This is a genomic window from Aliihoeflea sp. PC F10.4, assembly GCF_054612275.1.
In genome coordinates this window covers 2,765,659-2,818,598 of record NZ_JBTSWH010000001.1, presented here as the reverse complement: position 1 = coordinate 2,818,598, position 52,940 = coordinate 2,765,659, and the positions used below count along the sequence as shown (strand labels likewise).

The 52,940-nt window shown below is 65.3% G+C and carries 63 protein-coding genes and 1 pseudogene (2 of these 64 only partly in view); 18 read left to right on the top strand and 46 right to left on the bottom strand.

The genetic code is table 11. From position 1 onward, the window contains the following. Positions 1-18, top strand: the final stretch of a protein-coding gene (locus ACX82Z_RS14275) for a transglutaminase-like cysteine peptidase (RefSeq protein WP_459589661.1). 639 nt of this gene lie to the left of the window's left edge; 18 of the gene's 657 nt are visible here — the last part of the coding sequence; its start codon lies off the left edge, out of view; the stop codon is at positions 16-18. A 215-nt stretch (positions 19-233) separates the two neighbouring features. Here ACX82Z_RS14275 and ACX82Z_RS14270 read toward each other — a convergent pair whose 3' ends face one another. After that, on the bottom strand, positions 234-413 hold the full coding sequence (locus tag ACX82Z_RS14270; RefSeq protein WP_173187408.1) for a hypothetical protein: 180 nt from the start codon (positions 411-413) through the stop codon (positions 234-236). A gap of 211 nt (positions 414-624) precedes the next feature. On the opposite strand from ACX82Z_RS14270, the gene ACX82Z_RS14265 reads away from it, so the two are divergent. From ACX82Z_RS14265 to ACX82Z_RS14235, 7 genes are all read left to right on the top strand, one after another. Beyond that, a complete protein-coding gene (locus tag ACX82Z_RS14265; protein ID WP_379012710.1) occupies positions 625-1,629 on the top strand; it encodes a L,D-transpeptidase family protein in 1,005 nt (334 codons plus the stop codon). Positions 1,630-1,641: 12 nt separating this feature from the next. Further along, positions 1,642-1,968: a hypothetical protein gene (locus ACX82Z_RS14260; RefSeq protein ID WP_173187406.1), complete on the top strand. Its 327-nt coding sequence runs from the start codon at positions 1,642-1,644 to the stop codon at positions 1,966-1,968. 149 nt (positions 1,969-2,117) lie between these two features. Further along, positions 2,118-2,834 (top strand): L,D-transpeptidase, encoded by a 717-nt coding sequence (locus ACX82Z_RS14255; protein ID WP_455566084.1) that lies wholly within the window; start codon positions 2,118-2,120, stop codon positions 2,832-2,834. Between the two features lie 70 nt (positions 2,835-2,904). After that, positions 2,905-3,537, top strand: coding sequence for a DsbA family protein (locus ACX82Z_RS14250; RefSeq protein ID WP_173187404.1), 633 nt, complete (start codon positions 2,905-2,907; stop codon positions 3,535-3,537). A 14-nt stretch (positions 3,538-3,551) separates the two neighbouring features. Then, complete coding sequence (locus tag ACX82Z_RS14245; protein ID WP_459589658.1) at positions 3,552-4,421, top strand: peptidylprolyl isomerase; 870 nt, start codon at positions 3,552-3,554, stop codon at positions 4,419-4,421. A 34-nt stretch (positions 4,422-4,455) separates the two neighbouring features. Further along, a complete protein-coding gene (locus tag ACX82Z_RS14240) occupies positions 4,456-5,019 on the top strand; it encodes a L,D-transpeptidase (RefSeq protein ID WP_173187400.1) in 564 nt (187 codons plus the stop codon). Positions 5,020-5,030: 11 nt separating this feature from the next. Then, positions 5,031-6,074 (top strand): flavin-containing monooxygenase, encoded by a 1,044-nt coding sequence (locus tag ACX82Z_RS14235; protein ID WP_459589656.1) that lies wholly within the window; start codon positions 5,031-5,033, stop codon positions 6,072-6,074. A gap of 21 nt (positions 6,075-6,095) precedes the next feature. Here ACX82Z_RS14235 and ACX82Z_RS14230 read toward each other — a convergent pair whose 3' ends face one another. The 3 genes from ACX82Z_RS14230 to ACX82Z_RS14220 all read right to left on the bottom strand — a co-directional run bounded on the left by ACX82Z_RS14230 (position 6,096) and on the right by ACX82Z_RS14220 (position 9,858). Then, on the bottom strand, positions 6,096-6,827 hold the full coding sequence (locus tag ACX82Z_RS14230) for a DsbA family protein (RefSeq protein ID WP_459589655.1): 732 nt from the start codon (positions 6,825-6,827) through the stop codon (positions 6,096-6,098). Between the two features lie 27 nt (positions 6,828-6,854). Continuing rightward, complete coding sequence (locus ACX82Z_RS14225) at positions 6,855-7,928, bottom strand: cell wall hydrolase (protein WP_312860480.1); 1,074 nt, start codon at positions 7,926-7,928, stop codon at positions 6,855-6,857. A gap of 559 nt (positions 7,929-8,487) precedes the next feature. Beyond that, positions 8,488-9,858 carry an Nramp family divalent metal transporter gene (locus ACX82Z_RS14220; protein WP_459589654.1) on the bottom strand — a complete coding sequence of 457 codons (1,371 nt, stop codon included), beginning with the start codon at positions 9,856-9,858 and terminating at the stop codon, positions 8,488-8,490. A 531-nt stretch (positions 9,859-10,389) separates the two neighbouring features. Here ACX82Z_RS14220 and ACX82Z_RS14215 point away from each other — a divergent pair. The 5 genes and pseudogenes from ACX82Z_RS14215 (at position 10,390) to lnt (ending at position 13,398) form a co-directional block, all read left to right on the top strand. Continuing rightward, positions 10,390-10,716: a hypothetical protein gene (locus tag ACX82Z_RS14215; protein WP_459589652.1), complete on the top strand. Its 327-nt coding sequence runs from the start codon at positions 10,390-10,392 to the stop codon at positions 10,714-10,716. Continuing rightward, positions 10,713-10,877 (top strand): hypothetical protein, encoded by a 165-nt coding sequence (locus ACX82Z_RS14210; RefSeq protein WP_459589650.1) that lies wholly within the window; start codon positions 10,713-10,715, stop codon positions 10,875-10,877. The genes ACX82Z_RS14215 and ACX82Z_RS14210 overlap by 4 nt, the downstream gene beginning before the upstream one ends. A gap of 183 nt (positions 10,878-11,060) precedes the next feature. After that, on the top strand, positions 11,061-11,789 hold the full coding sequence (locus tag ACX82Z_RS14205) for a cytochrome c biogenesis CcdA family protein (protein ID WP_459589649.1): 729 nt from the start codon (positions 11,061-11,063) through the stop codon (positions 11,787-11,789). 5 nt (positions 11,790-11,794) lie between these two features. After that, positions 11,795-12,316: pseudogene (locus tag ACX82Z_RS14200) on the top strand (hypothetical protein); the annotation flags it as partial. Positions 12,317-12,369: 53 nt separating this feature from the next. After that, a complete protein-coding gene (gene lnt / locus ACX82Z_RS14195) occupies positions 12,370-13,398 on the top strand; it encodes an apolipoprotein N-acyltransferase (protein ID WP_459589647.1) in 1,029 nt (342 codons plus the stop codon). Here the strand turns inward: lnt and ACX82Z_RS14190 are convergent. Further along, a complete protein-coding gene (locus ACX82Z_RS14190; protein WP_459589646.1) occupies positions 13,395-13,910 on the bottom strand; it encodes a transglutaminase-like cysteine peptidase in 516 nt (171 codons plus the stop codon). The two genes, lnt and ACX82Z_RS14190, sit on opposite strands and share 4 nt — an antisense overlap. Before the next feature lie 178 nt (positions 13,911-14,088). Between ACX82Z_RS14190 and lspA the strand changes: the two genes are divergently transcribed. Continuing rightward, on the top strand, positions 14,089-14,700 hold the full coding sequence (gene lspA, locus ACX82Z_RS14185; protein ID WP_459589644.1) for a signal peptidase II: 612 nt from the start codon (positions 14,089-14,091) through the stop codon (positions 14,698-14,700). A gap of 155 nt (positions 14,701-14,855) precedes the next feature. Here lspA and ACX82Z_RS14180 read toward each other — a convergent pair whose 3' ends face one another. From ACX82Z_RS14180 to ACX82Z_RS14160, 5 genes are all read right to left on the bottom strand, one after another. Beyond that, positions 14,856-15,293 (bottom strand): CopG family transcriptional regulator, encoded by a 438-nt coding sequence (locus ACX82Z_RS14180; RefSeq protein ID WP_173187386.1) that lies wholly within the window; start codon positions 15,291-15,293, stop codon positions 14,856-14,858. A gap of 3 nt (positions 15,294-15,296) precedes the next feature. Continuing rightward, a complete protein-coding gene (locus ACX82Z_RS14175) occupies positions 15,297-17,342 on the bottom strand; it encodes a conjugal transfer protein TraG (RefSeq protein WP_459589642.1) in 2,046 nt (681 codons plus the stop codon). Positions 17,343-17,489: 147 nt separating this feature from the next. Continuing rightward, on the bottom strand, positions 17,490-19,229 hold the full coding sequence (locus ACX82Z_RS14170; RefSeq protein ID WP_459589641.1) for a relaxase/mobilization nuclease domain-containing protein: 1,740 nt from the start codon (positions 19,227-19,229) through the stop codon (positions 17,490-17,492). Beyond that, positions 19,226-19,474: a hypothetical protein gene (locus ACX82Z_RS14165; RefSeq protein WP_459589639.1), complete on the bottom strand. Its 249-nt coding sequence runs from the start codon at positions 19,472-19,474 to the stop codon at positions 19,226-19,228. The genes ACX82Z_RS14170 and ACX82Z_RS14165 overlap by 4 nt, the downstream gene beginning before the upstream one ends. Then, complete coding sequence (locus ACX82Z_RS14160) at positions 19,471-20,253, bottom strand: lytic transglycosylase domain-containing protein (protein ID WP_459589637.1); 783 nt, start codon at positions 20,251-20,253, stop codon at positions 19,471-19,473. The genes ACX82Z_RS14165 and ACX82Z_RS14160 overlap by 4 nt, the downstream gene beginning before the upstream one ends. On the opposite strand from ACX82Z_RS14160, the gene ACX82Z_RS14155 reads away from it, so the two are divergent. Continuing rightward, complete coding sequence (locus tag ACX82Z_RS14155) at positions 20,245-20,451, top strand: hypothetical protein (protein ID WP_459589635.1); 207 nt, start codon at positions 20,245-20,247, stop codon at positions 20,449-20,451. The two genes, ACX82Z_RS14160 and ACX82Z_RS14155, sit on opposite strands and share 9 nt — an antisense overlap. Positions 20,452-20,490: 39 nt before the next feature. Here ACX82Z_RS14155 and ACX82Z_RS14150 read toward each other — a convergent pair whose 3' ends face one another. The 9 genes from ACX82Z_RS14150 to ACX82Z_RS14110 form a co-directional block, all read right to left on the bottom strand. Beyond that, on the bottom strand, positions 20,491-20,817 hold the full coding sequence (locus tag ACX82Z_RS14150) for a DUF736 domain-containing protein (protein WP_459589633.1): 327 nt from the start codon (positions 20,815-20,817) through the stop codon (positions 20,491-20,493). 35 nt (positions 20,818-20,852) lie between these two features. Continuing rightward, the gene (locus tag ACX82Z_RS14145) at positions 20,853-21,413 is read right to left on the bottom strand and encodes a S26 family signal peptidase (RefSeq protein WP_459589632.1); all 561 of its coding nucleotides are present in this window, start codon (positions 21,411-21,413) and stop codon (positions 20,853-20,855) included. Further along, positions 21,410-21,904, bottom strand: coding sequence for a DUF2840 domain-containing protein (locus tag ACX82Z_RS14140; protein WP_459589630.1), 495 nt, complete (start codon positions 21,902-21,904; stop codon positions 21,410-21,412). Before ACX82Z_RS14140 ends, ACX82Z_RS14145 begins: the two co-directional genes overlap by 4 nt. Next, entirely contained in the window at positions 21,901-22,644 is a 744-nt protein-coding gene (locus ACX82Z_RS14135; RefSeq protein WP_459589628.1) for a DNA-methyltransferase, read from the bottom strand. Before ACX82Z_RS14135 ends, ACX82Z_RS14140 begins: the two co-directional genes overlap by 4 nt. A 271-nt stretch (positions 22,645-22,915) precedes the next feature. Then, positions 22,916-23,779: a replication initiator protein A gene (locus ACX82Z_RS14130; RefSeq protein WP_459589626.1), complete on the bottom strand. Its 864-nt coding sequence runs from the start codon at positions 23,777-23,779 to the stop codon at positions 22,916-22,918. 7 nt (positions 23,780-23,786) lie between these two features. Beyond that, the gene (locus ACX82Z_RS14125; RefSeq protein WP_459589625.1) at positions 23,787-24,053 is read right to left on the bottom strand and encodes a helix-turn-helix transcriptional regulator; all 267 of its coding nucleotides are present in this window, start codon (positions 24,051-24,053) and stop codon (positions 23,787-23,789) included. A gap of 136 nt (positions 24,054-24,189) precedes the next feature. Next, a complete protein-coding gene (locus tag ACX82Z_RS14120; protein WP_459589623.1) occupies positions 24,190-24,723 on the bottom strand; it encodes a DUF2285 domain-containing protein in 534 nt (177 codons plus the stop codon). After that, positions 24,683-25,006: a transcriptional regulator domain-containing protein gene (locus tag ACX82Z_RS14115; RefSeq protein ID WP_459589621.1), complete on the bottom strand. Its 324-nt coding sequence runs from the start codon at positions 25,004-25,006 to the stop codon at positions 24,683-24,685. The genes ACX82Z_RS14120 and ACX82Z_RS14115 overlap by 41 nt, the downstream gene beginning before the upstream one ends. 155 nt (positions 25,007-25,161) lie before the next feature. Further along, positions 25,162-25,425, bottom strand: coding sequence for a DNA -binding domain-containing protein (locus ACX82Z_RS14110; protein ID WP_459589620.1), 264 nt, complete (start codon positions 25,423-25,425; stop codon positions 25,162-25,164). Positions 25,426-25,653: 228 nt separating this feature from the next. Between ACX82Z_RS14110 and ACX82Z_RS14105 the strand changes: the two genes are divergently transcribed. Beyond that, positions 25,654-25,869, top strand: coding sequence for a helix-turn-helix domain-containing protein (locus tag ACX82Z_RS14105; protein ID WP_459589618.1), 216 nt, complete (start codon positions 25,654-25,656; stop codon positions 25,867-25,869). Positions 25,870-25,878: 9 nt separating this feature from the next. Here the strand turns inward: ACX82Z_RS14105 and ACX82Z_RS14100 are convergent, their stop codons facing one another. The 3 genes from ACX82Z_RS14100 to ACX82Z_RS14090 all read right to left on the bottom strand — a co-directional run bounded on the left by ACX82Z_RS14100 (position 25,879) and on the right by ACX82Z_RS14090 (position 27,539). Continuing rightward, a complete protein-coding gene (locus ACX82Z_RS14100) occupies positions 25,879-26,046 on the bottom strand; it encodes a hypothetical protein (RefSeq protein ID WP_404933624.1) in 168 nt (55 codons plus the stop codon). Positions 26,047-26,501: 455 nt separating this feature from the next. Next, positions 26,502-26,903, bottom strand: coding sequence for a single-stranded DNA-binding protein (locus ACX82Z_RS14095; RefSeq protein ID WP_126006724.1), 402 nt, complete (start codon positions 26,901-26,903; stop codon positions 26,502-26,504). A gap of 507 nt (positions 26,904-27,410) precedes the next feature. Beyond that, a complete protein-coding gene (locus tag ACX82Z_RS14090; RefSeq protein WP_459589616.1) occupies positions 27,411-27,539 on the bottom strand; it encodes a hypothetical protein in 129 nt (42 codons plus the stop codon). A gap of 82 nt (positions 27,540-27,621) precedes the next feature. Between ACX82Z_RS14090 and ACX82Z_RS14085 the strand changes: the two genes are divergently transcribed. Continuing rightward, positions 27,622-28,941, top strand: a complete 1,320-nt coding sequence (locus ACX82Z_RS14085; RefSeq protein WP_459589614.1) for a hypothetical protein — start codon at positions 27,622-27,624, stop codon at positions 28,939-28,941. A gap of 93 nt (positions 28,942-29,034) precedes the next feature. Here ACX82Z_RS14085 and ACX82Z_RS14080 read toward each other — a convergent pair whose 3' ends face one another. The 11 genes from ACX82Z_RS14080 to ACX82Z_RS14030 all read right to left on the bottom strand — a co-directional run bounded on the left by ACX82Z_RS14080 (position 29,035) and on the right by ACX82Z_RS14030 (position 41,654). Next, positions 29,035-29,451: a hypothetical protein gene (locus ACX82Z_RS14080; RefSeq protein ID WP_459589612.1), complete on the bottom strand. Its 417-nt coding sequence runs from the start codon at positions 29,449-29,451 to the stop codon at positions 29,035-29,037. Positions 29,452-29,614: 163 nt separating this feature from the next. Continuing rightward, a complete protein-coding gene (locus ACX82Z_RS14075) occupies positions 29,615-30,556 on the bottom strand; it encodes a DUF2493 domain-containing protein (RefSeq protein ID WP_459589610.1) in 942 nt (313 codons plus the stop codon). Positions 30,557-30,871: 315 nt separating this feature from the next. Then, a complete protein-coding gene (locus ACX82Z_RS14070) occupies positions 30,872-31,912 on the bottom strand; it encodes a DUF7146 domain-containing protein (protein WP_459589609.1) in 1,041 nt (346 codons plus the stop codon). Then, a complete protein-coding gene (locus ACX82Z_RS14065; protein WP_459911798.1) occupies positions 31,912-36,261 on the bottom strand; it encodes a strawberry notch-like NTP hydrolase domain-containing protein in 4,350 nt (1,449 codons plus the stop codon). The genes ACX82Z_RS14070 and ACX82Z_RS14065 overlap by 1 nt, the downstream gene beginning before the upstream one ends. Positions 36,262-36,407: 146 nt before the next feature. Then, positions 36,408-37,052 (bottom strand): antitoxin of toxin-antitoxin stability system, encoded by a 645-nt coding sequence (locus ACX82Z_RS14060; RefSeq protein WP_459589608.1) that lies wholly within the window; start codon positions 37,050-37,052, stop codon positions 36,408-36,410. After that, positions 37,045-37,458 carry a hypothetical protein gene (locus tag ACX82Z_RS14055; protein ID WP_459589606.1) on the bottom strand — a complete coding sequence of 138 codons (414 nt, stop codon included), beginning with the start codon at positions 37,456-37,458 and terminating at the stop codon, positions 37,045-37,047. The genes ACX82Z_RS14060 and ACX82Z_RS14055 overlap by 8 nt, the downstream gene beginning before the upstream one ends. 69 nt (positions 37,459-37,527) lie before the next feature. After that, positions 37,528-37,725, bottom strand: a complete 198-nt coding sequence (locus ACX82Z_RS14050) for a hypothetical protein (RefSeq protein ID WP_173187349.1) — start codon at positions 37,723-37,725, stop codon at positions 37,528-37,530. Continuing rightward, entirely contained in the window at positions 37,725-37,985 is a 261-nt protein-coding gene (locus tag ACX82Z_RS14045; RefSeq protein ID WP_459589605.1) for a DUF6117 family protein, read from the bottom strand. Before ACX82Z_RS14045 ends, ACX82Z_RS14050 begins: the two co-directional genes overlap by 1 nt. Before the next feature lie 86 nt (positions 37,986-38,071). After that, complete coding sequence (locus tag ACX82Z_RS14040) at positions 38,072-40,228, bottom strand: ParB/RepB/Spo0J family partition protein (protein WP_459589604.1); 2,157 nt, start codon at positions 40,226-40,228, stop codon at positions 38,072-38,074. A 125-nt stretch (positions 40,229-40,353) separates the two neighbouring features. Continuing rightward, the gene (locus tag ACX82Z_RS14035) at positions 40,354-40,695 is read right to left on the bottom strand and encodes a hypothetical protein (RefSeq protein ID WP_459589602.1); all 342 of its coding nucleotides are present in this window, start codon (positions 40,693-40,695) and stop codon (positions 40,354-40,356) included. After that, on the bottom strand, positions 40,692-41,654 hold the full coding sequence (locus ACX82Z_RS14030) for an ArdC family protein (protein WP_459589600.1): 963 nt from the start codon (positions 41,652-41,654) through the stop codon (positions 40,692-40,694). The genes ACX82Z_RS14035 and ACX82Z_RS14030 overlap by 4 nt, the downstream gene beginning before the upstream one ends. 533 nt (positions 41,655-42,187) lie before the next feature. Here ACX82Z_RS14030 and ACX82Z_RS14025 point away from each other — a divergent pair. Next, entirely contained in the window at positions 42,188-43,477 is a 1,290-nt protein-coding gene (locus ACX82Z_RS14025; RefSeq protein ID WP_459589598.1) for an integrase arm-type DNA-binding domain-containing protein, read from the top strand. A gap of 30 nt (positions 43,478-43,507) precedes the next feature. Here the strand turns inward: ACX82Z_RS14025 and ACX82Z_RS14020 are convergent, their stop codons facing one another. The 13 genes from ACX82Z_RS14020 to trbB form a co-directional block, all read right to left on the bottom strand. Then, positions 43,508-43,789 (bottom strand): type II toxin-antitoxin system RelE family toxin, encoded by a 282-nt coding sequence (locus tag ACX82Z_RS14020; protein WP_024586568.1) that lies wholly within the window; start codon positions 43,787-43,789, stop codon positions 43,508-43,510. Then, positions 43,779-44,024 (bottom strand): type II toxin-antitoxin system Phd/YefM family antitoxin, encoded by a 246-nt coding sequence (locus ACX82Z_RS14015; protein ID WP_024586567.1) that lies wholly within the window; start codon positions 44,022-44,024, stop codon positions 43,779-43,781. The genes ACX82Z_RS14020 and ACX82Z_RS14015 overlap by 11 nt, the downstream gene beginning before the upstream one ends. A gap of 129 nt (positions 44,025-44,153) precedes the next feature. After that, positions 44,154-44,396: a DUF2274 domain-containing protein gene (locus ACX82Z_RS14010; RefSeq protein WP_024586566.1), complete on the bottom strand. Its 243-nt coding sequence runs from the start codon at positions 44,394-44,396 to the stop codon at positions 44,154-44,156. Beyond that, positions 44,393-45,622 (bottom strand): TraB/TrbI/VirB10 family type IV secretion system protein, encoded by a 1,230-nt coding sequence (locus ACX82Z_RS14005; protein WP_024586565.1) that lies wholly within the window; start codon positions 45,620-45,622, stop codon positions 44,393-44,395. The genes ACX82Z_RS14010 and ACX82Z_RS14005 overlap by 4 nt, the downstream gene beginning before the upstream one ends. Further along, entirely contained in the window at positions 45,619-46,659 is a 1,041-nt protein-coding gene (gene trbG, locus ACX82Z_RS14000) for a P-type conjugative transfer protein TrbG (protein WP_024586564.1), read from the bottom strand. The genes ACX82Z_RS14005 and trbG overlap by 4 nt, the downstream gene beginning before the upstream one ends. Next, entirely contained in the window at positions 46,656-47,345 is a 690-nt protein-coding gene (trbF, locus tag ACX82Z_RS13995; protein ID WP_024586563.1) for a conjugal transfer protein TrbF, read from the bottom strand. The genes trbG and trbF overlap by 4 nt, the downstream gene beginning before the upstream one ends. Further along, a complete protein-coding gene (gene trbL, locus ACX82Z_RS13990; RefSeq protein ID WP_459589594.1) occupies positions 47,342-48,715 on the bottom strand; it encodes a P-type conjugative transfer protein TrbL in 1,374 nt (457 codons plus the stop codon). The genes trbF and trbL overlap by 4 nt, the downstream gene beginning before the upstream one ends. Continuing rightward, entirely contained in the window at positions 48,712-48,981 is a 270-nt protein-coding gene (trbK-alt, locus tag ACX82Z_RS13985) for a putative entry exclusion protein TrbK-alt (protein WP_024586561.1), read from the bottom strand. Before trbK-alt ends, trbL begins: the two co-directional genes overlap by 4 nt. 13 nt (positions 48,982-48,994) lie before the next feature. Beyond that, positions 48,995-49,765 carry a P-type conjugative transfer protein TrbJ gene (gene trbJ / locus ACX82Z_RS13980; protein WP_024586560.1) on the bottom strand — a complete coding sequence of 257 codons (771 nt, stop codon included), beginning with the start codon at positions 49,763-49,765 and terminating at the stop codon, positions 48,995-48,997. Positions 49,766-49,767: 2 nt separating this feature from the next. Continuing rightward, on the bottom strand, positions 49,768-52,296 hold the full coding sequence (trbE, locus tag ACX82Z_RS13975; RefSeq protein WP_024586559.1) for a conjugal transfer protein TrbE: 2,529 nt from the start codon (positions 52,294-52,296) through the stop codon (positions 49,768-49,770). An 11-nt stretch (positions 52,297-52,307) separates the two neighbouring features. Next, entirely contained in the window at positions 52,308-52,571 is a 264-nt protein-coding gene (locus ACX82Z_RS13970) for a VirB3 family type IV secretion system protein (RefSeq protein ID WP_024586558.1), read from the bottom strand. Next, on the bottom strand, positions 52,571-52,936 hold the full coding sequence (locus tag ACX82Z_RS13965) for a TrbC/VirB2 family type IV secretion system protein (protein WP_024586557.1): 366 nt from the start codon (positions 52,934-52,936) through the stop codon (positions 52,571-52,573). Before ACX82Z_RS13965 ends, ACX82Z_RS13970 begins: the two co-directional genes overlap by 1 nt. After that, positions 52,933-52,940: the end of a P-type conjugative transfer ATPase TrbB gene (gene trbB / locus ACX82Z_RS13960; RefSeq protein WP_024586556.1), read on the bottom strand. Its footprint extends 991 nt past the window's final position; only the last 8 of its 999 coding nucleotides appear in the window; its start codon lies off the right edge, out of view — the gene reads right to left on this strand; it ends in the stop codon at positions 52,933-52,935. Before trbB ends, ACX82Z_RS13965 begins: the two co-directional genes overlap by 4 nt.

Here is a 52,940-nt window from a genome sequence, read left to right as displayed (position 1 = left end):
GCAAGGGTGAGAAGATAGACGGCGGTGCCTCCGTAGATCATCTCCATGGTGTTGTGACCGACACCGAAGCACACGAGACTGAAAATCGTGGAGAGCACGACATAGGCTGCGGCACCGGCAACCAGAAAACACCCTAGACGTATGAACATAGGTGGACCGGCAATAGGAGAAATGCCGGTCCACTCTTTCATTGTCGGCTGCCCGACGCCACTCAACCCTATGTGACCATTCCGTTATTCGGGTTGGCTGTCTACCTGAGCCGGGCGCATCTCGGTCACGATATGGCCGAAGCTGGCGAAGAACACAGCGCCGACAAAGCCTACAAGCAGGAGCACGACAAACAGGTTCTTGCGCGCTCTCTTGCGACCAAGGCCCCGTGAGTCTTCCAGGGTCATCTGCTCCAGCGAATTCATCGCACCCTCGTTCCAAAGTCTCTGACAAGGCGTCTCGGCCTCACTTGCGTTCTTCATATCGACTCCACCCCGAGCACGGATAGTCGGACGAACTGCGGTTCTTTGCCGCTCGCAAATATGTTAGGGGCAACATCTTCTTAACTATGATAGCCCCAAACTTACGGCTCGATCCCGAGGGCGGATCGGCGCAAAGGATCATGAAAGCGCGAACATGTTGCAAGCGTTAAGGATAGGCGTGGTGGGTTTGCTTGCCCTTTTGGTGAGCGGATGCGTGTCGACGGTCCTCGAGGTCGACAACAAGGCGTCACAGCCCATCCCTGCTGCCCTCCTTGCCGAAATGTCGCGCAAAACCATGTCGCCAGCCGCGCCGATCCTCGTGCGGATCTTCAAGCAGGAAAGCGAGCTCGAGATCTGGAAGCGCGACCGCAGCGGCCAGTTCGCCCTGCTCAAGACCTATCCGATGTGCCGCTGGTCCGGAAAGCTCGGTCCCAAGACCCGAGAGGGCGACCGCCAGGCCCCCGAGGGGTTCTACCACGTAAGCGCCGGCATGCTGAACCCGAACTCGCAATACTATCTCTCCTTCAATCTCGGCTATCCGAACCGCCTCGAGGCGGCCCTCGGCTACACAGGCGAAGCGCTCATGGTGCATGGCGCGTGTTCGTCGTCGGGATGTTTCGCCCTGACGGACGAGGGCGTGGCCGAGATCTACGCCGTGGCCCGCGAGGCCCTCAGGGGCGGTCAGCCCGCTTTCCAGGTGCAGGCATTTCCATTTCGCATGACCGCCCAGAACATGGCGAAGCATCGCGACGACCCGAACTTTTCTTTCTGGGCCGACCTGAAGCGCGGCTACGATATCTTCGAGGTCACCCGCCGCCAGCCCAGGGTCTCCCACTGCGGCCGGCGCTACGTCTTCGACATGGAGTTCCAAGGAGGGGAGCCGCGCGATCCTCTTGCGGCATGTCCGCCGGCGGTGAATGGCGACGACCCCCTTGTCGCCCGCCGGGCAGAATCCGATCTTCTCGCGATGCAAAGCCTGCTGGAAAGCGGCACGGCACGCAGCGCACATGCCTACATCGATGGCGGAATGCACCCCAGTTTTCGTAGTCTTCTGGAGCGTTCCGGCGAGCAAACACTGGCCAAAAGAACGTCGCTGACCTCCGTACCTGTCAGTCGGCCATCAGCGGCGCTCGGAGACCCACATTCGCCCAAGGAATAGAACGACAGCACGATGATCCGATTCCTCGCGTTCCTCTTGGCTTTCATGGTCGCCGTCCATTTGGCGGCGCCTACAGCCGTGGCCGCGAATACGCCGATTCAGGAGTTTGCGGCCACCGCGATGATGGCTGGCGGCAGCGGTTCCGAACTGCCGAGCGAGAGCAACGACGATGCGTTGCCCCTTTCGCCGCACGCCACCACAAAGTGCCACGACCAGTGCGCCGGATTCACAGTCTGGCTTTCACCCCACGCTGCCAGCGCGGGCCTGCTGTCGATCCACGGCAGAGAGCAGGACCTGTCGTTCACCTTCATTCCCATCATCGTCCCTCCGCCCCAATAACGTCGAACAGGCGAAACGGCCGGTAGGAGATCGAGTTTCTTCGGGCGCAGCCCTGAAGAAGGCGGCTCCGATCCAGACGGTCGCAATTCGTCCTCACCAATTGCTTTCCGCGGGAAGCAATGGACCACGACCGTATTGGGAGCGAAGCATTGACATTCACACCATCACGCACAGGCCTGACCAGGCGGCAAGTCCTGACCCTCGCCGCATCTTCGGCGGCATCCTTGACGCTCGCTGGCTGCACGACCACCGATATCCAGCCCGTCACTGTGGCGCCTGAAACCCCGAGGATCGATCCCTCCTTCGTTTCCATGTATCGGGCGATGCCGGAAGAGGATTTCCCGATCCCCGCAGTGGACCTAAAAAGGGTCGACCGGCAGTTCTACCGCCAGTTCGTCGACGACCCCACCGGCGAACGTCCCGGAACCGTCGTCGTCGATACGCAGTCCTTTTTCCTCTATCTCGTTCTGCCCGACGGCAAGGCGATGAGATACGGCGTCGGCCTCGGGCGGGCGGGGTTCACCTGGTCCGGTGAGGGGGTCATCCAGTGGAAGCGACCCTGGCCAGTCTGGACTCCACCGGCGGAGATGATCGCGCGCCAGCCCGAGCTTGAAGAGTTCAGCGCCGAGAACGGGGGACAGCCGCCTGGGCTCGACAACCCTCTCGGCGCACGAGCGCTCTACATCTTCCAGAACGGTCAGGACACGCTCTATCGGCTGCACGGCTCACCTGAGTACTGGACCATAGGGCGCGCGGTGTCGAGCGGCTGCGTCCGTCTGATCAACCAGGACATCATCGACCTCTACGATCGTGTCTCGATCCCCTCGCCGATCATCGTGCGAAGCGGTCCGAGAGCGATCGCCTGACGACAAAGATAGCGCTTGCTCCTCCAGGGGCTAGAGCTTGCAAAGTAGAATCTCACTTAAGGAAACGACCATGAAACGACGCAACGTTCTATACGGACTGTCCGCTCTCGGAGCGGCAGCCGCCTTTCCACGTCTCACGCTTGCCCAACCCACTCCCGAAGAGCTGCTCGCGCCGGGAGCGCTCACGGAAAAGAGCTTCGGTCCGGAAGACGCTCCGGTCACCGTGATCGAATACGCGTCGCTGACCTGCGGCCACTGCCGCAACTTCCATATGAATGTCTGGCCCGCCTTCAAGGAGAAGTATGTCGACACAGGCAAGGTGCGCTTCATCATGCGCGAGTTCCCGTTCGATCCGCGCTCTTCAGCAGGATTCATGCTGGCCAGGTGCGCCGGCGACGACAAGTGGTACGCTACCATCGACCTGCTCTACCGGACCCAGGACAACTGGGCGCGGTCGTCCGACGGCTCAGGCTCGCTAAGGACGGTCATGGGCATGACCGGGATGGACGAGGCTGCCTTCGAGGCGTGTCTTCAGAATCAGGAACTTCTCGAGCAGGTAAATTCCGTCGCTGAGACGGGCAAGTCCTTCGGCGTCGATTCAACCCCCACGTTCTTCGTCAACGGCGAAATGTACAAGGGCGTACTGAGCATCGACCGCTTCAGCGAAATCGTCGATCCGCTGATCGCGGCGAGCGGCCAGTAAGGGGAGGGCGCAAGATGGGAACTCGCTCTCTCGCTTCCGAGCTCAGAGTCCAAGGGTTCGTTGCCGTTGCGATGATGGTAGCGATGCTGCCACCGCTGGCTCACGGCCAGGAGGCCGAAGTCGTTGCGCGCGTGAACGGCCAGGAAATCACGGTCGCCGATCTCGCAATCGCCGAAGAAATGTATGGACCTCAGCTCGGCCAGATGCCGGAAGACGCCAAGCGTTCCGTTCTCGTGAACGCTCTCATCGAGCTGCGCATCGTGGCCGACGCTGCGCGCGAGGCAAATGTCACGGAGCAGGACGCATTCAAGCGTCAGCTGGCGTTCTTCGAGGCCCAGACGCTTCGATCCGTGTTCATCGAGCAGCGCGTGGCCGAAGCCGTGACGGACGCGGCGATAAGGGCTGCCTATGACGGTCAGGTCGCCAGCGTTCCGCCGGTCATGGAAAGAAAGTTGCGGCATATCCTTGTGCGGACCGAAGGCGAAGCGCTGCACATAATTCGTGGGCTGGGGGAGGGGCAGTCCTTCGCAGATCTTGCACAACAGCACTCCATCGATCCGGTTTCCAAAGAGAAAGGTGGCGATCTCGGATTTATCGCTGAGGGTGGAACCGTGCCGGAAGTCGAGGATGCCGCAGCCCAACTTGAGCCGGGCGAATTCACTCAAACGCCGGTCGCGACTGCCTTCGGCTTCCATGTCGTGATGCTGGAAGAAGCGCGCAATAGGCCGCCTCCTCCCTTCGAGACTGTCGAACCGCAGATCCGGCAAGCGCTCGAGTCTGCTGAAGAGCAACGGCTTCTCGCGGGGCTACGCGCCGCCGCCCAGGTCGAAAAGCTAGTTCCCGACGTCACGCCACCGCAGGCAGACGACGGGCACGATCACTGAACGCGCGCTTCGGCAACTATTGAGGGGCTTTATCATGATTGATCGCAGATCGTTCGCAACAGGGCTAATCGCAGCCGTTTCGGCAGTCCACTTACCTACCTCGGCTCTCGCTAATAGGAGAGTAAAGCTCGACCCGCGCTTTCTTCCCCAAACCGTCGTCTCACCATACGCTCAGCCGGCCGGTACGATCGTGGTCGCTCCACGGGACCGATTCCTGTATTTGATCGAGGGCAGAGGTGCGGCACGACGCTACGGGATCGGCGTAGGCAAGGCAGGTCTCGCATTTTCCGGCTCGGCCATCATCGAACGCAAGGCAAAGTGGCCGGCCTGGCGGCCGACCGCCAACATGATCAGACGCGATCCCGCAAAGTACGCGAGATACGCGGATGGCGTTCCTGGGGGACCGGGCAATCCGCTAGGTTCGCGCGCGCTCTATCTCTACCGCGACGGACGCGACACATACTACCGCATCCATGGCACCACCGAGCCATGGACGATCGGTCAGGCCGTGTCGAACGGGTGCATCCGCATGGTGAACGAGCATGTGGAAGAGCTCTACGAACGTGTGCCGCTCGGCTCCCGAGTCGTGGTGGTCTGATGGAAAAATCGGTGCTGGTCATTGGCGCCGGGCAGGCGGGTCTCGCGGCTGCTTTCCACCTGACCCGGGCCGGCACCGACTACTCCATTGTGGATGCGAACCGGCGCGTCGGTGATAACTGGCGAGCGCGCTATGACGCTCTGACCCTATTCACCCCGCGCCAGTTCAGTGCGCTGCCCGGGCTGGAGCTTGCGGGAAATCGCGAGGGCTACTCCGACCGGGACGAGTTCGCGGACTATCTGGAAGCCTATGCTTCGCGCCTGAGGGTGCCGGTAGAAACCGGAAAGCGATTAGTCCGCCTTTGCAGACGCGACGATGGAAGTTTCGAGGCGACCTTTGAGGACGGCGGAAAGCGACAAGCGAGCGAGGTCATCGTGACGACTGGAGCCTTTCAGGTTCCATCGGTTCCGACAGTCGCCGGAAAGTTCGGCAGCGATGTCCTCCACCTGACGACCGACATCTTTCGCAATGCACGACAGTTGCCGGACGGCCCCGTGCTCGTCGCAGGAGATGGTGCGAGCGGCCGCGACATCGCGGTCGAGTGCCGTCAGGCTCAACCGGTGATCCTGGCGACCGGAAAGCCCCGAAAGTTGCTGCCCGAGCGCATCCTTGGAAAGTCGATCTGGTGGTGGCTTCATCTTACCGGCGCGTTGACGGCATCGCCGGATTCCTGGCTAGGCAGGAGAGTCAGGGCAACTGACGCCTTCCCTGACCGCGACCGCAGCCTCGAAAGCCTGAAAAGAAAGGACATACGAATCGCGCCCCGGCTCGTGGATGCAGACGAGACAACAGCACAGTTCGCGAACGGAAGCTCGGCCGAGGTCCGAACCGTCATCTGGACGGTCGGCTACCGCGACGACAGTTCCTGGCTCGACGTTCCGCTTGCGACGAACGATGACGGCACCTTCCGCCACGTAGCCGGAGTTTCGCCGGTCAAGGGCCTCTATTTCGTCGGGCGGCCTTGGCAGCGAAACAGGGCTTCGGCGCTGATCATGGGAGCTGGACCCGACTCCGAGCTCATCGTCCAGCGGCTTCTGGCCGATCGCGAGTCCTGACGACCGCGGCGGGTCGATCGGTCACTCACGGACCGACCGGACAGCCTCGGCCAGAGGCTCCTTGCCGACGGCCCCTTCGATAATCCGATCGCCGACGACGAAGGAGGGCGTGCCCGTCAACCCGAGGCGTTGGGCGAGCGCCAGGTTCGAGGATATGATTGCCTCGATTTCGGGAGATGCCATCTCGGCTTCGACACGCGCGCGATCGAGGCCCATTTCCTCCACCAGCGACAAGGCCCGGCCCGCGTTGGCCTGACCCTGCATACCCATCAGCCGCGCATGGAGATCGCGGGCGCTCTCGTCGTCACCCAGCCGCTTCACGGCGAGCGCAACTTTTGCCGCCTCGACGGATCCAGGCCCCAGGATAGGAAAGTCCTTCAGGACGATGCGCAACTGTGAATCCTCGGCCTTCAACGCCTGCAGGTCGGGAAAAGCCCTCTTGCAGTAGCCGCAGTTGAAGTCGAAGAACTCGACGAGCGTCACATCGCCATCAGGATTGCCCAGAATTAAATCGGCATCGTTCCGCAGCAGGGCGTCCTGCTCGGCGCGAATCGTTTCCGCTCTGGCCTCCTCCTGTGCCCTGCGCGAACGGTTCTCGAGCTCGATCAGCGCTTCCTCTATGATCTCGGGGTTCTCGAGGATGTACTCGCGGATGATCTTCTCGACCCCCGAGCGATCCAGCGTCTCTGCCATCGCCGCCGGGGTCGCCATAAGGAGAATGGAGAAGGCTCGGACCAGCAAGATGCGCGACATAGTGATGCTCATCGGCTCCTCAACACGCTAGCTCCAGCCGCCGCCATAGGTTCTATAGAAAATGTGCTTGCCGATCTGCGTCATCCGCTCCATCGACTGAGCCCATTTCGGATGGACATAGGTGGCGTTGTAGTGCGTCGAAGACGCCACCTCCGGCAGGAAAATCTTACCCGCGGTGACGGCAAGCGCAACATCCTTTGCAAGCCGGTATGCCCTACGATCCGAAATCACCTCAGGGGCTCCGTCGCACGCGAACGAGAACTGGCACCTGTTGAGCATGTGCTGGTTCTGATAGACTACATCGCAGACGGTGTCCGGATAGGCCGGGTTCCTGACCCGGTTCAGAATAACCTGGGCGACCGCTGCCTGCCCTCTCAATTCCTCGCCGCGAGCCTCGAAATAGATTCCGGTCGCCAGGCACTTCTGTTCGGCGGCGGTGAAGACAATCTTCGGCAGCGGCACCGTCATCCACGAATGGTCACCCTCCGCCATGGGCGGAACGAAACGGCCGCCGGCGCCCGAATTGCCAAGCAGTGCATCGAAGGGTCCTGACGATCGATGGTACGGATCACTAGGAGCGTAAGCCGTTGCAAGAATATCCGCACGGTCGTTGTTCACGAGATCAGCCAGGATCGGGGGCACGCCCTCGAGCCGATGACTATCTGCGCGGTGGAGGGTCGCCATCGCGTTCACGACATCGGAATCTGCTTCGGGCAGGAAGCCGCGCAAGCCAGCCGGAGCGTCAAGGCGATTCGAGAACAAGGCAGTGGCCAGCCCTGTTCGATCAAGGCCGCCGTCGGAGGCAGTTTCGGGAAGCCTTGCCGCTTTTGCCGAACTGGTATTCTGACCTGACGCGCGCGCGCCTCGCAACGCGTCATCGGAGAAGTCTCCGCTCCAGCTTGCGGACGGCCCGCTCGCAAACCTCTCAGCCCCGCTTGCCAAACCAACCCTGAGCTTTCGCAGATGGGAACAAGCATCCTCACCTGGAACGCCGCCGCGCTGCACGAGAACGGTGCCGGTTGCCAGCTCGGAACGCATGTCCTGGATGGCTGTCGGCGACGCGAATCCGAAGGTCAGCCAGCTTGCAAAAAGGGTTGCCACGATCCGACCTCGCCGGGCAGCGGATCTGGATTTCGAGCTCTGACTTTGCTTCGACGACAACGACCGATCTCCTGAGGGGCCTCGGAAGCAAAATGAATTGTTAACCTTGATGATCGGTTAAGACGCAGCACACGGGGCATCTGTTTGAGAGATAATCGGTCGGCTTGTCCGCTATAAACCGACCTGAACGGCTGGGGGCGCGGCCGATTGTCCGATCATCATGGGGCAGGGACTTCAGCCCTATTCTCACCCCTTAGAACTCGCGGGTGCAACTACGCGCGACAATTCCTATTGTGCGACTTTCGCAGGTTTCGGGTAGACTGTCCTAGACCACTGCGCACATGAGGATCTGCTGGCGCTCGTCATTTATTGATGCGGATTTTGCGTAGATTTTCCGATAATCAGCCTTTCGGGCGGCATGTCGTGTCAACAGGGTTCTTCCAGGCGGCTTTTGTTGCCTGATAGGGTTTTCGCCTGACGAGACGTTTCACCAGGCCGCAGATCTCGTGAATTCTCCAATGGTCCCGGGCCTCTGACTACGGTCAAAATGCGCAAGCGGCTACCATCCCATCACGGCCACGGACCAGAGCAGGTTGATGTTCAGCGCGATGATGGTGACGGCGATCAGCGCGCAGAGCGCGGTCAGCCACAGCGGGGCGACCATGTCGCCCATCTTGGCCTTGCTGGCGGTGAACATGACCAGCGGCACGATGGCGAAAGGCAACTGGAAGCTCAGCACGACCTGGCTGAGGATGAGCAACTGGCCGGTGCCTGAACTCCCCCATATCAAGATCACGATGACCGCCGGGACGATCGCGATCGAGCGTGTGACGAGCCGGCGCAGCACTGGACTGATACGGAAATTGATGAAGCCTTCCATGACGATCTGGCCAGCCATTGTGGCGGTCACGGTGGCGTTTAGGCCGGAGCACAGCAGTGCGATGCCGAACATGATCGGTGCGATCGAACCGCCGAGCAGCGGCGCCAGCAGCGCATGGGCCTGATCGATCTCGACAATCTCGGTGTTGCCGCTCGCGTGAAAGGTTGCCGCAGCGAGGATCAGGATAGAAGCGTTGATGGTCAGGGCGAACATCAGCGCGATGGTCGAATCCCAGGTCGCCATACGCAGCGCCTCGAACCTTCGTGCCGGCGTCGTCTCCCAGTTGCGCGTCTGCACGATGCCGGAGTGCAGGTAGAGATTGTGGGGCATCACGGTGGCGCCGATGATGCCCAGTGCGATGTAGAGCATCTCCGGATTGGTCACGATATCGGTCGAGGGCGCGAACCCTGCGATCACACCTGCCCAGTCTGGATCGGCCATGGCGATCTGCACGAAGAAGCAGGCGGTTATGACCGCCAGAAGCGTAATGACAAATGCTTCCACCCAGCGGAAGCCGCGGTTCTGCAGCCACAGGATCAGAAACACGTCGGCGGCGGTGATGAAGACGCCGATTTCGAGTGGGATACCGAACAACAGGTTGAGACCGATTGCCACGCCGATGACCTCGGCGAGGTCGGTGGCGATGATCGCGGCCTCCGCGAAAATCCATAGCGGCCACGACACCCATGACGGATAGGCATCCCGGCAGGCCTGCGCTAGGTCGCGCCCGGACGCGATGGCGAGGCGCGCGCACAGCGATTGCAGCAGGATCGCCATTACGTTGGACAGCAGCGCCACGAACAGGAGCGTGTAGCCGAACTTGGCGCCGCCGGCGAGCGAAGTCGCCCAGTTGCCGGGGTCCATATAGCCGACCGCGACCAGATAGCCAGGGCCGACGAAGGCGAGAAACCTTCGGAACACCGTGCTGCCACGCGGCACGACGATCGAGCCAAAGACTTCGGAGAGTGACGGCGTCGGGCTGGTGCGACGCCAGCCATTGTGGCCAGCCACGGACAACGAGGGTTTCGAATCCAAGGATGGAGAAGACATATGGCTGTCTGTTGCGAATGATTTTCAATTGCAAGATAGGCATATCGCTGACAGTCGTCAATGCGTTTGTCATGGCAGGTTGCAATAAGGTCTCACGCGTTGGCAAAGTTGCTTTGATGATCGGATTGCGAAAAGAGCTGCCCCCGCTTCAGCATTGTGGCTTGTCGGGTACCGTAACCCTTGGTGCGACCAAGGCTCAATGAACGTGAGGGGACGCATGATTGACAAAATCTTTGCGCCCATGCGCTCAATGGCAGGGGTGAGCAGTTCTAGGTCGTCACTAGCAACGACTCAGCCGAATACCGCGCGCGGCATCCGGCATTTTCATTCTGCTGAAATCGCAACTGCGTTAAATCGATATGGGTGCGACTGAAGACGATCCGACACAGTTGATTCAGCTGGAACTTTCACGCTGAGTGCATGCGGTTGGCCTGATGCCGACTTTCCTACGCGCGGTTACGGCAACGCGCGCGACGGCGCCTACGACACGCCCACCCGTCTCTGGAACCGCTTCACCGCTCCCCTACTTCCATGACGCTCGCTGCCGACGCCCGCAAGCGTGATGACTGGTTCGACAGCCGATACCGGCTCGCTCTAACGGAAGGCGAGCGCGCAGACCTCACGGCCTATCCGGAGGCCGCTGGCAATGCCGACGAGCCCTATCGGAAGTTCGAGGGACCGGGGTCGGTATTCCACTTCGCCTGGGAGGAACTGACGACGTTCGCCTGCACGTTGAAAAAGCTGTTCAATGGCCGACGCCGAGATCACCTCTGCCTAGCTGGCGGGCCAGGGGGCGTGTTGGCGCTTGGACACAGATCGCGCCCGACATCGTGCGACACGCTTTCCGCTTCGAGATGAACCTGCGGGAGTCCCTCATCCTCGGCCTCGTCGGCGCCGGCGGAATCGGCTTCTACATCGAGACCTATGTCCGCACCTTCCAGTACGAAAAGGTCGCCACACTGACGATCGTCGTCGTGATCGAACTTGCCAACAACGCGATCCGCACGTTGCTACGATAGAGGCGAGATAGAAGGTTTACGCGACGAACGAAGGCTGAGTGCCCGCGCTCCGGCCTCGATCGATCGGCGCGGCGCAATGTCACGCAGGACGAGCCTCGATCCGGCCTTGAACCTCATGTTGCTAGAGCATGTATGGGCGCTACGTTCGTCCACACCGAATCCGACGAAGGAAGAGGACCTGAAATGACGATCGACGTCTCGGCAGTCGGTCTCGCAACGGCGGTCGTGGCCGGCGCGATCTCGTTCGTCTCGCCCTGTGTCCTGCCTCTGGTGCCGGGCTATCTCTCGTTCGTTTCCAGCGGCGTGAATCCACAGTCGGCGCAACTCGGCGACCGGTTGCGGATCGTCTGGTCGGCGATGTTCTTTATCGCGGGGTTCACGACGATCTTCGTCATTCTCGGGTTGGGCGCGCAGTTCCTCGGCGGCCTGCTACTTCGCTATAGCTTTGAAGCCAACCTCGTGGGCGGCGGCCTGCTGGTCCTGTTCGGCCTGATGATGACCGGCCTCATCAGGCTTCCCTTCCTCATGCAGGATTACCGCGCAGAAGGACCACAAGTCGTATCCGGCCCCGCTGGCGCATACACTCTTGGCCTCGCCTTTGCCTTCGGCTGGACGCCATGCATCGGGCCGGTTCTGGGCTCGATCCTGACGTTGACCGCGGTGTCGTCCGGAAGCGGAGCGGTCCTCCTCGCCGCCTACAGCCTCGGCCTCGGTATCCCGTTTCTGGTCGTCGCGCTCGCGTTCGGGAAGGTTGCCGGCTTCATGAAAAGGGCGCGCTACGCCGGCCATGTTCTAAACGTCACCGCCGGCGCGATCATGATCACGATGGGCTTGCTGATGATGACGGGCCGCATGACGCTGATCGCGTTCTGGCTTCTGGAGCGGTTTCCAGGACTTGCCTATGTCGGCTGAGTAGAATGACGGACCGGGGGGTGATCGGACCGGAACGCAGCCTTGGCCGGATAACCTATCCGTGGTCGGGACTCGCCGTGTCGCTCCCGGTCTGCGCGTTGATGGGCGCCCTCACAGCTCTAGCTTTTGCTCCGTACTTCGTTCTCCCGCTTGTGCTAGTCGGCTTTGCGGCCTTCGCTCTGTTCATCCGTCACTGCGGCGGGTCGGGTGCCGCCTTGCTGATCGGCTGGGGCTTTGGCATCGGCCAGTTCCTGGTCGGCCTGCGGTGGATTTCCGAGAGCTTTTTCGTCGACGCGGATCGGTTCGGGGCACTCGCCTGGCCGGCGGTGTTGGGCCTTTCCGGCTTCCTCGCCCTGTTCCCGGCATTTGCCGCAGCTGCGACGCGCTATCTTGGTGGACGCGGACCGATCGCCTTTCTCATGTTTCCAGGATTCTGGACGCTTGCCGAAATGGCGCGCGGCGTCCTCTTCACCGGCTTTCCTTGGAACCTGACAGGGTATGTCTGGGGCTTCAGCGACGCGACGCTTCAGCCTATGTCGGCGATCGGCGTTCACGGAGTTGGCTTCGTCACCGTGATGATATGTATGGTTCCTCTAGCGCTTGCAGAACGATATCGTCTCCGACCATGGGCCTTCGCAGTGACGATACTCGTTGTGCCTATGATCGGGGCAGGGTTCTTCTGGGCTTTCGGAGCGGTTCGGCTTGCAAACGCCGAAACCGCCGGCGATGCTGGTCCCTGGATTCGTGTCGTTCAGCCGAACATCCCGCAGGATCAAAATGGGATCCAGACGCGGCAACGCGGCACCTTCGGAAGCTGCATGACCTCAGTACGTCGGCCGCTCCCGAGCGGTCACGGGTCGTCATATGGCCGGAAACAGCATATCCGTATCTCTATTCCGACGATGTCAGCTTTCCGGAAGCTCTACTCGGGAGCATTCCCGAGGATGGTTTGCTGCTGTTCGGCGCGGTACGAGCTTCCCCCGGGGAAACAGCTGAAGTTGGGGGACTGCTGAACAGCCTGCTCGCCGTCGATCATACGGGCAAGGTCGTTGCTGACTACGACAAGATCAGGCTGGTGCCCTTCGGCGAGTTCACGCCCCTCAAAGGCTTCCCCGGGATCGCCAAGCTCACAGCAGGCGATATCGACTACGTGCCGGGTTCGGACAGCTCACCATTGACTCTTCCGGCACTGCCACCTTTTCGGGTGCTGATTTGCTATGAGGCGATTTTCCCGTTGCCGAAGGTCAATGAGGAGCGATGGCTGCTCAACGTCACGAACGACGCCTGGTTCGGCCTTTCGGCGGGACCCTACCAGCATTTCCTATCAGCAAGGGTCCGCTCAATCGAAGCGGGCCTCCCTATGATCCGTGCCGCGAACAGCGGAATCAGCGCGGTCGTGGATGGCTATGGCCGAATTCAGCAGATGCTACCATTGGCGGCCGAAGGCGTTTTCGACACGTCCCTACCCAGCCCCATTCCGCAGCGTACACCTTACAGTAAGCTCGGCGATATGCCTACTTTGATTGTTGTGGGCATCTTGATCGCCGTTGGCATGACTTTCCGAAGAAAGAGTCAAGCCCGGCGAGATGAGCTCCAAGAAGATCCTTAGTGGAGCGAACCCACGAGAGGCGTATCGCCTTCCCTGATTGTAACCCATCGGCCCGAATGCGTCGTCGACTGCCGCTTTAGATAAAGGTATTGTGTTTCGTCCCAGTTCAGAATCGCATCGGTAAGGTTGTCGAGGATCACGTCGCCGCTGTTGGTTCGTACGGTTAGCACCGCATGGCCTTCGCCATTGGGCCGCTTAAGCACCGTCAAGAGAAGATTCGAGGTCGACACGCCTTCCGTGAGCAGGATGCGGCGTTTCGCCAGCGCGTAATCCTCGCAATCTCCGGCGTCGACCGGATACGTCCAGTATTCGTCGACTCCGTAAAGCTCAAGGTCGCTTTTCGGCTTCACTGCCCGATTGATCTTGACGGTAAGCCTCTCCAGGCGTGCCAACAGTTCCTCGGACATAGGTAACGGATTGATGTCACGAGACCTGACCGAGCACTCTGCCGGCTTCCGCTTGCAGAACTCATAGTGACCGATCGGTTGCGATGTGAGACCGCCGGTAATCATCGGTGAAGGGTGCGCCTGGGCTGCGGAAGTCCAGCCAAGCGTTGACAGTGCGATAGCGAAGGTCGCCAGCGACCGACACAATCCCCCCATCGGAGCCCCCACCTAATCGGTTAAACTTCGTTACTAAACGCCTAACGGCAATAGGCCGTGAGGTCCATTGCATCACCGTAACATTCTCGTGAGTGCGCGCCTCGTGCCGATTTCTGTTTTTCCACAGACGCCTTCAGCCGCCCTCTTGAAGCTCAGCCAGCTAGAGGTGCGAGCGATATGTGGTCTGCAAACCACGGGGCAGCTAGCGATGATGCGAGGCACCAACACAACGCGCATTCTGGTTGGTTTAATCTGCATCCTTTCGGCATTCGCTATAGATCAATTTACGAAGACTGTCATCGTCGAGATAATAATGCAGCCGCCTCGTGTAATCTACGTCACGCCATTTTTGAATATAATCCTTAGTTATAATGAAGGAATCAGCTTTGGACTTTTCTCGGGCGTTTTCAGGGACTGGTCCGCGTTACTGATCTGGATGGCTCTGGCTCTGGCGATTGTGTTACTGATATGGATGATCTTTTCTCATAGCTTCGTCACGACGGCGGCGCTCGGCCTTATGGCAGGGGGCGCGCTTGGCAACATCTACGACCGCGTCCAGCGGGGTAAAGTGACGGATTTCATCGATCTCCATGCCGGCTCATGGCATTGGCCGACATTCAACATCGCAGACGTGGCAATTGTAGGTGGAGCCATCATCCTTATCCTCTGTTCTCTTCGGTTCACTTCGTCGCCAAACTAGCAAATTCGAGATCGGCGGAAACGGTTCAGGCAGCGACGCGATGAATACCGGGAAAGGTGTGAGATCGTCGGTTTAAGTGCATATCCTCGCGACGAAGTCGCCCTGCTGACACGGGAAGCTTAGCGGCTTGGAGCCGTGCATTGACCGCAAGTCGGCTATAAGTCGTCGGGAATTTCCTGCCTAAGGTTTGGCCCCTTGGCAAGCCGGCGACCGAGTGCTTCAAGAAATCTGTCGTAACGCTCACCGCCTTTGGCCTGGGAGGCCGCCTGGACAGCTTCCGGCATTGTCGCCGTGGAGGTCAGCCAGGAGCGCATGAATATGGCGAAGGCTTCGTTAGCGATGCCGATGTCGCGTTCGAGGCGCTGAATGTTGCGGTCGATTCGATCGAGACGCTTCGCGATGGCGGCCTCCTGCCGCTCGTCGGCATCGGGCGAGAGGAAGGAGGCGATGGCGGCTTCCGCGATCAGGGAGCGGGACTGCTCGCGACGATCGGCGAAGTCGGCCAGCAGGCGCATCAACTCGGCGCCGAGATAGACGGAAAGCCGCTTCTTCCGATCAGGGCGCTCGCGCTGTTCACGGGGCGGCTCGTGCATGGGTCACAGATCCATGTTGTCGCCAGGGTCCATCGAGACCTGGCGGGCGACGAGCCGCATGTTGCGCACGAGCATGCGATTGGTTGCGGCATCGCTGTCGGGCTCGTCAATGTCGGGCTCGAACTCGTTGGCGGGCGGCTTGGGCTGTTCCGGCGCGATGTCCTTGTGGGGCTCAAGGCCGGGCTCGCGACGCAGGCCGGCATTCGCCGGGTCGTCGTCGGGCCTGGTTGCCGAGGGTGACTCCGCCGCGCCGTTCGCGGCCGGCGCGGCAGCAGCGGCATTGCCTAGCATCGGGACCGCGCCTGTGGTCACAGTCGGGGCCGGCTTCAGCGCCGACCAATCATCCGGTTGCGGAACGAGGCCGGCACGAGGATCGGCCGGAACGGGAAGCAGGCGCTCCGTGAGACGGGCATCCTCGTAGTAGCGCGCCTTCTTCGCGCGGATCGGCGCGATGCCGGCGACCATGACGATCTCGTCGTCCGGCGGAAGCTGCATCACCTCGCCGGGGGTGAGCAGCGGCCGTGCGGCCTCGGAGCGCGAGACCATGAGATGACCGAGCCAGGGAGCCAGTCTGTGTCCCGCGTAGTTCTGCATGGCGCGCATCTCGGTGGCGGTGCCGAGGGCGTCCGACACGCGCTTGGCGGTGCGCTCGTCGTTGGTCGCGAAGCTGACGCGGACATGGCAGTTGTCGAGGATGGAGTTGTTGGCGCCGTAAGCCTTTTCAATCTGGTTGAGGCTCTGCGCGATCAGGAACGCCTTGATGCCGTAGCCGGCCATGAAGGCGAGCGCGGATTCAAAGAAGTCGAGCCGGCCGAGCGCGGGAAATTCGTCCAGCATCAGGAGAAGGCGATGACGGCGGCCCTTCGCGTGAAGCTCCTCGGTGAGCCGGCGGCCGATCTGGTTGAGCACCAGGCGGACGAGCGGCTTGGTGCGGGAGATGTCGGAGGGCGGCACGACGAGATAGAGGGTGGTCGGCCGCTCGCCGGACACGACGTCGGCAATGCGCCAGTCGCAGCGGGCGGTGACGGCCGCGACGACGGGATCGCGATAAAGGCCGAGGAAGGACATGGCGGTGGACAGCACGCCGGAGCGCTCGTTGTCCGATTTGTTGAGCAGCTCGCGCGCCGCGCTGGCGATGACGGGGTGCGGTCCCTTCTCGCCGAGATGCGGCTTGGTCATCATCGCCGCCAGGGTCGTCTCGATGGGGCGACGAGGATCGGACAGGAAAGCGGCGACGCCAGCGAGCGTCTTGTCCTTCTCGGCATAGAGGACATGGAGGATGGCGCCGACCAGCAGGGAATGGCTGGTCTTCTCCCAATGGTTCCTCTTCTCAAGCGAGCCCTCCGGGTCGACCAGCACGTCGGCCACGTTCTGCACGTCCCTGACCTCCCACTCGCCCTTCCTGACTTCGAGCAACGGATTGTAGGCGGCGGACTGCGCATTAGTCGGGTCGAAGAGCAAGACGCGGCCGAAGCGGGCGCGCAGGCCGGCGGTCAGATCCCAGTTCTCGCCCTTGATGTCGTGGACGATCGCGGAGCCCGGCCAGGTGAGCAGGGTCGGCACCACCAACCCGACACCCTTGCCGGAGCGTGTCGGGGCGAAGCACAGGACGTGCTCGGCGCCGTCGTGACGGAGATAGTCACGGTCGAGCTTGCCGAGCACGACGCCATCGTCGCCGAGCAGGCCTGCGACAGCAATCTCCTTGCGCTCGGCCCAGCGGGCAGAGCCGAAGGTGCGAACATCCTTGGCCTCGCGCGCGCGGTAGATCGACATGAGGATGGCGGCCGCGATGGCGAGGAGCCCGCCGGAGGCGGCGATACCGGCGCCCTCGTAGAAGATCGTCGGAGCATAGGCGTCGTAGAAATACCACCACCAAATGAACGCGGGCGGCGGATAGACCGGCAGGCCGCCCAGCTCGAACCACGGATTGCCGAGCTGCGCCTGAAAGCCGAGCCGCCATGCCGTCCATTGCGTCGCGCCCCAGACCGCGACCAGCACGATCGAGAACACCACAATGATCTGGCCCCACATGACACGGCTGGTGGACAAGGCGGCAATCTCCTTATGTTCGATGCGGCACGTCGCAGAAGGACATGCTGCGCGCGGGATTCAATGCCGCATGGCCGGTGGCTCGAAGCCGATCGAACTGCTCGCGGAAAATACTTGCGGGATGCGGTGCACATTCGCGGTTGCCGGTCATAGCCCCAGCCCCCGCTTTCGGCCGAACGACCAATCGACGCCGCCACCGGCGCGGGCGACGCCGGAGATGTGCTGGTCGATGTGCTTCTCGACCGATGGCGTCCAGGGCACGAGCTTGAAGCCGAGCCCGTCGTCGATCATGGCGAAGCGGCCGGAGGCGAGCGCGAAGCGCTGCCGATAGGTGCCGGCGACATATTCGCCGTCCGCCGCCTTCTGGAACGGCGCGCCGGTCTCGACCGCGAGCTTCTGGCCGAGCGCGTCCAGCTCGCGCTCGCGCAGGGTGTTGAGGAGATTGCGGGCAAAGACGATGCGCTGGCCTTCGCGCCGGGCGAAGCCCTCGGCGACGAGATGGTCGGCGCGGGCGTCCATCGCTTGCTTCACCTCCAGGCCGAAGCCGCCGCCGCCAAGATCGACGGGATCGCGGGAGACGAGCTGTCGATCGAGCCAGGTCGAGCCGGTCGCCGTGGTCTGCGCCTCGATGGACAGGTCCGCTCGGACGGCGAGCGCCGTGCGGGTCCGGCCGCCGGCATCCTCATAGCGGCGCAGCTCGACGATGGAGCCGGGCGCGGAATCGCCGGCCGCGTCGAGATTGTGGAAGCGGATGTGATGGGTGCGCCCGTCGATGCCGTCGATCACGGCCCAGGCGCTGCCGCGCAGCTCGTCATCCAGGCCGCGTTCGACCAGCCTGCCGATGATGGGATCGGCGTTGACCTCGCCGGCGATGACGTAATCGGTCAGGCCGCGATCTATGCCGCATTCGGTGAGCGCACGGTGCATCCGCTTGATGATGTCGCCGCGCTCGCCCAGCTCGCGCAACGTGGCTTCGGCTTCATCGGCGATGATCCATTGGCCGGGACCGATGGTCTCCGCGAGGCCGAGGCGTTCGAGATGACGAAGCCTGCCGACCTTCAGCGTCACATATTCGTCTGGCTGCCTGTCGGGTGACGGCGCCACGTCGATGATGCCGTTGCGGCCGGCGTCGCGGGCAAGCTGGCGGTCGAGTTGGGTCCAGCGCTCGGCCTCGACTTGGGTGGCCAGCGCGCGGCGGATGTCGAGATCGGTGCGCGGGCCGAGCTCCTGGGTGATGAGGTCCTGGGCGCGGTTGCGCATGCCCTCCTTGATATAGTCGCGGGCGATCACGAGGTCGTTGCCGTCATCGGCGCGGCCGCGCAGGATGACATGGACATGGGGATGCTCGGTGTTCCAGTGATCGACGGCCACCCAGTCCAGCTTGGTGCCGAGGTCCTTTTCCATCTGCGCCATTAGATCGCGGGTGAAGGTTTTCAGGTCGGACATTTCCGTCGCGTCGTCGGGCGAGACGATGAAGCGGAAATGATGGCGGTCGTCCTCGCAGCGTTCGGCAAAGCCCTTCACGTCGGCGTCGTCCGTCTCCGGGCCGAACATGCGCGCCTTCTCGCCGTCGCGGGTCACGCCATCGCGGCGCAGATAGTTGAGATGGGCTGTGAGCGGCGCGGAGCGCGCGGTGTGCCTGACCACGCGGGTCTTGATGACGGCGCCGCGCGATCGGCTGGAGATGAGGCGATTGGCGCGCACGCTCGCCACGCGGCCGCGGCCGAAACGCGAGCCGTTGCCGGAGGTGATCCTGCCGGAGCGGGAGATGCGGCCGCCGGCCTTCTGCGCGGCGGCGAGCGCCTGGGCGACGAATGGCTTCGCCCGCTGCGCTCGGCTCGAACGGATTCGGCCCGGCCGGACGCGGAAATCGTCGTCCCGGCTCATGGCCGTTTCCGCCGCGATGTGCGGTTTCCGCTGAAATCGCACGAGAATACCTTGGCGCGCACCTCGCGCGCCTGATCCGCGATGTGCGCGGAAATCCAAAAAGCGCAAGCGAAACAACACTCCAACCGAGCGGCGATGTGCCGCTTTTTATCCCGCCCTCCTTCGGCCTGATGTGCCGCTGCCCCGCAGCGCACCGCAATCCCTGCGATTGCGCACCACGCGAAGTCAGAGACTGCGATCTTCAACGCCGATCTCCTTCCCTTGCAGGCCGCTCTACGAACAGACCGCCGGATGGCGGCGCGAGCGCCGACAGATCGACGATCGCCGGCGCGTCGGAAGGTCGGCCGGAAAGAGGGAGGGAGTCGTCCGCATCGTCGTGATCGCGGTCAGTGGAGCGCGCGAAGAAGAGCGGAGCGCGACGCCATGAGGGCGATGACGATGAACCGGCAGAGTGCGTGATCGGTGCCGTGCCGTCGATCATCGGCGTGGTTTTCGCAACGTAATCGACGGTCTCGGCCGGCAACGTGCGGCCGCTGGCGAGATGCTCGTCGTAGCGGCCGGGACCGGCATTGTAGGCGGCCAGCATCGCGTCGACCGAGCCGTATCGGTCGTGCATCTCGCGCAGATATGCCGTGCCTGCGAGGATGTTGTCGCGCGGCTGCCAGGGGTCTGCGCCGAGGCCATGCGTCGCGCGCAGTTCCTCCCATGTCGCAGGCATGACCTGCATGAGGCCGATGGCGCCCTTGGGCGAGAGCGCGGCCGGATCGCCGACACTCTCGACGGCCATGACCGCGCGTATCCAGCGCTCGGGAATGGCGAAGCGGCGGGCGGCCTCGGCGACATGGGGCGCCCACGGATCGGATCGCGGAGCAGCCGAGACGGTGGCCGAAAGCGGTTCGTCGGGCGGCGGCTCGGCCGACGCGGGAGCCGCCATGACCGCGATCAAGGCGCATGCGACCAGCGTCGCCATGAGGGTTGGGACGGCAGCGCAGGCAGCGCAGGCACCGCCGTCCCGATGCGCCACCAGCCTGCCATCGTGCTCGCTTCGGCCAAGGGCAAGGCTTCGCCGGCGGCCGACATTTTCCGGGCGGGTATCGTCGGGCGACAGGACCGCAACCCGGAAAACAGGCCGCCGCCCTTGACCTCCGCTGCGTGCGACGGCCGCCCGATGGGCGATCGGGTCGAGGGGGGTGACCGGCGCTCGACCGATCAAGGAGAGTGAGCCTGAAGGATCACGGGAACGATGGCAGCGCATGATCGGTCATGCCTCGCCGTCGTTCTTCTTCCGGCGCGTCCAGAGCAGGTTCCACGCGCCCTTCTTCGTGTCTGACTCGAACAGCCTTGCGCGGATCGGCTCGAAGAAGGACGGATCGTCGATGGTCAGGGACAGGTAGCTTCCGGCCTTGTCGCCGGTGCGGTTCCAGGCCGCGCCGACTTCCTGCCCGTCGAGGAAGACGCGATGCTCGGGTGCGTTCTCGGCGTCCGATTTCTCGGCGGGCAGGATGGCGACTTCTACATCGAGCGTAAGCGTGCGGACGCGGCCAAAGAAGCCGTCATCGTTGCGGGTGAAGGTGCCGATCTGGGCCATGCGATGTTCCTTTTGCGAGGTTGGAGAACGAGCCGTCACGGCTCGTCGGAAACCGGCTCGCGGAAGGATTCCGTGGCCGGATCAGGATCGTCGGTTGTCCAGACGGGGACCGCCCGGCCGACAATGGTTGAGACCGGGAGCGGCCCGAAATAGCGGCTGTCGAAGCTGTCCCGGCTGTCCCAGTTCATGAAGAAGGCTTGGCCTTCGCCGAGCGTGCGGCAGCCCTGCCAGACAGGCAGCGGGCGGCCGTGCGTGTCGAGCGCGCGAGCGTCGCCATAGGTCATGCCGTAGGCGGTGATGGTGCCGCCGTACCGACACACCTCGGTTCCGCCGAGTGCCAGCACGCGCTTGATGAGCGGCAGGCCGCGCGGCAGGTAGCCGCGTTCGGCAAGGAAGTCGGCCAGCTCGTCGGGCGGCATGACGACGGCGAGGTCCGTCACCTCCATCCGGTCGGCGGGCACGATACGGTAGAGGCCGACCGGCACGCTGGCCGATGCGTTCCAGATGAAGCGCAGATCGGGACGGTGCAACGCCGGAGCCGCGACCAGCACCGCGCCGGCGATCATGGTGATGAGCGTCAGGCGGCGCGTTCTCATGGCCGTATCTCGCGGCGGCGCAGCCAGGCGCGATGCTGCTCGGCCGAATAGGCGCGGAACGGCTCGTTGACGCTGATGCGGTTATGGACGTGCCGCCAGTGGTCCGGCGCGGCATCGGCCGGGTCGATGCCCAGCGCCTCGATCGCTTCGACCACCTTCAGAACGGCCTCGACCTTCGGCCAGCCTGTGATGCGAAGCAGGATCTCGCCGCCCGGCCGCACGAACGGGAGCGTCTGGAACGGCTCGCCGGACGCTACGGCGCGCACGATGTCGATGCGCGAGATGATCGTGCCATGCTCGTTGCCGGCCCAGCGGACGAAGGCGAAGACGCTGCCCGGCGCGAAGACGACGACACGGCGATGGCGGTCGAGGCGCTGGTCCTCGGTGGCGCGGCCGAAGCGTATCCAGTGCTCGACGTGGTTCTCGCGCCAGGTCAGCTCGACCACCGTGCGGTCGGCCGGCAGGCCGGCGCTGCGGATGCTCGTCGTCATGGCGGTGTCCCTTCCGTGAAGGGCAGCACGGATGTGATGCGCGCCCGCGCGCGCTCGGCCATCGCCGCGTCGATCTCGCAGCCGAGATAGCGGCGGCCGGTCAGCCGGCAGGCTTCGCCGGCAGCACCGGAGCCCGCGAACCAGTCGCCGACCAGGCCGCCAGGCGGGCAGCTCGTGCGGATCAGGATTTCGAGGAGGAAGACGGGCTTCTCGGTCGGGTGGATGGCGCGTCCATGCGCGTTGCGCAGGAAGATCACAGAGCGCATCAGGCGCGGGCCGCCGTCCTCGCTGACATAGTGGCCGGCGTCGATCCGGCCGGTATGCGGCGGCCGCTTCTTGCGCCGCACGGTGCGCGCCGTGGCGTCCGGCGTCGTCTGCACCTCGTTGTAGACGCCGCTCCACGGCACGTCGGCGCGGCGGAATTGCACGGCCAGCTCGTGGACCCTGCGAAAGCGATCGGCGTGGAAGGAGGAGCCGTTCTGCTTCTCCCAGACGATCTCTTGCGCATAGGTCAGGCCGGCATCCGAGAAGGACCTTCCGGTGGTCATGAAGGAGCGCAGCGAGCCGAACGCCCAGATCGAGCCGGACGGCTTCAGGGAGGCGCGCGCGAGCGGCAGCCAGCCGTCGACCTGCCGGTCCCAGGCGAGCGACGTGTCGCCATAGGGCGGATCGGCAAGGATCAGATCGAACGGGCCGTGCGCCGGCATCAGGTCGCGGCAATCGCCGGTGAGGATCGTCATGGCGCTATCCTCCGCATGCCGATCAGGCTGCGGCGCCATTGTCCCCGATTTCGTGAAATGGGAGACCGCGTTAGCAAGAATCCGAAGGATTCTATAGTTAGGGAAGTTAGAGGGGCCGGATTCCGCCTGTCGAATCCGATGCTTGCCGGCCGCGCGCGTTCCTGATGGTACGGGATTCGCGTTCCCGAAAAGACGGGGATCGGCGTTCCCGATAGTACGGTTCCATCCACATGCTTTCCACGGCTGCGGGGGAGCGATGTCCCGGATGCGATCATGATGCCGCTCCCGCACGCTTGCGGCGGCGCGGCATGGGCTGCTCACCGATCGGCTGGAAGGTCAGGCGCTGGCGGCCATCGGGATCGTCCACCAGCGCCAGGCGGTATCCGGGAAGCGGCTGGCGCCGGACGATGGCGCGCAGCTCGAAGCGGAAGCGCCGGAGCGGCGACAGGCTTCCGGACTTGAGATGAAGATGCGGAACGTCGAAGCTCCAGCCGCCGCCCTGCCGGCCGCCATGCTTGCGCACGAGCCGGTAGAGCCAGCGTTCGAGGCCGCCGGTCAGCCCGAAATAGTCGCGGTCGATGGTCAGCACGAGCGCGTCGTCGAGGACGCCGGCATAGAACCAATCGGGAAAGATCAGCTCGATGCCGAGCGACCGACCCTGCGCGTCGAGCCGCTCCTTCCACTCGGCGATCCACGAGAAGCGGTGTCGGCGGCGCTCGGATGGCTGGCGAATCGAGGTGAGGATGGTGGTCGATTGCAGCCGGTCGAGCGCGGCCTTCAGCCTGTCGTAGTTCAGACCGGAGTCGGTTCGGCCGATGAAGGTGAGGATCTCGTAGGGAGTAGATGCCATGAAGCGCGACGTGGAGAGGCCACGGTCGCGCGCGTCGACGATCTGGCTTGCCGCCCAGATCAGCACGTCGGCATCCCAGATGGTCGCCATGCCGTGCTCGGCCGTCGCCTCGACGCGGATCGACACGTCGCCCATGCGGAAGTCGATGGGCGTGATGCGGCGGGATTTGCCGAGCGAGAAGAACGGCCAGGACATGAGGTCTTGTGCGTCGCGCGCGGCGATCTCGCCGGAGCGTGCCCTGAAGAGTTCGAGCTGCTGGCCCTGATATGTGCGGCGCGTGGTCATGCGGTCGTTAGCGGGTCGCGTCGGTTGCGCCCGCGTCCCGAGGAGCGGGAGGGCTCGGCGTCGCCGGCTCGGAGGTTGATTGGCGGGCGCTCGCGTCGATCCAAGCTTGCAGGTCGGCGACGGCGTAGACCACACGGCCGCCGAGCTTGTGGTAGATCGGTCCGGTCCCGTCGCAGCGGTGCTTTTCCAGCGTGCGGGGAGACAGGTCGAGGAGGCGCGCCGCCTCCGGGGTGCGCACGAAGCGCGGCCAATTGCTGTCGGTGATGGTGTCCATGATCGGCCTCCGTCGCGGCCGCCGTGAGAACGGCGAGTCAGGTGCGACGATGGCGAAAAATCAGCGGTCCAACGGAGTGACAAAAATCGGGGGGCTTAGGAGAAGTGTCCCCCCTTCGCGCCGCCCTGCCGGCGAGTCAGTCCCGACCGCGTTCTCGGCCGCCGCGCGATCCCTGCGGGGTGAGCCAGCGCAGATAGCCGCTTTCGATCTGGCGGCGCGCGGCCGCGAGGATACGTGCGAGCCGTCGGCGCTCCGGCGCGTTCTGCCAGTCGACGGCACGCATCGTCTCGACGGTCCGGTTAAGCAGGACGGCGGCGACGATGCGGCGGGAGGCACCAGATTCCACGCCGTCCGATGCCCGCAGCATCAGCGCAGCCCGACGAATCTGGAATGCTGAAAGCCGTTGCTGGCGCGGCCAGGGACCGGACCGATTTCCGTCGAGGCGCCGCTTCAGGCGGCCCGCATTGCGGTGACGCCACCAGAAATGCTCGTCGAGCGGAAGGAAGATTCCTGCGGCGGCCGGCTTGTCGCCATACTGGAGCCAGAGCCGGTGATCTCCGGCCTGGTCTTCGGCCACGACATGGAGGCCTTCGCCGGCCAGCTCGCCCAGCACGGGGAGCGCGCGCGGATCAGGAAGCGAAGAAGCTGCAAAGCCTTCGGGGGCAGCCATGACAATGAGCACGGCAGGGAAGATTCGAGGCAGCCAGACGGGTCGAGCGGTCAACGCCGATGCAGAAGGGTCCGCCGGGAAAGGCCAGCCCCCAGCGGCGGGACAGGCGCGCTATCGCGTTCTCCTTGTCCGCGCCGCCGGAGGCGACCCTTGCCAGCGTGTCGGCATAGTCCTGCCGGTATTCGCGGTTGCGACGAAGAAACTCGAACGAAACACCGCCACGATCGAGACAAGCCAGACGTTCCTCGAACTGCGGTGATCGCCAGTCGTGCAGCGGCTCCATGACGAAATCCTCCCCGCCCGGTCGTTGCCATCGAGATGATTCGAGTATTGGGGCGGTCGGAAGATCGGGAAGTCGCAAAATCAGAATATGAATCTCGACCTGGGTGAGTAATCCAGGGTTGTGGCATCATCAAGGGTGCAGCGACGGGCTTAGGGTCATTGCATGCGCGGTTGCAGCAGGTGCTTGTATCCTTTTTCGGTCATCCAGCGTGCGCGGGCGAGATGGCTGTCGTGCATCTGCTTCGCGCGTTCGGGATCGGCATCGACGTCGAGCCCGAACACGATTCTGGCGACCTCTCGCCAGTCGGCACCTTCCTCGGCAGCATCGAGCAGGCGCAGATACGCTGCGAGATGGGCTTCGTCATAGGCATTCACCCTGTCGGTCAGCGGAGGGCTGTCCTTGAAGGGGGATTTGCTCATCGTCGTGTCCTTACTTCCTCGCGGATGTAGTTCACAAATACGTCATCGCTTCGAGGTGCAATAGAAGTTCCGCGACTGGCATCGAAGATTTTGGGAATGCTTCCATTCCGCGATTCGACAGAAAGTCGAGGAGCTGCGACGCATTTGATCTTCGCGCATATGGTTGACCATATCGAATCGGAACGATCGTTCCTAGAACGATAATTCCGGTTCTGGTTCCGATGCGTCATGGACCTCAAAGAGGTCATGGCGATCAACATGCGTCGGCTGCGCCATGACAAGGATATGACGCAGGAAGACGTGGCTGAGCGCTCGGGGCTGAGTGCTCGCTATATCGGCTCGATCGAACGCGGCAAGGTTTCGGCGAGCGTGAGCATTCTCGGAAAGGTGGCGGACGCGCTCGACGTCGATCCGTGCGAGCTGATCCGCGTGTCGAGACCCTGACGTTCGCCCTCAAGGGGCGAACGGGTCGATCTCGCGGATGATGGCGTCGTCGTCGCCGTCATATTCGGCGGCGGGCATGGCGCCGACCGTGCCGTCGCCGGCGCGGAAGATGACGATCGTGACCAGCAGGGTGGCGGCGAGGCTGAAGGCGAAGGCTTGTGCGTCTGGAAGGGACATTGCTGCGGCTCCTGATCTGGAGCGGGGGCGATCCCCGCTCGACAGGCGCCCGATGCGTTTCGGCCGCGGCCGCGATCACCGCCGGGGCGAAGCCCTCGGCGGCGGCATGCTCCGCATAGTCCGACCCATTGGGGTTGATCGTGGAAGGCCGCGACTGGAACCAAGGTAAGCCTCGAAGAGCGAGGTGGCATTCCTCCCCACGGAGCTGCATGTCCTCGCGCAGATGCGCTGGGGGCCTCGGCCTCGCCTCCGTGCTAGGCTCGGGCATTCGCGCGGGTGTGGCACGCCGACGATGCCTGCCGACCACCCGGCAGCGGATCGGCGGCGGATATGCTCAGGCCGGGACAGGGTGAGAAGTCGAGTGAGCGTTGCGTAAAGGCTCGAAGCCGGACCGCGAGGTTTCTGGCCGCGAACAAAAAGAAGGCCCGGCGGCTTTCGCCGCCGGACTCTCGACTCTAGAACGGGATCTCGTCGTCGGGATCGTTGGCGCCGCGGCTGTCGTCCTCCCGCTTCGGCCAGCTCAGGAAGTCCACCGTCTCGGCGATGATCTCCGTGCTGTAGCGCTCGACACCCTCCCGGTCGGTCCACTTCGTGTAGTGGATGCGGCCACGGACCAGCACCTTCATGCCCTTCTGGCAATGCTGCTCGACCGTCTTGCCGAGGCCGTTGAAACAGGTGATGCGGTGCCATTCGGTCTCCTGGACCCGGTAGCCGTCCTTGTCCCGCAGAACCTTGCCTTCCGCGTAGCGGGGGCGCGAGGTGGCCAGGGTGAAGTGGACGATGCGGGTGTTGTTGATGGTGGTGCGGCCCTCGGGGTCCTGACCGATGTTGCCGGCGAGAATGACGATGTTCTGCATGGTAGTTCTCCGTTGCTTCAATCGGAGGGACCGTCCCTCCGACGAGACCCGGCCACGGTCGCCGGGAGCCGGCAGCAACCCTGAAGGCCCGGAGTGGGGCGGGCAGGCGCTTCGCGCCAACACGGTCCGGAGCCGCGGGGGTTGAGGGCGGAAACCGCTCGGCCGTAGGGGATCAGTCAGTCGGAGGGCATGTCCTTCCGCGAACGCATCACGGAGAACCCGCAGAATCTTCCTCCTTGCTGGCCCGGCCATCGGTCGCGGCCTCGAATCCGCGCCATCTCGGGAAACAGCGCGATCACCGCGCCTGCCTCAAGCGCAAGCCGATCTCGGATTGCAGATGAGGGGAAGCGCCGGCACCGGCTTCCGGACGAATTGGCGCCGTTACCATTTCCGAGGCCACGGCGATGGATCGTGCGCGTCTGAAGGGATGAAGCATGGTTCCAACTCGCCGCCCTGCCAATCCACGCTGGGCCGACAGCCAGAATGTCGGGAGCACTACACCCGCGATCACGCTGATCGGGGGCGTCCGACGCCCGCCAGATGCGGAGCCGGCGATGCGGAGCGGATACCGGCGGCCAGCCCGTCATGAAGGAGGTTCGCAGAGCTGATGAAGATGCCCTTGAGGTCCGTCATCATGGGAGCGGCCGATTGCATCGCCGATCAGCCATTTTTGATTTCATCGGAAAGTGCGATGATAACGTAGCTGGAGGGAAAGACCTTGGGTAAGGAAGCAGAGGAGGCACCTGAAGCGATACGGCTTGCTGTCGCCGACCTTTGGTGCGCGGCATGCCGAACGGAGGAAGAAGCTTACAGCTCGGCAGCATTTCGGTTGCTTGAGAGCAATTGCGCTTCGATCTATCCGGACATTAGCGGTTCTCGGCTCCCGAAGCGTCCTTCCGGTGATTCATCGCGAAAGGAACTGCGGACGGCACTCGAAAACTTCTTCCGCTGGGATGAGGCACCTTGGCATCCAGGCAGCCTGCAAACTGCCGACAACACAGCACGGAGGCTGCATCGGGCTTTCTTGGTCGAGGAAGTGACGCGATTCCATTACGCGCCCCTCGATCGCCTCGATCTGGAAGATTTAAGTCAGCGGCCGCACCAAAGCGTGGAGAATGTGCGTTTCGGGACGAACGAGATCGCCCTTCTCAGACGCGGGGAACTCGGTCGGCGCGTGCGGCATGATGCGCTAAAACGCTTCGGCCGTTGGCAGCAATTTCCCGTCGAAAGATTGGATGGGTTCTATTGGCTTGTCACGAGCGAGTCCGAGACGGCTGGAGCCCTATGGGAACGCACCTGGCTCGGCGTGCTTCACAAGCGATGGGATGAAATCGGCAAGGTTCCAGTGTTCGAGCCGACGTTTCCGTCCCCTGTGGAGGACGCGCTATTTGTGCTGCTTTTGTGTCTTAGTAAGGAGTCGACTGACGGCTCTTGGGAACCGTTTGACGTTCCCTGGGTCTATTCGTTCTCCGACGATCCGTTCGCCGACGCGCCGCGCGCGCCCGACGCGGCGGCTCTGACTTGGACCCTCATCGGTCATTCGGACGAGGAGATCGAGGTTCCCGATCGGTCGGAGTCCTTCGAGCTTGGTCAAAAACAACTCGACATACTCGAACAGCGATGGCGGATGCTTCAAAAGGTGCTTGCAAAGCGAGGCACAGAGAGAGCGATCTTGCATCCGCTTACCAAGCACTTCTTCGTCAAAGCTCTCTCGGAAGAAGGGATCGACGAGATCGTTGCGAACATAAGCTGTATCGAGGCGACCTTGATGCTCAGGGAACATCGCGGCCGCGAGAAGATGACGCGCAGATACAGACGTCTCGTTGATGACGACACCGAAGCGGACTGGCTGGAGCGCGGTTACACGTTGAGAGACGAGTATCTGCACAGTCTCGGCCATCCGAATGCGACGATCTCGCGGGATGACCTTGGGCACATTCGGCTAAGCGTTGCCAGGGCGGTGGAGCGGTATCTTGATCTGATTGACGAGAAGGCTGAGTTGAATCGGGAGGAACTGCTCCATTCTCTGGAAGCGTGAGTGTCGGGCTCGCGTGACCCATCGGCGTCGACCATGTGAACCATTTCCCGATAGCGATCTGATCAAGGCCGCCCGGAGAGGCGATAGAAGGCTTCAGCGCAGCGTGAAGGCGGCGGCGTGAGCGCTGATGTTCAGCAGCGCGGCGATGCCGACGAACAGGCCGCCGGTGCCGCAGAGAAGATTGAGCGCGACAGTCGACTCGATGACGTTGTGGGCAACGCCATGCACGACCGCATAGCCGGCGAGCGCAGCGGGCGCGGCGAACAGCACGAGGACGGGGAGACGCAGAAGGGGTGCCCGCACGAAGGCGAGGACGGCGGCGGCGACCACGACGGAAAGCCCGGCCGCGCCGAGGGCGGCGACAAGGGACATGGCGACGCTCGCATCGCTGGCATAGACGTAGCGGAAGGCGGCAAGCCCGACCATGAAGGGCAGCGCGTAAATCGCGAAGTTGAAGGCGATGACGCAGAGCGCGATCGACAGCGAGACGGCGAGCAGGATGAGGGTCATGGAAGCCTCCGGATGATCGGTTCAAGGATCACGACAGGCTGTCTGACGATACGCTCCGCCTGCGACTTTGCTTCTGTGCCGGTGCTGCGAGGATGCACGGATTTGACCCCTTTTGCTGGCGATCGTCAAGCGAAGGCGGCTGAAACCGCCTGAGAGGCGGCGCCTAAGCGCCGCCTCGATCGCGGAAATCATAGACGTTGATGCCGAGCTTCCTCGCCTTGTCGGCAAGGTTGCCCTGGATGCCGCCGCCGGGAAACACGATGACGCCGATGGGAAGCGTTTCGAGCACCGCGTCGTTGCGCTTGAAGGGCGCCTGCTTCGCCGGATACTTGGCGAAGTCGGGCGGGAACGGAACGGTCGGCACCTTGCGGTTCGCCGCCCATCTGTCGGCGATCAGGTCGGTGCCTGTCTTGGCGCCGCCATGCAGGAGGACCATCTGCGGATACTTGGCGTGAACCTTGTCGAGCACGCTCCAGATGAGATCGTGGTCGTTGAAGGTGCTGGCGCCGGAGACCGCGATCCTCGGCCCGGCCGGGACCAGCACCTCGGCGTCCGCCCTGCGGCGTGCGGCGAGGAAGTCGCGGCTGTCGACCAGCGCGGAGGTCAGGTTGCGATGGTTGACCATCGAGCCGGAACGCGGCCGCCAGCCCGATCCGGTGTGGCGCTCGTAGTGCTCGGCGGCCTGGTCGCGCATCAGCTCGAAGGCGTCGCGCCGCTCGATCATGGTCTGGCCCTCGGCCGTGAGGCGCTCCAGCTCGACGGCCTTGATCTCGGTGCCGTCCTGTTCCCGCTGAAGGCGGCGCTGCGCCTGCTCGTTGTCGTCCAGCGCCCGCTCGATCCGCTGGACGGTGCGATGGAAGAGATTGACGGTCGACCAGAGAAGCTCGTCGAGATCGGGTTCGAGGCGGGTGTCGCCAAGGGTGGCGATCAGGGCGTCGAAGATGTCCGCGACGGCTCCGGCCACCATGTTGCCCTCGGGCAGCGGCCTCGGATCGGGCTCGTCCTCGAAGGGACGCCAGCCATAGAGCTGAAGTTCGGTGATGAGGTGGTCGGTGGGGGATGAGGCGTGCTGCGGCTCGAAACCGTCGTCCTGTTCGCTTCTCATCTGCGTGGTCTCCTTCGTCGGTCCGACCGCGACCCTCGCGGCCTTCATGGCGTCGGAAGCCTACAAGCGGGCCGGACTGGCAGCCCTCGCTCGCGAGGGCCTTGATGGCCAAGGCGGGCGATTTTGCTTCGCGATGCAAAGGCGGCTTTGCCGCCGGCGGAAAATCGTCGGCTGCCGCCATTGCCTGTCCGGACCGCTTGTGGGCTCGATCGCCCTCTAGGAAGGCCGGGTTGCGGTCCTCGCCGACGATCGGTGGAGCCCGCGCGCAAGCGAACCGGGGACGGCGGTGCCGCCGCCCGCTCCATCACCGATCTGCTACGCCGCCACCGCCATGAAGCGGCCGGCGTCCTCATGGACGAGCTGGGGCCGGATCAGCGCCCGCAGGGCTTCGGAGCCGTGAAGGCGCAGATCCTCGTTGAAGTCCTCGAGACGCGGCGACAGCACCACCGCCTCGATCCCGGCGCTCGTCGCGCGCTCGACCAGCCGATCGCGCGCCGCGTTGCCGGCCTGATCGCGGTCGCGCAGGACATAGAGCCGCCGCAGCGTCGCCGGGAACAGGATGGCCGCGAGATGGGCGGCCGAGGTCGCGGCGATCATCGGCATGCCGGGCAGCACCATGCGGGGCGACAGCACCGTCTCGATGCCTTCGCCGGCCGCAAGCACGTCGTCCGCCATGCCGAAGCGGATGCCGTGTCCGAGCAGATCGCCCATCGCCCGCCTCGGCGTGTCGACGGCGGCCTTGCCGGAACCGTTCGCTGCGAGCCAGGTGCGGTGCGCCCCGGTCAGCCGGCCGTCGAGGTCGGTGACGGTGGCGATCAACGCCGGCAAGGTCATTCTGGGGCTGCGCTCGTCGGGACGGTAATAGCATCGCGGATGGAACCACAGGCTGGTGATGCCGGACAGGTCCGTGATGCCCCGCTCGCGCAGATAGGTCTGCGCGAGCGTGCCACGGATCGGTCGCGACATGGCGACCAGACGCCGTGCCGCTTCGGGGGAGCCTGCCGCGCGGCGGCCCGGCTCGCCGGCGAGCGTGCCGGTGTCCGGCTCCGGACGGGGCTCGTTGAGGAAGCGCCGGGCTTCGTCGGCAATATCCCTGAAGTCGACGAGGCCGAGGCTTTCGCGGACAATATCGAGCATGTCGCCATGCTCGCCGGTGGCGGCATCGGTCCAGTGGCCGGCTGGTCCCTTGGCTGAGCTGCGCAGCCGGACATACATGGATCGGCCGGGCAGATTGCGTGCGTCCCCGACCAGCCAGTAATTGCCCTCGCGCCGTCCGTTGGACAGGTAATGGCGGCAGGCCGCCTCGGCATGGAGACCGAGACGGCGGGCAAGCTCCGAAGCGTCGAGACGGGGCATTACGCGGCCTCCCGTTCGCTGATGCGCTCGACCGACCATCGGTCGAGCAGCTTCGCCAGCACCGCGACCCCGCTCGCGTCCGTGGGAACGAACATGCGCAGTTTCCACGAGATGATCTCGTGGAACAAGCCGTAGGCGGACAAGCGTTCGCGCATCGTGTCGGTGAAGCCGGACAGCTCGATGCGGTACGCGCCCATGACGCGGACGCGGCGAAGCTGGAGACCATCGTCGAGGTCGATGATGGTCCGTCCCTCCATGAGCGCCGCGAATGCGTCCTCGGCCGACAGCGAGACCGATCCGGTCGTCACGGCGTTCGCCGACCATGCAGGCGAAACCCTGCGGCCGATGATGCGCTCGCCGTCATCGGTCTGAAGCCGGTAGACGCGCGAGGACTCGTTGGGCAGGCGTCGCCAGATCGGCAGTAGCAGGCCGGTGACGATGTGGATTGTGGACTCGGAGAACTCCGGCACCTCGGCCACCTCGGCATTCCAGACCGATGCGAAGGCGTTGCGCTCCGCCTCGACCCAATGGCTTCCGACCATCGCACCGTACGGGATGGTGTGCGCCTCCATCGGCCGGATCAGGCGGACGCGGTACTGGACATCGCCATCGTCGGTCATCACGGACGGGGCACGGACCTGGACCGCGGCGCGGCCGGAGCGCTCGTTGACCAGCAGCTTCGCGCGCGGGTCAAGGAGATGGTCGAGCGCGGCATCGAGCGTGACCGGCCGGTTTCGCCTGCGCTCGGAGATGGTGAGCAGCCGGGTCTCGGCGCCGGTGCCGGGGTGCGTGTAGATCGTCTCCCGGCCGGTGACGACGAAGCTCTCCGCGCTCAGCGTCTCCAAGCCGGCATCGTAGCTGCCCGACGCTATGGCGCCTTCGATCCGCGCGTTCAGCAATCCCTCGAAGGCGGTGAAGATGATGCCCTGCATGTCGATGGTGAGCGCCAGGAGGCGGTTGAGGAAGGTCGAGATGCCCGGCAGCTCGTCCTTGATGCCGGTGGAGTCGACCAGCTTCAGGCCGGTCGACGCCTCGAACGTCCCCAGCGAGCAGCCCTCGACCTTGCCGCGCACGATCAGCATGTAGAGCTGGCGCAGCGCATCGCGGGCATAGTGCGATTCCAGATTGTCCTCGGGACGGAACAGGCCCTGACCGCCCGTCTGCCTCTGGCCGCGCGTGATCGCGCCCAGCGTGTCGAGCCGGCGCGCGATGGTCGAGAGAAACCGCTTCTCGGCCTTGACGTTGGTGGCGATCGGCCGGAACAGCGGCGGCTGCGCCTGGTTGGTCCGGTGCGTGCGGCCGAGACCCTGGATGGCGGCGTCGGCCTTCCAGCCGGGTTCGAGCAGGTAGTGGACGCGCAGGCGCGTGTTCCGGGCCGACAGCTCGGCGTGATACGACCTGCCGGTCCCGCCCGCGTCGCTGAACACCAGCACGCGCTTCTGGTCGTCCATGAAGGCGGCGGTGTCGGCAAGGTTGGCCGAGCCGGCGCGCGTCTCGACGACGAGGCGGTCCGTGCCGCCATTACTCGTCCTGCGGACGATGCGGCGCGATCGGCCGGTGACTTCGGCCACCATGTCGGTGCCGAAGCGCTGGACGATCTGGTCGAGCGCGCCGGGGACCGGGGGAAGGCTGGCAAGCTTGGCGATCAGGGCATCGCGCCGGGCGACGGCCTCGCGGCTTTCGACGGGCTGGCCGTCGCGCGTGACCGGCCGCGACGACAGCCTGCCCTCCGAGTCGGTGAACGGCTCGTAGAGCTGCACCGGGAAGGAGTGGCGAAGGTAGTCGAGGACGTATTCCCTCGGCGTGATGTCGACGCGGACGTCGTTCCATTCCTCCGTGGGAAGCTCGGCCAGCCTGCGCTCCATCAGCGCCTCGCCGGTCGAGACGATCTGCACCACGGCGGCATGGCCCGCCTCCAGATCGCGCTCGATCGAGCGGATCAGGGTGGGCGTCTTCATGCTGGTGAGCAGATGGCCGAAGAAGCGCTGCTTGGCGCTCTCGAATGCGGACCTTGCGGCGGACTTCGCCTGCTTGTTCAGCGTGCCGGAACCGCCTTCGCTGCCGCCGGTGATGTTGGCGGCCTGCATGGCGGCGTCGAGGTTGTTGTGGATGATCGCGAACGCGCCGGCATAGGCGTCGTAGATGCGGGTCTGCTCGGGCGTCAGCTCGTGCTCGACCAGCTCGTATTCCACGCCGTTGAAGGAGAGCGAGCGCGCGGTGTAGAGGCCGAGCGCGCGCAGATCGCGCGCCAGCACCTCCATCGCCGCGACGCCGCCGGCCTCGATCGCCTCGACGAACTCGGCCCGCGTCGAGAACGGAAAATCCTCGCCGCCCCACAGGCCGAGCCGCTGGGCATAGGCGAGATTGTGAACCGTGGTGGCGCCGGTCGCCGACACATAGACGACGCGGGCATCGGCAAGCGCATGCTGGAGGCGAAGCCCGGCGCGACCCTGCTGGGAGGGGGCGGCATCGCCGCGCTCGCCCTTGCCGCCGACCGCGTTCTGAAGCGCGTTGCATTCGTCGAAGATGACGACGCCATCCCAATCGGCGCCGAGCCAGTCCACGATCTGCTGGACGCGCGACGCCTTCTCGCCGCGTTCCTCGGTCCGCAAGGTGGCGTAGGTCGTGAAGAGGATGCCTTCGGGCAGCGTGATCGGCTTGCCCTGCGGGAAGCGCGACTGCGGCGTAATCAGCAGGCGCTCCATGCCGAGCGCCGACCAGTCGCGCTGCGCGTCTTCCAGCAGCTTGTCCGACTTCGAGATCCACAGCGCCTTGCGGCGGCCTCTCATCCAGTTGTCGAGGATGATGCTCGCGGATTCGCGGCCCTTCCCGACGCCGGTGCCGTCGCCGATCATGAAGCCGCGCCGGAAGCGGACCGCGCCCGTCGCGTCGTCCGGGGCGGCCTTCACGACGTCGAAGGTCTCGTCGACCGCCCACGATCCGGCGAGATAATCGGAATGGGCCTCGCCGGCATAGATCAGGGTTTCGAGCTGGGCGTCCGAGAGGAGGTCGTGGATGTTGCCCGGCAGGCGCGGCCGGTAGCTCGGCTTCGGCGGCGCGACGGACGCCATCGCCGCCGACTGCACCAGCTTCGTCGGATGGGGCTGCGCGCCGGGGATGCGGATCGACTGGAGCGCGTATTCCTCATAGATGGAATCCGTGATGCCGGCGCTCCCGGCATCCTGGCGGTCGATGGTCTCGTAGCTGAGGTCGACGCCCTCCGGCTCGGCCAAGGACTTCCTCGACGCGGCCTTCGCTGCGCGGGCGAGATAGCCGCGCACGGTTCGGGGCGCGGGCGTGGCGGCGACCGGAACCGCGACGGAGGGATCGACCGGCAGGCGGGCCGGCACATGCTCGGCCACCCAGCCCATCAGCGTCGTCGCGTCGGGCGCGATGCCGGGCGACGCGGGAAAGACGGACGGATCGTCGGCCGGCTGCTTGTCGATGACGGTAAGCCGCGTCGGGAACGTCGTGCCATGCTTGGCATAGACCGCGCCGTCGATGGCGGCCGTGAACACCACGCGGCCGCGCTCCTGCAGACCGGCATAAGCTGAAGCCCATTCGGGCGCGTCGGGTGCGAAGTTCGCGCCGGTGATGGTCACGAGGCGGCCGCCGGGAGCGAGCCGCGCCAGCGCAGAGGCGACATGGCGGAATGCCGCGTCCGCCATCCGCGTCTCGACATGCGCCATGACGGAGAATGGCGGGTTCATCAGCACCACGGTCGGCGTCACGGCCAGATCGAGGTGATCGTCGATCTGGGCCGCGTCGAAGCGGGTGACGGACAGGGCCGGAAAGAGGGTGGAAAGGAGCGAGGCGCGGGTCTCGGCCAGTTCGTTGAGGACGAGCGTGCCTCCGGCGGTCTCGGCCAGGATGGCGAGCAGGCCGGTGCCGGCCGAAGGCTCCAGCACGCGGTCGGCCGGCGTGATCGCGGCCGCGGTGGCCGCGACCAGGCCGAGCGGGATCGGCGTCGAGAACTGCTGGAAGGACTGCGCCTCCTCGGAGCGGCGCGTGTGGGTCGGCATCAGCGCCGCGATGCGTCCCAGCAGCGGCAGGCTCGCAGCGGGAGAGCCGCCCTTGCGGAGCAGCACCTTGCCGAACCGGCGCAAGAACAGCACCGTGGCCGCCTCGCAGGCTTCGTAGGCGGTCTTCCAGTTCCAGGCGCCCGCCGCGTCGGAGCCGCCGAAGGCGGTTTCCATCGCGTGGCGCAATGCCGGAGCGTCGATGCGCTGCCCGCGTTCGAGATGGGGGAGAAGGAGCTGCGCGGCCGCGAGGATGGCGGCGGCGGTGTCGGGCTCGGAGGCGAGCGGGATCGGCGCGGCCGCGGTAGCGGCCACGGTAGCGGGCATCATGTTCATAGGGGAGCCTCAAGGAGAGCGGGAATGGGACGAGCCGGCCGGCGCTCTCTCTCGACCGCACCGGCTCGAACCCGTCCCGGCCTTCCTCTGCCTCTCGGGCCACCGGGACCGACAAGCGCGCGCGATCCACTGAAGGCGGATCAGCCGAAGCGGTGGCCCGACGCGGTGAAGGTGTATTCGTTCGCGACAATGGCCTCGTCGACCACCTCGTCGGACGACAGAAACTCATACTCATGCTCAAGCTGGCGGTAGAGCCAGCGGGCGAGATCGCGAAGCGCCTCGGTCACGGCGTCCTCGGCATCGGCGGTCATGTCCTGATAGACAGGGCTGTCGCGTTCCACCGAGATGACCATGCAGTATTCATGGTAGTAGCGGCCGCGATGGCTGATGCCGGCATTGAGCTGGTAGAAGTTGCGGCGCTGGACGGCATGAAGCGCATCCGCGATCCGGTGAAGCTCGGCATCCTTCGGCGCGTAGTCGCGAATCTTGCGGGGTGCGCCCTTGGCGTGGCTGTAGCTTCCCTCGAAGGACGCGCCGTCGCCCTGGCTCCAGAAGCCGGAGAAGAAGATGTACGGCTTTTGCCGCGAGCCGCCGCCGTAGAGGTGGACGGTGCGGGTCCGGAGCCGGACACCGACAATCTCGCAGACACGCTCGAAATCGTCGAAGGTGAACTCGTGCCAGTCGTGGTCGAACGCTCCTTCGCGATACCAGGCGCGGGCCTTGTCCTTCGCGGCGTCGGACAGTTCGTTGAGGCGGTAGACGGTGGTTTCGACGATCTCAGGCATCGCGCTCGCTCCCCTCGGGATCGCGGGCGGCGGCCATGATCGCTTCGGCCTTGGCGATTGCCGAAACGGCACGTCGCCGCCAGAGCGCGAGTTCGGGCGCTGCCGGATCGGCGGCGGCGAACAACTTGAGGAGGCCGAGCAGCACCTCGAAATGCCGGGCCTTCCGGCGTATGGTGTCGCCATATTGAGAGGGCACCAGCAGGCTGGGCGCCGAGTGGGGAGCGCCGGTTCCTTCCCAGATGCCGCTGACGAAGGTTTCGCCGGGGGTGTCGTGGGAAATCTTGCGGATCGACCAATCCTTATCTTCCACCGCCAGCCGACACGCCTCGTCGACGGTTTCGGCTTCGTAGCTGCGAAGACGGTAGACCGGCACGTCATGCGCGGTCTCGATGGTGAAGGTGGGCATGGATGCCTCCTGAAACGAAAAAGCCCGGCGCGAGGCCGGGCGGGGTTGGGAGAAAGCTCGGGAGCCGCGTCAGTGCCGGGTTCGCATGAAGGCGCGCTGGATCTCCGCATGGCGTCGAAGCATGGCGCAGTAGAACATCCTGCGGAGCAGCCGCCGGCACGGATCGGCGCGCACTTCGGGCGGCAGATACTTTGCCGCCGCCCGGACCACGGCTCGTCCGGTATCGAGCGGGCTGACGCCGAGATCGGGATAGTGCGACTGCAACATCACCGGCCTCCGTCATCGCGCGGCAGGAAGCCGGCCGGATCGTCCGGGTCGGGCGGAAGATAGGCGTCGTAGGGATTGCCATCGGCCAGATGGCCGAACGGCGTGAAGACGCAATCGCCGCCGTCGCGGCCGACAGCGCAGATGACGTAGCGCAGGGCGCCGGTCGCGGCGTCCTGGCACTCCATCAGAGCGAGGTTGCCTTCGCCCGCTGCCCTCAGCAGCGTGTTGAAGTTGGTGCGGGCATCGTCGGGAATCGCCATCGTGATCTCCTGAAAACGAGAACGGCCCGGCGCATGGCCGGGCCGGGAGTGAAGGAAGGAACGGAGCGGCCGAGGCCGCCCCGCGACTATTCCGCGGCGACCAGGTGCTCGGGATCGTCCTCGGTGCCGGCCGCCACTTCGTCCTCGTCATCGGCGAGGAAGGCGGGCAGCGCCTCGCCGTCGGCCTCCGTGCCGGCGTCAAGCTCGGGCTCGACGTCGAGCGGGCGAAGCGACTTGGGCAGCCAGCCGGTGTCGGCCAGCAGCCGCTCGGCTTCCTCCGCCATGTCGTCCTTCTTCAGATGGGCGATCAGGTCGGCCGCGCGATCGCCTGCACCTTCGCGGACGGCTTCGAGGATGCGGGTCTTCGGAACGCGGCCGAGATAGTTCTCGACCGTGGGCCGGAAGCCCGCCTCGATCATGTCGAGGCCGGTGGTGCGGGCAAGGCGGTCGGCCTCCGCCCTGCGAAGATCGAGACCGTGATGCGAGATGCCGCTTGCGCTGATCGGGTTCGGCCGCTCGTAGAGCGCGTTGACGCCGAAGCTGACGCAATGGGCGAGCAGCGCCAGGCGGCTGGCCTCGTCGAGCACGGCGAGCCAGTCCCAGAGCGCGTCGTCGTCGGACGGAAGGTCCGACTTCCAGCCGTCGTGCCGGTCCTTGACGGACTTCGCATAGGGGCTGTCCTTGAGGTCCGGTCCCTGCTCGCGGAAATAGACCTCACGGACGGAGGCCCCGACCGCCGCGCCGGTGGTGGAGCGCCCGAACGTGTCGCGCACCAGCTTGTGCAGCAGCGCCGTGAGCGCGACATGCGGGCTGGCGCCCAGCGCGTCGCGCAGGGCGAGCGTGCGATGCGCGGTCAGCTCGGCCACCAGCTTTTCCGACAGCGGGCGGATCACGTCTTCCTCGTCCTCCGCCGGTTCGGCCGGCTCGCCGCCGATGGTGATGACGGTCCGCATGACGCGCGGCTCCTCGGAGCCGTCGCCATTCGCGTTGGCGCCTTCGGCCTCCGGCGCATTGCCGTCGATCGCCGCGGCCGGCTCGTCCTCGGGCCGGACATAGCCGCGATCGACGACGAGATCGCCATCGGAATCGACCGAGATGAAGACGCCGGCGATGGCGATCTCGGCCCGGTCGTAGACGGCCGGGCGGCTCTCGAAGGCGTCCAGCGCCGCCTCGATCTCCGTGAGCCGCTGGTGCGTCTCGTCGGGCAGCTCGTCGCAGCCGTCATGCTCGGCCATCAGCGCGTCGTACTCGTCGCGCAGCGTCTCGCGCTGCTTGCGCTCCTTGCGCGTGAGTTCGGGCAAGGTGCCAGCGAGCGGACGAAGGCCCCGTTCATGGCCGAGGGGAAGGTCGAGGCTGACGGTGATCCACTTCCAGCCCTCGGCGGCCACCTCGTCGGCGACGGTCCTGAGCTTTTCGGCCACCAGCCTGTCGAGCAGAGGCACGTCGTCGAGCCAGCCGCCATCCTCCTCGTCGAACAGGTAGCGGGGCAGCACCGGGCCGCCCGCCGCGACATAGGCGTCGATTCCGACGAACAGGGCGCGCTTGTCGGAGGCCGGAACGCTGGTCTCCGTGAGCATCTTGCGGACGTGCCAGGGCTCGCGGTAGTGCGACTGCCGCACCGCATCCCAAACCTGCTCCTGGCGGGCGTGATCGGGATTGGCGGTGAAGGTTTCCAGCAGCGCGAGCGTCATGCCGTTTTCGGCATAGACCTCAAGCAGCTTCGGCGAGACCTCGGCAAGCGCAAGACGCTGCTCGACATAGCGCTCGGTGGTGAAGTAGGCGGTGGCGACCTCCGCATAGGACATGCCGCCATCGACCATGCGCTTGAAGGCCCGGAACTGATCAAGCGGGTGCAGCGCCAGCCGGAACGTGTTCTCGGCCAGCGAGTCGTCCACGGCCGACGTCCTGGGATCGGCCTTCTTGACGATGCAGGGGATCAGCCCGTCCTCGGGGAAACGCCCCGCCTTGACGAGCCGGGCGATCGACCTGTAGCGGCGGCCGCCCGCCGGCGTCTCGAAATCGCCGGTCTCGTTGCCGTCCGCATCGAGGATGGCGCGGACATTGAGGCCCTGCACGAGATCCTCGCGGCGCTCGATGTCGAAGGTGAGTTCGTCCAGGCCGGCTTCGACGTCGACCTCGCGGACATTGCTGTCCGAGAGCCTGATCCGGTTGAACGGAATATCGCGCGCCTGCGAGAAGACGATCATCGGGGCGGCGGACTTCTTCCTGGCAGCTCTTGCCATCGTGGTTTCTCCACGACGGGCGCGGAGAGCCTCTCTCTCCGCTTCCAACCCGTCACGGAAACCCCGGCCCCTCTCTTCCTCTCGGCTGCGCCGGCACAGGCCAGCGCAGCCATCGGCCCGGACGGTCACAACGCGAACTGCCGGGGCCGCTCGTCGTTGAAGCGGTATTTGCAGCGCAGCGCCTCGATGGCGCCGTTCTGCCGCTCGGCCTTGCGGCGAAGCCTCTCAAGCTCGGCCTGCGCGGCTTCGGTCATGCGGTCGAGGACGCGCCGGTATTCGGCTTCGTCCGCGCCGGTCCAGCGGCTCATCCGCCGGTGATACCAGCGCGACTTCGGACGCCGCCTGATGGTCTCGGCCTCCGCGCCGTCGCAAAGCCGGCGCTCGACAAGGGCGAGATTGTGCCGGGTCTGCGCCAGGCTCTCCTCCATGCGGGCGAGCGCCTTGCGCAGTTGCGCGTAGGTCATCATGCCGCCCTCCTGTCGATCGAGGAGACGGCATCAACGTCGGGCTGCTGATCGGCCGGGAGGAAGGAGAGCAGCCAGTCGGCTGCCTTGCTGGCCTGCGACGCGGCGCGGAAGATGGCGCGGTTGTCCTCGCGCATCGTGTCGATCCACGCCCCGATATAGTCCGCATGCCGCACCGTGGGCTTGATGCCGAGCGCCGCGCAGCAAAACGCGCTCGAAAGCTCGGCCACGCATTCCTCGATGAAATACTTCTTCGAGCCGAAGGAGCCGCCGAGATCGCGGGCGAGACGCGAGTGATGGCCGCTGGCGTGCGACAGCTCATGCAGGGCCGTGCGATGCCAATTGATCGGCTCGAAGAAGGCGGCCGGCGGCGGCACGACCACATAGTCGAGGGCAGGAACGTAGAACGCCTTGTTGCCGCTAATGCGGAAGTCGATGCCAGTGGCCTTGATGAGCGCCTCCACCGTGGGCTCGATCTGGCCGGGCGGCGGGGGCGGCAAGGCGACGGTGACGTCTTCGGGAAGGTTCTCGCATTGCGCCGTGTTGAACACGGTGAAGCGCTTCAGGAAGGGGATCGCGTGGGCTTCCTCGCCGGTCTCCTGCGCGCGCTTCTTTTCCTCGTCGGGGATGAAGCGGTCGGCGTAGACGACCGTGGTGCCGCGCTCGCCCTTGCGGACATTGCCGCCGAGCGAGAGCGCCTGGCGGAAGGTGAGCCAGCCCTGGCCGGGGAAGCCGCGCTCGACCACGGCGCCCCAGAGCAGGAGGATGTTGATGCCGGAATAGTGCCGGCCGGTGGCGACGTTCTTCGGCAGGCCGAGAAGCGCGCCGGCCTCGGGCGTGCCCCAGGGCTGCACCCAGGGCACGCGGCCCGCCTCCAGCTCGGCGATGATCTTGTCGGTGATGTCGTCGTAGAGGCTCGTCCGGTCCGAGCCGGCGCGAGCGCTGCGGTCATGTCTGGCCATCGGGATTTCTCCGCGACGGGCCTCGGGAGCCTCTCTCCCGATCCCAGCCCGTCACGGCAAACCCGGCCTGCCTCTCACTCTAAGGGGGCGTTGCGGGGGTCTCCCCGCAGAAGGGGGTGCGCCGGCAACGACGTGCGGGCCAGGGGGAAGGCTTTCCCCCACAAATGCCAGCAAATCCCACCACGACCGCGCCAGAAAGGGCGGAACGCCAGCCATTACCGGCTTAAACACCGGCTTAATTTTCAGATTTAAGCCGGTGTCCAACGGCTGCCGGCCGATATTTGTAAGAGATTTCAGTGAGTTGAATGGCGCGCCCGAAAGGATTCGAACCTCTGACCCCCAGATTCGTAGTATGTTTTTTGCCATATTGGCATGTCCGACGCGCTACGTCACCACACTTTTCGACTTGACACAAGATATTGATTTTGCTACTATTCTTCGTAGATGGTCGTGCTTTGGCGTAGTTTCACCGTGATGACTCCCGCCGGACACTTCCCCAGACTAAACCCAGACTAAAAATTGGGAGGCCCGAAATGGCCGACAACCGGCAGCTTCTCACCGACAAGGCGATTGCACGCCTGCCCTATGCCACCGACAAGCAATACAAGGTCCGCGACACCGAGCTTCCCGGCTTCTTCGTGCTCGTCGGAAAGAAGAAGAAGACCTTCATGGCGCAGGGGGAGTTCTGGCGCGATGGCGTCCGGGAGTTCGCCGCGCAGGTGAAGCTCGGCGAGTGCGGGGACGTGACGACGCGCGAGGCGCGCAGCAAGGCGAAGGTGGAGATCGGCTCCATCGCGCGGGGCGAGCGGCCGGGAGAGGACCAGAAGATCAAGCCGGGCGCCGTGACGCTGCGCAGGGCTTGGGAGCGGTATCGGGACGGGCACATGGTCCGCAAGGGCCGCGATGCGCGCACGATCGAGAACTACCGCGACCACATGGAGCGGCTGTTCGAGGATTGGTTGGACAAGCCGCTCGCCAGGCTCGGCCGGCAGCCGAAGCTCGTCGCCGAGCGGCATGACAAGATCAGCCGGGAGAACGGCCCCTATATCGCCAATGGCGCGATGCGGAGCCTGCGGGCGGTCTATAACCATGCACGGAAGACCAATCTCGATCTTCCGCCGATCAACCCGGTGACGGCGATCGACTGGAACACCGAGCAGCGGCGCGACACCGGCATGGGCACCGGCGACATGGCATCGTGGTTCGCGGAGCTGACGGCGCTCACGAATCCGATCCGCCGCGAGTTCCACCTGATGACGCTGCTGAGCGGCTCGCGGCCGACCGCGCTGAAGAACGTGCGGATCGAGCATATCGACTTCCGCAGCCGGCTGCTGCACATCCCGAAGCCGAAGGGCGGCGTGAAGAAGGCGTTCGACATACCCCTGTCGCGGCCGATGATCCGCTGCATCCTGCGGGCGATGCGCGCTGGCCGCATCCTCTATCCCGACCAGGCCGAGTTCTGGCTGTTCCCGGCCGACAGCGACAGCGGACACCTGATCGAGCACAAGGAAGAGCGGGACGTTCTGTCGAAGTGGGGCAACGACCTTCGCCAGAGCTATCGCACGCTGGCGCAGGCGGCCGGCGTGTCGGAGCTGGACATCCATCTCCTGATGAACCACTCGCTGCCCGGCGTGAACGCGGGCTACATCACGCGCGACAGCCTGCTGCGCGACCATCTGCGCAAGCAGCAGGAGCGAATCTCGAAGGTCATCATCGACAGCGCCAACGGCAGGGACGAGGGACCGGATCTCGGCTGGCTCCACAACGCGAAGGTGGCCGCCCTGCTGGTTCTGCCGGAGGAGGAGTTGAAGGAGGCTGCCTAAGCGGCCGGCGGGCTTGGGGCGCGTCGCCCGTCAACGCTTTCTCGCCGCTTCGTAGACTTCCGAGCGCTCGCGCTTGCCGACCGCCACCACGACCACCGTGATCCTTTCTTCCTCGACGCGGTAGACGAGGCGGTAGCCGGCCGAGCGCAGCTTGATCTTGTAGTGGTCGGCCAGGCCGCGCAGCGCGTCCGGCTGCACGCGGGGGCGTTCAAGACGCTCGGCCAGCTTGTTCTTGAACTGCTGGCGCAGCGTCGCGCCGAGCTTGTCCCATTCCTTCCGCGCGGACGGCAGGAACTCCAGCCTATAGGTCATCGAGGCTGACCGGCACGCCCTTCTCGCCAGCGCGCGCCTTCGCGATCTCGACAAGCGCCTGGTCGTCGAGCGCGTCCATCATCGCCTCATAGGTGCCGGCCGGCACCATATAGGCCATGACCCGGTTGTGGTTCAGGATCGCGATCGCGTTGCCGCGCGCGCCGTCGACGATGGCGCTCGGATTCTTCTTAAGGTCGGAGACGCTCACGGCAATCTCGGCTTCGACGCGCTGCATGGCTTTGTCCTCGACTGACGGCACCGAAATTAGGACCGATTCCGGTCCCGAATTTCGACCTATATAGTGCATCGCCACGGTCCATGCCAGAGGGTCATTGCCTTGTTCGGCCTGCGGCATCGGTCGGACCTACCGCGACGTGCCGGTCAAGCCGGGATCATTGCGCGCCTTCCGGAACACCTTGTCGGTGGCCATGAAGCGCTGGTGCATGGGCGCGACCAGCTTGGCCGGATCGGGCGGCGTCTTCTCGCCGTTGGACCTGGCGAGGATCTCGGCATAGGCGACGAGATCGCGATGCACGGCGGCCGGCAGCTCGACGGTCATCTTGACCGGCCGGTCGTCGGGGATGGAGGACAGCTTCAGCTTGGTCATGACGGCTCCCTCGCAGCGCCGTAAGGCTGCATCACAAGATCGCGCTGGACGATCACGCGGACGGGCAAGCCCGGCCGCACCGTGAGCGTCGGCTGGATGTTGAGCTGGCGGCGCACGATCTGCTGGCCGATGTCGGAGGCGCTGTCCTGGGCGCTCTCGCGGATGGCGCGGGCGATCTCGCTCTCATTGTCGATCGCGAGCTGGGTGCCGATGCCGAGAAGGGTGGAGAGCGCGGCCGCGCGGAAGAGCTGGCCCCAATGATTGTTCACCTGATCCTCAAGGCCGGAGAATCCCTGCGGGTCCGTTCCGGGAAGGCGCTCCAGTACGATGGACGTGCCGTCCGGCATGACGATGCGGTTCCAGACCAGCAGCACGCGGCGCTGGCCGAATGCGACTTGGCTGTCGTACTGGCCGATCAGGCGCGCGCCCTGCGGGATCAGCAGATGCGATCCTGTCGGGCTGTCATAGACGTGTTCCGTGATCTGCGCCGTGACCTGGCCCGGAAGGTCGGAGCGGATGCCGGTGATGAGGGCGGCCGGAATGACGGCGCCGGCCTGCACGACATAGGGCGAGGCTTTCTCCTGCACGCGGTCGGTGCTGACGGTGCGGCGGTCGGTCTCGGCATTGACGAAGGCGAGCTTGCGGTCCTGCATGTTCTGGGCTGCGCCTGGATCGAGCGGCGGCGGCTCGGCCGGAATGGTCAGGCCGGACAGCGGATCGACGGCCGCGGGCCTCGCCGCGCTGCCCAGGCCGTCCGTGATGCGCTCGCCGCGGCTGTCGGTGAACAGCCTTGCGGTGCGGGCGGCCTCGATCTCGGCGAGGCGGCGCTGCTCCTCGGGGTCGGCCTGCGGAGTCTGGATGGTCGGCGGCGCGACAGGCTGGCCGCGCTCCTGAGCGCGGCGGATCGGCCGTCCGAGGTCGCCGGGCAGCGCCGGCCCCAGCTCCGGCACGTCCGGACGCGGCAGGCCGGTATAGTCGCGCGGCAGGCTCTGCAAGCCGTCCGCCGTCGAGCGGTTCTCGGTGCTGTAGAGTTCCGATGACTGCTGGCCGCCGCGCCGATTCGAGTCGAGCGCCCAGATCAACGCGCCCATGACCGCGATCGCGCTGACGCCGCCGAGGCCGATCAGCACCTTGCGGGACAGCCGCGTGACGCGCGGCGGCTCCGGCCGCAGGCGCAGCTCGGCGCGAATATCGCCGCCGGGAGACGGATTGGCAGCGTCGGTCATCGCGCTTCTCCCGCAGCGAAGATCGCGGGCCGCCGCGCGGCCGGCCTGCCGTCCGTGCGGACGATGCGGACGCGGCGCTGCGAGTCCTTGTCGCCCAGGCGCAGTTCGGCGGCGGCGAACAGCCGGTCGACGACATAGTAGTTCTGGCGGGCGCGGTAGTTGACCAGCTCGGAATTGCCGGACGGGCCGATCACGAAGAGCGGCGGCATCTCGCCCTGGGCGATGCCGGTCGCGAACTCGATATAGACCTTGGAGCCGTCGTCGAAGGCGCGCAGCGGCTTCCACGGCGCCGAGTCGCCCTCGATGCGGTAGCGGAAGTTGAGCTTCGAGATGTCGACGCCGGAGGCGACGGGCTGCGCCTCAGACGCCCGCGCGTTCTGCCGCCGCAGCGCGATGAGCTGGTCCTGCGGATATTGCCAGGACACGGAGGCCATGTAGGTCGAGGGCGTGGAGCGCAGCTCCATATGATAGGTGCGGCGGTCGGTGTTGATGACGAGGTTGGTCTGGAGGTCCGGCCGCGTCGGCTTGACGAGGATGTGGACCTGCCTGCGATCGCCGGCCCCGCTTTCGGTGTCCCCGATGATCCATCGCACGGTGTCGCCGGCCGCGACGGGGCCGGAGCCGACGAGTTGCTCGCCTGGCTGCAAGGCTATGTCCGTGACCTGGCCGGGCGCGGCATAGACCTGATAGAGCGCGCCCGCCGAGTATGGATAGACCTGAACGGCGTTGATGAAGCCGTCTCGGACGGGCTGCATGCGAGCCGCCTCGTTCGCCTGCGTGATGCGCTGGCGCGGATCGGCCGGCTCCGGCTTCGCGGCCGCGCCGTCCACCGGCTTGAGCTGGCCGGGAAGCGGCAGCGGCTTCGGCAGCTCGACTACCTGAACAGGCCCGACCGGATCAGCGGTGAGAACGGCGGGCGCTGCGTCGTCATAGTTGATCTCGGGCGGGATGTATTTCCTCGCACAGCCGGCGAGCGCAGCCGCCGACACCAGCACGACCAGCGGCAGCGAACTTCTTCTCCTGTAGGCCCCCTTCATGATCCCATCTCCCTCGACCAGTTGATTGCGTTGACGTAGACCCCCAGCGGATTCGCCCGCAGGCGTTCGGGGGTGCGCGGCTGCTGGATCACCGTGGTCAGGATCGCGGTCCAACGCTCGGTTCCAGCGAGCTGGCCGTTCTCGTAGCGGCGCTCTGTCCAGGCGATGCGGAAGGAGTCCGGCGAGGCGCGGATGACCGACGAGATCTCCACGGCAACCTGCTGACGGCCGACGCGCGTGAACGGATCGTTGGCGCGGGCGTAATCGTTCAGCGCGATGGCGCCGCGATCGGTGGTGTATTCGTAGGCGCGAAGCCAGTTCTGCCGCACGATGATCGGATCGGCCGGAAGGCTCCTGACTTGCTCGATGAAACGGCCGAGATGCCATGCGATCTGAGGATCGGTCGGCCGATAGTCGGCCACGGCCGAGGCCACGGCCTGCGCCTCGCCGAAGCGGTCGATCTGCACCACCCAGGGCACGACGGTCCCGCGCGTCGACTGCCAGACAAGTGCTGCGGCGAAGCCGCCGGCGAGCAGCAGCGAACCGAAGGCCATCAGCCGCCAGTTCTTCGCCTGCACGCGCGCCGAGCCGAGCCGCTCGTCCCATGCTTGTGCCGCCTTCTGGTAGGGCGTTTCGGGTTCGGGCGTGCGCGCGTAGCGCACCGACGGTCGTTTGAAGAGGTTCATCTGCGGTCGTCCTGCTGGAGAGAGACGTTCATGGAGCCGCCGCCGGAATCGCCGGAGCGGACGGCATGGGCGGCTGCGGTCGCGCCGTGGCTCATGGTCTGGCCGCGCTTCATGCGCGCGGCCCAGGCCGGTTGCTCGGACGCCGTGGAGGCGGCAGCGGCGGCGCTGCCCGCCCCGGCCGCCATGCCGGCGACGGGCGATTGACCGCCGGTGGCGGTCCATGCGCCGGCATGGCCGGAGCGATAGCTGGAACGCAGCGCACCGGCGGCACGCGACATGGCCTGACGGGCGGGCTGGGCGGCGGCCGATGCGCCGGCCCTGGCGACGCCGCCGAGACCGGCGGCGACGGCGCCCATGCCGCTCTGGCCGGAGGCGGAGGCGGCCAGCCCGTAGGCGGTGGAGGTGCTGCCGGCGAGATGCGCGCCGCCGCGCGCTGCGGCGGCCGACATGCGCCCGCCCGCGCCGATTGCAGCCGCACCGCCGCCTGCGGCGGCACGCGCGCCCATGTAGCCCGCCGCTCCCATTCCGGCCACGGCCAGGCCGGTTCCGACAGCCGCGCCGGCGCTGAGTTGCGGTGCGCCGGAAACAAGGCCGGTGGCGATGCCGGGACCGAAGATCGAGAGGCCCATCAGCGCCAGCGCGCCGAGCGCCAGCGACATGGCGTCGGTGATGGTGGGCTCATCCGGGAAGCCGGAGGTGAACTCTCCGAACAGGCCGGAGCCGATGCCGACGATCACCGCAAGGACGAGGATTTTGACGCCGGAGGCGACGATGTTGCCGAGCACCTTTTCCGCGAGGAAGGCGGTCTTGCCGAACAACGCGAAGGGGATCAGCACGAAGCCGGCGAGCGTCGTCAGCTTGAACTCGATCAGGGTGACGAAGATCTGGACGGCGAGGACGAAGAAGGCGACCAACACGATCGCCCAGGCGATCATCAGCACGACGATCTGGATCAGGTTCTCGAAGAAGGAGAGATAGCCCATGAGGTCGCCGGCTGCCTCGAGGATGGGCGTGCCGGCGTCGATGCCGACCTGGGCGACGCGGCCGGGCTGGAGAAGCTCCGTACCGGAGAGTGAGCCGCCGCCGGCCTGAAGGCCGAGGTCGGAGAAGCTCTCGAAGACGATGTTGGCGAGCCAGTTGAAGTTGCCGATGATGAAGGCGAAGAAGCCGATATAGAGCGTCTTCTTGATGAGCCGCTGAAGCACGTCCTCGTCGGCACCCCAGGCCCAGAACAGGCCGGCGAGCGTGATGTCGATCACGATCAGCGTGGTGGTGAGGAACGCGATCTCGCCGCCGAGCAGGCCGAAGCCGGAGTCGATGTAGCTGGTGAAAACGCTGAGGAAGCGGTCGATGACGCCGACGTCGTTCATGGCCGGTCTCGCTCCTCGCGCGTGCCGAGGAAGCGCCGACGATGCTCGGCCCATGCCTTCTGGCAGGCTGCATCGTCGGCGGCCGCCATGCCGAGGTCGCGGCAGCGAACAAGCGCGGCACTGGCGGGCTCGCCGCCCGGATCACGGAGGCGGGTGGCGGGGGCGTCATCCTCCGAGCCTGCCTCGCGCAGCGCAGCGACGGCAGCAATCATGGCTGCGCCGATGGCGAGGACGGCGATCATCCGGGCGGCGATCTTCAGGTCCATCGCTCGCGTGTCCTCAATCGTTGAACATGCGAACGGTGGACGGGGTGTAGTCGCGGCCGGACATGAAGCGGCCGAACTGCTCGCGGGCCTGCTCCTGCGCGGCCGCGCGCCGCGACTGCTCCAGCGCCTCGGCGCGACCCTGGGCGGCCAGCATGGCGGTGAGGTCCGCGATCTGGGCAGCCTGCACGGCAAGCAGCTCATTGCCGGCCTGCGTCGCCTGAAGGACGCCGACCGCCGCTTGGCTGGCGCCGACCAGCGAACGGGTCTGCGCCTGCGTGCCGTCGATGTTGCCGACCGCGACCGCGCCGGTCTTCAGCGAGTCCTCGTAGGCCGAGAGTGACTGTTGCCAGCGCTCGCGGGCGGCGGCGACAAGCTGCTCGCCGGTCTTGTCGCCGGCGAAGTCGCGATAGGTCGAGGCGAACTGGCTCTCGATGTCCTGCACGCTGTAGGCGAGCCGCTCGGCCTGGCCGAGCAGGCTTTTCATCTCCGAGAAGTTGCCCTCGATCTCGGAGATCATGGAGGTCGGCAGGCTCGCGAGATTGCGCGCCTGGTTGATGAGCATCTGCGCCTCGTTGGCGAGCGACGTCACCTGATTGTTGATCTGCTCCAGAGCGCGGGCGGCCGAGAGAAGATTCTGGCTGTAATTGGTCGGGTCGTAGACGATGCGGCCGCCGAAGAACTGCGCGTGGGCGGGCGCGTGCGGGCCGACGACGACGGGAACCGCGACAGACAGCGCGAGCGCGCCGGCTGCGAGAGCGTGGGGCAGACGGACTTTTCGTGGCATGGTCAAACCTCCTGTTCGGTTGACGGGTGGACGGGATCGGGGTCGCCGTCCGGAACCGGCTCCTGCGCGACGATGGGCGCGTCGGCCGAGACCGATCGGTCGATGACATTGGTGAGGTCGGGAACGAGATCGGCGGCCCAGGCGAGGCCGTTGGCGTGCAGCCAGGCTTCGAGGAAATACGGCCGCGAGCCGTCGCGCAGCAGCTCGTCGATCAGCGCGTGAGCCGCCTTGTCGGAGGAAGCGCAGAGCGCCAGCGCGACATGGCCCAGGCCAAGCTCGAACAGGCGGTTGCCTCGTCTTGACTGGCAGTAGTAGTCGCGTTTGGGCGTGGCGCGGGCGAGGATCTCGATCTGGCGGTCGTTGAGACCGAACTGGCTGTAGACGGCGGCGATCTGCGGCTCGATGGCACGCTCGTTGGCGAGGAAGATGCGCGTCGGGCAGCTTTCGACCAGCACCGGGGCGATGGGCGACGCCTCGATGTCGGCCAGTGACTGCGAGGAGAAGACCACGCTGACATTCTTCTTGCGCAGCGTCTTCAGCCATTCCTTGATCTTGTCGGCGAAGCCGCCATCGTCGAGCGCGCGCCAGCCTTCGTCGATGACCAGCAGCGTCGGCCGGCCGTCGAAGCGGGCCTCGATCCGGTGGAAGAGATAGGAGAGCACGGCGGGCGCAGCTCTCGTGCCCACCAGCCCCTCGGTCTCGAACGCCTGAACATCGGCCGAGCCGAGATGCTCGTGCTCGGCGTCGAGCAGGCGGCCATGCGCGCCGCCGATGCAGTATGGTCGCAATGCCTGCTTCAGCGCCGAGGATTGCAACAGCACGGTCAGGCCGGTGATGGTGCGTTCCTCGATCGGCGCGGAGGCAAGCGAGGTCAGCGCCGTCCAGATGTGCTCCTTCACCTCCGGCGAGATGGCGACACCCTCGCGCGTCAGGATGTCGACCAGCCAGTCGGCCGCCCATGCCCGCTCCGGCGTGTGCTGGATGTGGGCGAGCGGCTGGAGCGAGACGGAGGACGAGGAGGCATCGTCGGAGAACGAGCCGCCGAGGTCTTGCCAGTCGCCGTCCATCGCCAGTGTGGCGGCGCGGATCGAGCCGCCGAAGTCGAACACGAAGACCTGGGAGTTGAGGTAGCGGCGGAACTGGAGCGACATCAGCGCCAGCAGCACGGACTTGCCCGCGCCGGTCGGGCCGACCAGCATCAGGTGGCCGACGTCTCCGACATGGAGCGCGAAGCGGAACGGGGTCGCGCCTTCGGTCTTGGCGTAGAACAGCGGCGGGGCATTGAGATGCTCGTCCTTCGCCGACCCTGCCCAGACCGCCGAGAGCGGGATCATGTGGGCGAGGTTCAGTGTCGAGATCGGCGGCTGGCGGACATTGGCATAGACTTGTCCGGGGATGGAGCCGAGCCAGGCTTCGATCGCGTTGACGCCTTCGACGATGCAGGTGAAGTCGCGGGACTGGATGACCTTCTCGACCAGGCGCAGCTTCTCGTCGGCGATCGAGGGATCGGCGTCCCACACCGTCACCGTGGCGGTGACGTATGCCTCGCCGACCTGATCCGAGCCGAGGTCCTGCAGGGCCGCGTCGGCATCGGCGGCCTTGTTGGCCGCGTCGGTGTCCATCAGCACCGACGCCTCGTTGGTCATCACCTCCTTGACGATGGCCGCGATCGACTTGCGCTTGGCGAACCATTGCCGCCTGATCTTCGTGATCAGCCGCGTGGCGTCGGTCTTGTCGAGCATGATCGCGCGCGTCGACCAGCGGTAGAGAAAAGCGAGCCGGTTGAGGTCGTCGAGGATTCCGGGGAAGGTCGTGGTCGGGAAGCCGATCACGGTCAGCGTGCGCAGATGGAAATCGCCCAGGCGCGGCTCCAGCCCTCCGGCAAGCGGTTGGTCGGCGAGCAGCGCGTCGAGGTGCATCGGCGTCTCCGGCACCCGGACGCGATGAGGGGAGACCGATATGGTCGAGTGCAGGTAGGTCAGCGTCTCGCTGTCGTCGAGCCATTCGGCCTCGGGCACGAAGCCTTCGACCAGATTGAGCACGCGATCGGTGCGGTCGACGAAGCCCTTCAGAAGCTCCCACGGATCGACGCCGGATCGCTCGCGGCCCTCATAGAGCCAGCTTTCCATGCGCGAAGCTTCCTCGGCCGGCGGCAGCCAGACGAAGGTGAGGAAATAGCTCGACTCGAACAGCACGCCGCTGTCCTCGAACTGCTCGCGGCGCTCGATGTCGAGCAGCGCCGAGGCGGAATCTGGAAACAGGCTTTCGGGATAGTCGGTGGCGGGGTTTCGCTGCGCCTCGACGAAGATCGCCCAGCCCGAGCCGAGCCGGCGCAACGCGTTGTTGAGCCGCGCGGTCGTGCCGACCAGCTCGGCCGGCGTGGCGCTGTCGAGGTCCGGCCCGCGAAAGCGCGCGGTCCTCTGAAAGCTGCCATCCTTGTTGAGCACGACGCCGGGCGCGACCAGCGCGGCCCAGGGCAGGAAGTCGGTAAGGCTGGCGCTCTTCGTTCTATATTCGGCGAGATTCATCATGGCGGCGAACCTCAGATTCCGAGGTGGGTCGGATAGCGCAGATGCCGACGCACCACGTCGACGAACAGCGCGTCGCGCTTCGCCGCCCAGACGGCAGCGAAATGACCGATCGCCCAGATGGCGAGGCCGGCGATCCAGAGCCGCAGGCCGAGTCCGACCGCGCCGGCCAGCGTGCCGTTGAGAATCGCGACGGCGCGCGGAGCGCCGCCGAGCAGGATCGGCTCGGTCAGCGCGCGATGGACCGGCGCGAAGAAGCCGCGAACGTCCTCGTCCATCACGCCAGCGCTCCGCCGCCGAAGGAGAAGAACGACAGGAAGAAGGAGCTGGCCGCAAACGCGATCGACAGGCCGAACACGATCTGGATCAGCTTGCGGAAGCCGCCGCCCGTATCGCCGAAGGCCAGCGTCAGGCCGGTGACGATGATGATGATGACCGCGACGATCTTCGCCACCGGCCCCTCGATGCTTTCGAGGATCTGCTGAAGCGGCTCCTCCCACGGCATGGAGGAGCCGGCGGCCCAGGCCGGGGCCGTATAGAGCAGCCCGGCGGCGGTGATGCCGGCCGTGCCCAGGCTGTCGAGAAACGTGCCGGAAAGCAGCCGGCTCCGCAGGCTGCGGAGAGGATCGGGTTTCGTCGTCATGCGG

What these genes read in the sequence shown, in the direction of transcription:
- ACX82Z_RS14045 (WP_459589605.1), bottom strand. Translation starts at nt 37,985, where the DNA reads ATGGCGATTCCCGACGATGCCCGCACCAACTTCAACACGCTGCTGAGG.
- ACX82Z_RS14190 (WP_459589646.1), bottom strand. Translation starts at nt 13,910, where the DNA reads ATGATTACCGGCGGTCTCACATCGCAACCGATCGGTCACTATGAGTTC.
- ACX82Z_RS14210 (WP_459589650.1), top strand. Translation starts at nt 10,713, where the DNA reads ATGAACCTGCGGGAGTCCCTCATCCTCGGCCTCGTCGGCGCCGGCGGA.
- ACX82Z_RS14010 (WP_024586566.1), bottom strand. Translation starts at nt 44,396, where the DNA reads ATGACCAAGCTGAAGCTGTCCTCCATCCCCGACGACCGGCCGGTCAAG.
- ACX82Z_RS14215 (WP_459589652.1), top strand. Translation starts at nt 10,390, where the DNA reads ATGACGCTCGCTGCCGACGCCCGCAAGCGTGATGACTGGTTCGACAGC.
- ACX82Z_RS14040 (WP_459589604.1), bottom strand. Translation starts at nt 40,228, where the DNA reads ATGGCAAGAGCTGCCAGGAAGAAGTCCGCCGCCCCGATGATCGTCTTC.
- ACX82Z_RS14115 (WP_459589621.1), bottom strand. Translation starts at nt 25,006, where the DNA reads ATGGAGCCGCTGCACGACTGGCGATCACCGCAGTTCGAGGAACGTCTG.
- ACX82Z_RS14050 (WP_173187349.1), bottom strand. Translation starts at nt 37,725, where the DNA reads ATGTTGCAGTCGCACTATCCCGATCTCGGCGTCAGCCCGCTCGATACC.
- ACX82Z_RS14035 (WP_459589602.1), bottom strand. Translation starts at nt 40,695, where the DNA reads ATGATGACCTACGCGCAACTGCGCAAGGCGCTCGCCCGCATGGAGGAG.
- ACX82Z_RS14020 (WP_024586568.1), bottom strand. Translation starts at nt 43,789, where the DNA reads ATGACCTATAGGCTGGAGTTCCTGCCGTCCGCGCGGAAGGAATGGGAC.
- ACX82Z_RS14100 (WP_404933624.1), bottom strand. Translation starts at nt 26,046, where the DNA reads ATGTCCCTTCCAGACGCACAAGCCTTCGCCTTCAGCCTCGCCGCCACC.
- ACX82Z_RS14155 (WP_459589635.1), top strand. Translation starts at nt 20,245, where the DNA reads ATGCGCCACCAGCCTGCCATCGTGCTCGCTTCGGCCAAGGGCAAGGCT.
- ACX82Z_RS13965 (WP_024586557.1), bottom strand. Translation starts at nt 52,936, where the DNA reads ATGACGACGAAACCCGATCCTCTCCGCAGCCTGCGGAGCCGGCTGCTT.
- ACX82Z_RS14015 (WP_024586567.1), bottom strand. Translation starts at nt 44,024, where the DNA reads ATGCAGCGCGTCGAAGCCGAGATTGCCGTGAGCGTCTCCGACCTTAAG.
- trbG (WP_024586564.1), bottom strand. Translation starts at nt 46,659, where the DNA reads ATGAAGGGGGCCTACAGGAGAAGAAGTTCGCTGCCGCTGGTCGTGCTG.
- ACX82Z_RS14110 (WP_459589620.1), bottom strand. Translation starts at nt 25,425, where the DNA reads ATGAGCAAATCCCCCTTCAAGGACAGCCCTCCGCTGACCGACAGGGTG.
- ACX82Z_RS14170 (WP_459589641.1), bottom strand. Translation starts at nt 19,229, where the DNA reads ATGAGCCGGGACGACGATTTCCGCGTCCGGCCGGGCCGAATCCGTTCG.
- ACX82Z_RS14240 (WP_173187400.1), top strand. Translation starts at nt 4,456, where the DNA reads ATGATTGATCGCAGATCGTTCGCAACAGGGCTAATCGCAGCCGTTTCG.
- ACX82Z_RS14025 (WP_459589598.1), top strand. Translation starts at nt 42,188, where the DNA reads ATGGCCGACAACCGGCAGCTTCTCACCGACAAGGCGATTGCACGCCTG.
- ACX82Z_RS14135 (WP_459589628.1), bottom strand. Translation starts at nt 22,644, where the DNA reads ATGACGATCCTCACCGGCGATTGCCGCGACCTGATGCCGGCGCACGGC.
- ACX82Z_RS14090 (WP_459589616.1), bottom strand. Translation starts at nt 27,539, where the DNA reads ATGATGACGGACCTCAAGGGCATCTTCATCAGCTCTGCGAACCTCCTT.
- ACX82Z_RS14060 (WP_459589608.1), bottom strand. Translation starts at nt 37,052, where the DNA reads ATGCCTGAGATCGTCGAAACCACCGTCTACCGCCTCAACGAACTGTCC.
- ACX82Z_RS14205 (WP_459589649.1), top strand. Translation starts at nt 11,061, where the DNA reads ATGACGATCGACGTCTCGGCAGTCGGTCTCGCAACGGCGGTCGTGGCC.
- ACX82Z_RS14220 (WP_459589654.1), bottom strand. Translation starts at nt 9,858, where the DNA reads ATGTCTTCTCCATCCTTGGATTCGAAACCCTCGTTGTCCGTGGCTGGC.
- ACX82Z_RS14150 (WP_459589633.1), bottom strand. Translation starts at nt 20,817, where the DNA reads ATGGCCCAGATCGGCACCTTCACCCGCAACGATGACGGCTTCTTTGGC.
- ACX82Z_RS14145 (WP_459589632.1), bottom strand. Translation starts at nt 21,413, where the DNA reads ATGAGAACGCGCCGCCTGACGCTCATCACCATGATCGCCGGCGCGGTG.
- ACX82Z_RS14080 (WP_459589612.1), bottom strand. Translation starts at nt 29,451, where the DNA reads ATGACCCTCATCCTGCTCGCCGTCTCGCTGTCGATCGCGCTCTGCGTC.
- ACX82Z_RS13970 (WP_024586558.1), bottom strand. Translation starts at nt 52,571, where the DNA reads ATGGACGAGGACGTTCGCGGCTTCTTCGCGCCGGTCCATCGCGCGCTG.
- ACX82Z_RS14230 (WP_459589655.1), bottom strand. Translation starts at nt 6,827, where the DNA reads ATGTCGCGCATCTTGCTGGTCCGAGCCTTCTCCATTCTCCTTATGGCG.
- trbJ (WP_024586560.1), bottom strand. Translation starts at nt 49,765, where the DNA reads ATGCCACGAAAAGTCCGTCTGCCCCACGCTCTCGCAGCCGGCGCGCTC.
- ACX82Z_RS14095 (WP_126006724.1), bottom strand. Translation starts at nt 26,903, where the DNA reads ATGCAGAACATCGTCATTCTCGCCGGCAACATCGGTCAGGACCCCGAG.
- ACX82Z_RS14120 (WP_459589623.1), bottom strand. Translation starts at nt 24,723, where the DNA reads ATGGCTGCCCCCGAAGGCTTTGCAGCTTCTTCGCTTCCTGATCCGCGC.
- ACX82Z_RS14030 (WP_459589600.1), bottom strand. Translation starts at nt 41,654, where the DNA reads ATGGCCAGACATGACCGCAGCGCTCGCGCCGGCTCGGACCGGACGAGC.
- ACX82Z_RS14250 (WP_173187404.1), top strand. Translation starts at nt 2,905, where the DNA reads ATGAAACGACGCAACGTTCTATACGGACTGTCCGCTCTCGGAGCGGCA.
- trbL (WP_459589594.1), bottom strand. Translation starts at nt 48,715, where the DNA reads ATGAACGACGTCGGCGTCATCGACCGCTTCCTCAGCGTTTTCACCAGC.
- ACX82Z_RS14270 (WP_173187408.1), bottom strand. Translation starts at nt 413, where the DNA reads ATGAATTCGCTGGAGCAGATGACCCTGGAAGACTCACGGGGCCTTGGT.
- trbE (WP_024586559.1), bottom strand. Translation starts at nt 52,296, where the DNA reads ATGATGAATCTCGCCGAATATAGAACGAAGAGCGCCAGCCTTACCGAC.
- ACX82Z_RS14070 (WP_459589609.1), bottom strand. Translation starts at nt 31,912, where the DNA reads ATGCCCCGTCTCGACGCTTCGGAGCTTGCCCGCCGTCTCGGTCTCCAT.
- ACX82Z_RS14265 (WP_379012710.1), top strand. Translation starts at nt 625, where the DNA reads ATGTTGCAAGCGTTAAGGATAGGCGTGGTGGGTTTGCTTGCCCTTTTG.
- ACX82Z_RS14065 (WP_459911798.1), bottom strand. Translation starts at nt 36,261, where the DNA reads ATGATGCCCGCTACCGTGGCCGCTACCGCGGCCGCGCCGATCCCGCTC.
- trbK-alt (WP_024586561.1), bottom strand. Translation starts at nt 48,981, where the DNA reads ATGGACCTGAAGATCGCCGCCCGGATGATCGCCGTCCTCGCCATCGGC.
- ACX82Z_RS14125 (WP_459589625.1), bottom strand. Translation starts at nt 24,053, where the DNA reads ATGGACACCATCACCGACAGCAATTGGCCGCGCTTCGTGCGCACCCCG.
- ACX82Z_RS14075 (WP_459589610.1), bottom strand. Translation starts at nt 30,556, where the DNA reads ATGAGAAGCGAACAGGACGACGGTTTCGAGCCGCAGCACGCCTCATCC.
- ACX82Z_RS14245 (WP_459589658.1), top strand. Translation starts at nt 3,552, where the DNA reads ATGGGAACTCGCTCTCTCGCTTCCGAGCTCAGAGTCCAAGGGTTCGTT.
- ACX82Z_RS14180 (WP_173187386.1), bottom strand. Translation starts at nt 15,293, where the DNA reads ATGCACGAGCCGCCCCGTGAACAGCGCGAGCGCCCTGATCGGAAGAAG.
- ACX82Z_RS14260 (WP_173187406.1), top strand. Translation starts at nt 1,642, where the DNA reads ATGATCCGATTCCTCGCGTTCCTCTTGGCTTTCATGGTCGCCGTCCAT.
- ACX82Z_RS14055 (WP_459589606.1), bottom strand. Translation starts at nt 37,458, where the DNA reads ATGCCCACCTTCACCATCGAGACCGCGCATGACGTGCCGGTCTACCGT.
- ACX82Z_RS14130 (WP_459589626.1), bottom strand. Translation starts at nt 23,779, where the DNA reads ATGACCACGCGCCGCACATATCAGGGCCAGCAGCTCGAACTCTTCAGG.
- ACX82Z_RS14005 (WP_024586565.1), bottom strand. Translation starts at nt 45,622, where the DNA reads ATGACCGACGCTGCCAATCCGTCTCCCGGCGGCGATATTCGCGCCGAG.
- ACX82Z_RS14105 (WP_459589618.1), top strand. Translation starts at nt 25,654, where the DNA reads ATGGACCTCAAAGAGGTCATGGCGATCAACATGCGTCGGCTGCGCCAT.
- ACX82Z_RS14140 (WP_459589630.1), bottom strand. Translation starts at nt 21,904, where the DNA reads ATGACGACGAGCATCCGCAGCGCCGGCCTGCCGGCCGACCGCACGGTG.
- lnt (WP_459589647.1), top strand. Translation starts at nt 12,370, where the DNA reads ATGTATGGTTCCTCTAGCGCTTGCAGAACGATATCGTCTCCGACCATG.
- trbF (WP_024586563.1), bottom strand. Translation starts at nt 47,345, where the DNA reads ATGAACCTCTTCAAACGACCGTCGGTGCGCTACGCGCGCACGCCCGAA.